Origin of the sequence: Sphingomonas oligophenolica (assembly GCF_006438955.1) — a bacterium.
Lineage (GTDB): Bacteria > Pseudomonadota > Alphaproteobacteria > Sphingomonadales > Sphingomonadaceae > Sphingomonas > Sphingomonas oligophenolica_A.
Window position 1 is genome coordinate 57,040 of the sequence record NZ_RCZK01000004.1, and the last position, 55,152, is coordinate 112,191.

Consider the following 55,152-nt stretch of genomic DNA (forward strand, 5'->3'; position numbering starts at 1 on the left):
GAACGGGGGCAGGTAGGCGCGGTATCGTCCGTTGTCACGATATGCCGACGCCGCCGTCACCCGATCCGCGATCCGATCCACGCATTCTCGATATGCCGCGGGCGGGTGCCCGGTGCGATCAGGATGACGTCGACGCGGATGTCGTCGCCCGCCCCGGCGTAGCGCGGCATCAGCACTTCGGCGGCGGCGGCGACGCGCGCGAGGCGGCGTTCGTCGATCGCGACATCGAGCTCGGCGGCGGTCGCGCGGGTCTTGACCTCGATGAAGGCGACGAGGTTGCCCTTGCGCGCGACGATGTCGACCTCGCCCGCCGCGGTGCGGACGCGGCGATCGAGGATCCGCCAGCCCTTGAGGCGGAGCCACCAACCCGCGAGGCGCTCGCCGCGGCGCCCCGAGGCTTCGGCGGCGCGGCGTTGCTGGAGGTTTCGCGGAGTCATGCCTTCAGCGCGAGCGCTCGCGCGTAGAGCGTCTTGCGGTCGAGCCCGAGCGCCTTGGCGACCTCGCTGGCCGCTTGCCCGGTCGAAAGGCGGGTGAGCGCCTCTGCCAGCGCGGCGTCGGCGTCGGCGTCGCTGGCGGGGGGTGCGTCGCCGGGGGGGGCGACGACGATGACGATCTCGCCCTTGGGCGGCGCGTCGGCATAGCGTGCGGCGAGCGTTGGGAGCGTGCCGGTGACCGCCTCTTCGAATTTCTTGGTGATCTCGCGGGTCACCGCGGCGTCGCGATTCCCGAGTTCGGCAGCGAGCGTCGCGAGGCACGCGGCGAGACGTGGACCCGATTCGTAGAATACCAGCGTGGCACGCAAGGCTGCGATCTCGCGAATCGCGTCGGCGCGCGCCTTTTCCTTGGGCGGCAGAAAGCCCGCGAACAGAAAGCGGTCGGTCGGCAGCCCCGCGAGCGTCAGCGCGGCGACCGCGGCGCAGGGGCCGGGGATCGTCACGACCAGATGCCCCGCGGCGCGCGCGTCGCGGACCAGCTTGAAGCCGGGATCGGAAATCAGCGGGGTACCCGCGTCGGAGACCAGCGCCACCGCCTCGGTCGCCATCCGCGCGATCAAGCCGGGGCGGACCCCCTCGGCATTGTGGTCGTGATACGGCGTCATGTGGCGCTTGACCCCGATATGGCGGAGCAGCCCCGCGGTGACGCGGCTGTCCTCGACCGCGATCACGTCGGCGCGCGCGAGAATGTCGGCGGCGCGCGGCGACAGATCGCCGAGATTGCCGATCGGGGTCGCGACGATGTAGAGGCCGGGGTGAAGAGGGTTTACGAGCGTGTTCACAAGGGGCGTACCATGGCAGAGGCGATGACGGTTCGGCAACCGGGGGCGGGGCTGATCCGCTGGGTCACGCTGGCGGCGGCGATGCTGCTCGGCGCTTGTTCGACGATCGTGCCCCGCGGGCCGGTCTCCGCGCCCGAGCGGCCCGTCGCGGCCCCGGCCCCCGCGCCGCGCGATACCTATACCGGCGGCATCCCGCGCGACACCGAACGCAACCGGGTGGCGTTGCTGGTGCCGCTGTCGGGATCGAACGGGGGAATCGGTCGCTCGATCGCGAACGCGACGATGCTCGCGGTGCTCGACACCAGGACCGAAAAGGTCCGGGTCACGAATTACGATACCGCGACCGGCGCGGGCGCCGCTGCGCGCCGCGCGATCGCGGAGGGTGCGCAACTGATCCTCGGTCCGTTGCTGTCCGACGACGTCCGGGCGGTCGCGCCGATCGCGAAGGCGGCGGGCGTGCCGGTCATCAGCTTTTCGAACGACGTCGGAGTCGCGGGCGACGGGGTCTATCTGCTCGGCTATGCGCCGACCCAGTCGATCGAGCGCGTCGTCGGTTATGCACAGTCGCGCGGCATCACCAATTTCGCGGGGCTGGTGCCCAACGGGCTGTACGGCCAGCGATCGTCGACCGCGTTCCTGCGCGCGGTCGAGGATGCGGGGGGACGCGTCGTGTCGCTCCAGACCTACCCGCGCGGCGCGGGGGCGATCGCGACCGCGGTCGCGCGGTTGAACCAGCAGGCACCTTATGGCGCGGTGCTGGTCGCCGATGGTGCCGCCGCCGCCGCCAGCGCCGCGCCGCTCGTCAAGCGCGCGAGCCCTGGGGTCCACCTGCTCGGGACCGAATTGTGGAATTCGGAGACTGGAATCGGCGTGCGGACGACGCTCGACGGTGCCTGGTTCGCGAGCGTGCCCGACACGCTCTATCGCCAGTTCGCGGTCAAATATCGCGCGCGGTTCGGGGCAGCACCCTATCGGCTGTCGAGCCTAGGCTATGACGCGGTGCTGTTGACGGTGCGCATCTCGCGCGACTGGCCGGTGGGGCGCGCGTTCCCCGAACAACGGCTGCGCGACAAGGACGGGTTTGCGGGAATCGACGGCGCGTTTCGCTTCGCGGGCGATGGCGTTGCCGACCGGGCGCTGGAGGTTCAGGAGATTCGCGGCGGTTCGACCGTGCTGGTGTCCCCCGCGCCGACCGGTTTTACGCGATAACCGCGTCGAGGACGATCGCGGGCAGGATCGCATCGAGCAGGATCGCGCCCGCCTCGGTCACGCGCAGCCAGTCGTCGGACAGCACCAGCAGCCCCTGATCGTGGAGCCGGGCTGCGACCGCACGATCGATCGGCGCGGTCCCGCCCGCGAGCCGTGCGATCCGCGACAGATCGACGCCCTCGGCAAGCCGCAACCCCATCAGCAGCGCCTCGGTCGCGCGCTCGTGCGGAGTCAGCACGTCCTCGATCTGGAGGCCGTGGCGGTTGCGCGCCAGCGCGCTCATCCAGTTTTCGGGCTTCTTGTGCCGCGCAGTCGCCAGCCCCGCGCGACGCCCGTGCGCGCCGGGGCCGACGCCGACATAGTCGCCGTAGCGCCAATAGGTCAGGTTGTGGCGGCTCTCCGCACCGGTGCGGGCGTGGTTCGAGGTTTCATAGGCGGGCAGCCCCGCCGCCGCGGCGATCGCGCGCGTTGCCTCGAACAGATCGGCGGCGCTGTCGCCATCGGGGATCGCGATCCGCCCGTTCGCCGCGTCGGTCGCGAACCGCGTCCCCGGTTCGATCGTGAGCTGGTACAGCGACAGATGCTCGGTGCCGAACGACAGCGCGCGGCGTAATTCCGTCTCCCACGCGGCAAGTGCTTGATCGGGGCGCGCGTAGATCAGGTCGAAACTGACGCGCGCGAACACCGCCTGCCCGACATCGAGCGCGGCGAGGCCTTCGTCGACATCATGCGCGCGGCCCAGGAACGCGAGCGCGGCGTCGTCGAGCGCCTGCAACCCCAGCGACACCCGGTTAACCCCCGCCGCCGCCAGATCGGCGAACCGCGCCGCCTCGACCGACGACGGGTTTGCCTCCAGCGTGATCTCGATATCAGGCGCGAAGCCCCAGTGGCGTTCGGCCGCGTCGAGCACCGCCGCGACCGTCGCGGGCGGCATCAGCGAGGGCGTGCCGCCCCCGAAGAACACTGATGTCAGCCGACGATCGGGCAGGACGCGCGCTTCATGCGCCAGGTCGGCCAGCAGCGCGTCGCGCCACGCATCCTGGTCGACGGTGTCGCGGACGTGGCTGTTGAAGTCGCAATAGGGACATTTCGAGACGCAGAACGGCCAATGGACATAGAGCGCCAGCGGTTCCGGAGCAGATTGGGAATGCGCAGGATGATGATCGGGGGGCGTCTTGTCGGCGTTCATGATCGGGGCGATATGGCGGCAACCATGTCAAAACGCCACCTTGCCCTTGTCGCGCCGCTGCTGTTTGCGGCCTGCGCGCCCCAGCCCGAACGCGTGGTCGAACGCCGCGTCACCGAAGCCCCCGCGCCACGCGGACCTGCGTTGCTGCGCACCGCGATGCTGGCCGGCCAGAACGCCGCGCGCGCCGCGGTCGGCGCGCCGCGGCTGATCTGGGACAACAATCTGGCGGTCGATGCGCAGCGTTATGCGCAGCAGATGGCGCGCACCGGCCGGTTCGAACATGCCAAACACCCGCAACTCGTCGGCGACGAGGGCGAGAATCTGTGGAAGGGTTCGCGCGACGCGTACGCCTATCGCGAGATGGTGGGGCATTGGCTCGCGGAGAAGGCCGACTTTGTCGATCGGCCCGTTCCCGATTCGAGCCGCACCGGGCGGTTCGAGGATGTCGGCCATTACACCCAGATCATCTGGCGCGCGACGCGAACCGTCGGCTGCGCGATGGCGAGCAACGCCACCGACGATTATCTGGTGTGCCGCTATCTGCCCGCGGGTAATGTCGTGGGTGAGCGGGTCGGGTGATGCGGGATGACGGCACGTGGACCCGTTTGCGCTGAGCGTGCCGAAGCACGGTGGGTCTTGGGCCCGCCGACTCCGCCCCGGGGGTAATAGGTTGAAGGGCCCGGTAAGCTCAGGCGACCGCGTTAAAAGTCCCGTCCATCTGTCGCCGTCAGAGCCTAGAAGCTTTCCTCGGCGTACACCCGGCTGACGTCGCCACTCCAGGCGCCATGATAGCGATCGAGCAGCGTTTGCGCGGGCACCTTTCCGGTTCGCACGATCTCGCGGAGGGGATCGAGGAAGCCGCTTTCGTTGTCGCCCGCCGCGTTGGTCCGCGCGCGCGCGGTCAGCCCTGCGCCCGCGATATCGAGCACTGCGCCCGCAATATCTTTGAGCTTGCCGCCACTAGGCAGCGGCGCGTCGAGCGCAAGCTTCGGCACCGCGTCGCGCAGCGCCTGGCGTTCGCCGATGTCCCAATCCTTGACCAGATCCCACGCCGCATCGAGCGCCGCGTCGTCGTAGAGCAACCCGACCCACAGCGCGGGCAATGCGCAGATCTTGTTCCACGGCCCGCCATCGGCGCCGCGCATCTCGAGGAAGGTCTTCAATCGCACCTCGGGAAAGGCGGTCGAGAGGTGATCGTTCCAGTCGTCGAGCGTCGGCTTCTCGCCTGGCAGCACCGCCAGCTCGCCCTTGAGGAAATCGCGGAAGCTCAAGCCCGCCGCATCGATGTAGTGGCCCTCGCGATAAACGAAGTACATCGGCACATCGAGCGCATAGTCGGCATAGCGCTCGTAGCCGAAGCCATCCTCGAACACGAACGGCAGCATCCCCGTCCGGTGCGGATCGGTGTCCGACCAGATATGGCTGCGGTACGACAACATCCCGTTGGGCCGCCCTTCCGTGAACGGTGAGTTGGCGAACAGCGCGGTCGCGAGCGGCTGGAGCGCGAGGCCGACGCGGAATTTCTTCACCATGTCCGCCTCGGATTCATAATCCAGGTTCACCTGGATCGTGCAGGTGCGCAGCATCATGTCGAGCCCCATGGTCCCGACCCGCGGCATGTGGCGCAGCATGATCGCGTAGCGGCCCTTGGGCATGATCGGCAGCTCGCTGCGGCGCTTGTCGGGCCACATGCCGAGGCCCAGGAACCCGATCCCCAGCTTCTCGCCCGCGGCCTTGACCTGTTCGAGGTGACGGCCGGTTTCGGCGCAGGTCTGATGCAGGTTGTCGAGCGGTGCGCCCGACAGTTCGAACTGCCCCGCGGGCTCCAGGCTGACGCTGCCATCGGCCCCGGTCAGCGCGATCAGATTGCCGCCCTCCAGCACCGGCTTCCACCCGAACTGCTCCAGCTCGATCAGCAGCGCGCGGATGCCACCGGGTTCGCCCCAGCTCGGCGCGTGATGATCCTTGGTTGCATAGACGAATTTCTCGTGCTCGGTCCCGATCTTCCACCGGTCGGCCGGCTTTTCGCCGACCGCGAAACTCGCGATCAGTTGGTCGCGCGACTCGATCGTCGCTGAGTTGCTATCCGAAACCGTCTTGGTCGTCATAGGGCCGCGCCTTACGCCGCGATGAACGGGCGCGCTAGCGCCAATCCCCCGCCGCCGCCATCCACAGCGATACCGCCGCCGCCGCCGCGGTGTCGGCGCGTAGAATGCGGGGGCCGAGGCTGATACCCACCACCTGCGGATGCGCACGAATCGCGGCGCGTTCGGCGTCGTCGAACCCGCCTTCGGGGCCGATCAGGATCGCGGCAGGGCCGGTGCGTGCGCGCATCGCCGCGAACGCGGGCTCGCCGCCGTTTTCGTCGGCGAAGAACAAGGTGCGCTCGCCCGGCCAATCGCGGAGGAATGCGGCGAGCTTCACCGTCTCGCCCAGCGTCGGCAACGCTGTCCGCGCGCATTGCTCGGCCGCCTCGATCATGTGCGCGCGCAGCCGGTCGAGCTTGGGGCGATCGACGATCGTCCGCGCGGTGACGACGGGGACGAGCCGGTCGACCCCCAGTTCGCACGCTTTTTCGGCGAGCCAGTCGACCCGCCCCTTCTTGAGTGGCGCGGCGCACAGCCACAGGTCGGGCACCGGCTCACGCTCACGGAGCTTCCCGGTCACGTCGAGCGTCACCGCGCGCCGCCCGACCTCGGTCGCGACCGCGAGCCATTCGCCCGTCACGTCGTCGAACAGCTTGACCGGATCGCCGATTTTCAGCCGCATCACCCCGCCGAGATAATGCGCCGCCGGGCCGTCGATCCGGCGTGGGCCGAGCGCGATCGATTCCTCGACAAAAAGGCGCGGGGTCGATTGCGGGGGCCAGGCGGGGGTCGCGGTCATCAAGCGGCTCTAGCAATTCCTCCCCGGCACGGGGAGGGGGAGCAAGGGGTCAGCCCCGCGGTTTCGCCAACAATTTCCGCACCACGATCCACACCATCACCGCCGCGACCACAGCGGCGACCGCCGCGACGCTCACCGCGCCCGCAACCCGCATGATCGCCCAGAACAAAGCCTCGACGAAGCGCCCGACCGCGACCGACAGGCCGATCAACCGCAGGACTTTCGAAGCGCACTCATGCCCCGTCGTACCCGCCCCGGGCTTGCGCGCCTACCGCCGTCTTCATAGGCGAGGGGGATGACACCCGAGATCGTCCCCGACAGCGAGCATCGCGGCCTCGTCGGCGCGCTGCCGCCGACGCTGCGCGGGCTGGCGCTGCTCGCGCGGTTCGATCGCCCGATCGGCTGGTGGCTATTGTTCTGGCCGGGGGCGTGGGGCGTCGCGCTCGCGGGGGGCGCGGTCGCGCGGTGGACGCTGATCGTGTGGCTCCTCGTCGGCAGCGTTGCGATGCGCGGCGCGGGGTGCGTCTACAACGACATCGTCGATCGCGATCTCGACGCGCAGGTTGCGCGCACCCGCGCGCGCCCGATCCCGAGCGGACTGGTGTCGATCAAGCTCGCCTGGGTGTGGCTCGTCGCGCTGTGCCTCGTCGGGCTGGTCGTGCTGCTCCAGCTGAGCGTCCTCGCCGCAATCGTCGCGCTCGCCAGCCTCGCCCCCGTCGCCGCCTATCCGTTTATGAAGCGGATCACTTGGTGGCCGCAGGCGTGGCTCGGCCTCGTCTTCTCCTGGGCCGCGCTGGTCGGGTGGAGCGACGTCGCGGGCGCGCTGTCGTGGCCGATCGCGTTGCTCTACGCGGGGTCGATCGCGTGGGTGATCGGCTATGACACGATCTACGCGCTCCAGGATCGCGAGGACGATGCGCTGATCGGAGTGCGCTCCTCGGCGCTGCGCATGGGCACGCGGGTGCAGGACGGGACTGCGCTGTTCTACGCGCTCGCGCTGCTGCTGTGGGCGGCGGCGATCTGGCTCGTCCGCCGCGATCCGCTCGCGTTGCTCGCGCTCGCCCCGGTCGCGCTTCACCTGCTGTGGCAGGTCGCGACGCTCGACCCCGCCGACGGTGCCAACGCGCTCGCGCGGTTCCGCAGCAACCGGTTCGCGGGGCTGCTAATGTTCCTCGCCTGCGTGGTGGTGGCGACGCCGCTGTGACTGTCGGGTGTGGGCGAAGGGTATGGCTTTCCACCGTGCTTCGACAGGCTCAGCACGAACGGGGTGTTAAGGCGCAGGCTCCCCAACCCTCCGTTCGCCCTGAGCCTGTCGAAGGGCGCGCGATGCACGCCGCTCTAGCGATCCGCGGCTCAACCCCCTAGATTCACGACAATGTCCGGCTCCTACGGCCCCCCCGATCGCTTCAACGAGGAACGCGCGACCTATGCGGTGCGCGGATCGGACACGCCCGACCTCGAAGCGGGGGTCGCCGCGATCCGTAACGTGCTCGCGACGCTGCCGACGCGGTCGGGCGTGTACCGGATGCAGGACGCCAAGGGCGACGTCCTTTACGTCGGCAAGGCGCGCTCGCTCAAACAGCGCGTCGCCAATTACGTCCAGTGGAAGACGCTGTCGAAACGCCTCCAGCGGATGATCGCGCAGACCCGGTCGATGACGATCGTCACGACCAACAACGAGGCGGAGGCGCTGCTGCTCGAGGCGCAGCTGATCAAGCGTTATCGCCCCGCCTACAATGTCCTGCTCCGCGACGATAAAAGCTTTCCCTTCATCCTGATCCGCGCCGATCATGATTTTCCGCGCGTCCAGAAGCATCGCGGCGCGCGCCGTGCGAAGGGCAATTATTATGGCCCGTTCGCGAGCGCGGGTTCGGTCAACAACACCCTCAACGCGCTCCAGAAGCTGTTCCTGCTACGCTCGTGCACCGACGGTTTCTTCAAGACCCGCGACCGCCCGTGCCTGCTCTACCAGATCAAGCGCTGCTCGGCGCCGTGCGTCGGGCGGATCGACCCCGCCGGCTATGCCGAGCTGGTCGACGACGCGCGGGCGTTCCTCGGCGGCAAATCGACCGGGGTCCAGGCCAAGCTCGCGGCGCAGATGCAGGGCGCCGCGGAGAACATGGATTTCGAACTCGCCGCGCTGCTCCGCGATCGCCTGAAGGCGCTGACCTTCATCCAGGGGACGCAGGCGATCAACGCCGAGGGGGTCGGCGACGCCGACGTCTTCGCGCTGGCGTGCAGCAACGGCGTGATGGGGATCCAGGCGTTTTTCATCCGCGGCGGCCAGAACTGGGGCCACCGCAGCTTCTTCCCCCAGCACACCAACGAGGTGCCCGAGGACGAGGTGCTCGCCGCCTTCCTCACCCAGTTCTACGAGGAAGTGCCGCCGCCCAAGACGATCCTGCTCGACCGCGAACTCGGCGAGGCGGCATTGCTCGGCGAAGCATTGGGCGAGCGCGCAGGCTACAAGGTCGCGCTGTCGGTGCCCCAGCGCGGCGACCGGCGGCGGCTGATGGATCAGGCCAAGCGCAACGCGGTCGAGGCGCTCGAACGCCGCCTCGCCGAGAGCACCACCCAGGCCAGGCTGCTCCGCGAGGTCGCCGAGCTGTTCGATCTCGCCGAGCCGCCCGACCGGATCGAGGTCTACGACAACAGCCATATCCAGGGCACCAACGCGGTCGGCGCGATGGTGGTCGCGGGGCCGGAGGGCTTTCGCAAGGGCCAGTACCGGAAATTCAACATCAAGGACAAGAACACCGCCCCCGGCGACGATTTCGCGATGATGAAGGAGGTGCTCACCCGCCGCTTTGCCCGCGCGCAGGCGGATGACCCCGATCGCGACAACGCCACCTGGCCCGATCTCGTCCTGCTCGACGGCGGGCGGGGGCAATTGAACGCCGCGAAGGCGGTGCTCGAGGATCTCGGGATCGAGGACGTGTGCCTGGTCGGCGTCGCCAAGGGCCCGCACCACGGCCGCGACGGGCGCGAGGTGTTCCACCTGATGGACGGGCGCGACTTCCAGCTGCCCGTCAACGCGCCGGTGCTGTTCTACCTCCAGCGCCTCCGCGACGAGGTCCACCGCTTCGCGATCGGCGCGCATCGCGACAAGCGCGCGAAAGCGATCGGCGCAAGCCCGCTCGACGAGGTCCCCGGCATCGGCCCCGCGCGCAAGAAGGCGCTGCTGATGCACTTCGGCACCGGCCGCGCGGTGAGGAACGCCAGCCTCGAAGACCTGCAACAGGCCCCCGGCGTGTCGAAGGGTGTCGCGCAACAAGTCTATGACTTCTACCATGCGCGGTGACGGCGGCAGGGTTGGCGGAATGTGCCGCGCCCCCGCACGCCGATTCTGCGAGTTTTGCGAATTGTTCATCCCCGGTCGCTAGCCCATGGGCATGACGACCCCTGTCTTCATCACGATCGATACCGAATTTGCCGAGCGGCATTATGCCGCGGGGCTCGACCTCGATGCGATCTACGATCTTTCGCTCGAACCCGCCGGCGTGGGGCTCAGCTATCAGCTCGAGGCGTTCGCGCGGCATGGGCTGAAGGCGTGTTTCTTCGTCGATCCGATGCCCGCGATGGTGTTCGGGCTCGATCCGGTGCGGCGGATGGTCGAAACGATCCTCGACGCGGGGCAGGAGGTGCAGCTCCATCTCCACCCGAGCTGGACGACCGCGCGGCTCGACGATCGTACCGTCCGCGGCCGCGACCTGATGCACGAATATCCGCGCGCCGAACAGATCGACCTGCTCGAAGGCGCAACCGAATTGCTCGTTGCGGCGGGGGCGCCGCGCCCGATCGCGTTCCGCGCGGGTAGCTATGGCGCCAACGACGACACCCTCGCCGCACTCGCGATGACCGGGTTCCTGTTCGACAGCAGCCACAACGGTGCAGCGGCCCCGGTCGCGAGCCGGATCTCGTTGCCCCCCGATTGCATCGCGCCGCTGCGCGACGCGGTGATCGAGGTTCCGGTGACGGTGATCGAGGACAGCCCGGGCAGCCTGCGCACCTTTCAGCTGTGCGCGCTGTCGACCGGGGAGATGGAAGCAGCGCTCGATCATGCCCGTGACGAACGCCATGCCGCGGTCACGATCGTCAGCCACGGGTTCGAGCTCGCCAACCGTTCGGGGACACGGCCGAACGGCGTCCATGTGCGCCGGTTCGAAGCGTTGTGCGAACGGCTCGAGGCGGATGCAGACACGCTGCCGACGATGCATTTCGCGGATCGGCCCGCGCTCGCCTTGGGTCACAACGACGAGCCGCTGGCGCCCGACACGCTGCGGACCCGGTGGCGACAAGCCGAGCAACTCTGGTCGAACTGGGTGTCGGAACGCGCGGCGTGACACCGATCGCGCTGACATTCCAGATCGGCGCGCGGACCCTGGCGAGCGTCGATCGGTCGCTGATCCGGGTGCCGTACACGCTTGACGCGGTCCTCGCCGCCGCCCCGCCGGTGCTTCCGCCGCTCGACGGCGATGGCTATCTCATTACATCGTTGCCCGAACCATTGCTGCCAACGATCCAGCGCGACGGGATGATCGGCTACGTCCGCCAGCGTTATGTCCGTTATCACGCCGATTTCTCGGTCGGGCACGAGGCCTGGCTCGCGGCGCTGTCGGGTAGCGCGCGCGCGACGATCAAGCGCAAGACCAAGAAGGTCGCCGCGGCCTCGGGCGGCACGCTCGATATCCGTGCGTATCGCACCCCCGACGAATTCGCCGCCTTCCATCCGCTTGCGCGGCGCGTGTCGGCGCGGACCTATCAGGAAAAATTACTCGGCGCGGGGCTTCCCGCCGCGGGGGACTCATTGCACCGTCTGATCGAGCTTGCCGCGGCGGATTGCGTGCGCGCCTGGCTGTTGTCGATCGCGGGCGAGCCGGTCGCGTATCTGTGCTGCACCGCGCGCGGCGGCACGTTGCTCTACACCTATGTCGGGCATGATCCGGGGTACAACGACCTGTCGCCGGGGACGGTGCTCCAGGCGGAGGCAATGACTCAGCTGTTCGACGATCGCTTCGCGCGGTTCGACTTCACCGAGGGCGAGGGCCAGCACAAGCGGTTGTTCGCAACCGGGGGGACGCGGTGCGTCGACCTGCTGCTGCTGCGCCCGACGCTCGCCAACCGCGCGACCGTCGCGGCGCTGGCGGGGTTCGATGCCGCGGTCGCGGTCGCCAAGCGCGCCGCGGCCAGCCCGTTGCTCGCGCGGATCGCTCGACGGGTGCGCCGCTGACGCGAACCGGCTAGGCTGGCGTGATGCACCTGTCCGCCACCGCCATCGTGATCGCCGTCCGCGCGCATGGCGAACATGGCGCGATCGTCCGCGCGCTGACGCGCGACGACGGGGTTCAGCCCGGCTATGTCCGTGGCGGCGGGTCGCGGCGGTTGCGGCCGCTGCTCCAGCCCGGCGACACGATCCTTGGCGACTGGCGCGCGCGGACCAGTGAACAGCTCGCGGCGTTGACGATCGAACCCGTCCACAGCCGCGCTGCGCTCCATGGCGAGCCGCTGGCCGCCGCCGCGATCGACTGGACGGCCGCGCTCACCGCGACCGCCTTGCCCGAAGCGCAACCCTATCCGCGGCTTTACGATGGCCTGATCGGGGTGCTCGACGCGATCGAGGCGGCGCCCGCGGCGCGGGGCTGGGCGGTGGCGCTGGTTCGTTACGAACTGCTGCTGCTCGCCGAACTGGGGTTCGGGCTCGATCTCGACCGTTGCGTCGTGACCGGAGCGGTCGACGATCTGGGCTTCGTCAGCCCGAAGAGCGGCGCAGCGGTCAGCCGCGGCGCGGCGCATGGGCATGAGGCGAAGCTACTGGCGTTGCCTGATTTTCTGCGCGACGGCGGCACGGCGGACTGGCCCGATATCCTCGCCGGGCTGGCGATCACCGGGCATTTCCTCGCGCGCGATATCCTGGTCGATCGCCGCGCCGATCCGCTGGCCGCGCGCGGGCGGCTGGTCGATCGGCTCAAAAGGGCGGTTGCGTGACCGCGCGGCGCTCGGCAAGGGCGGACGGCATGACGTTGATCGCACTCCTCGCCGGGGACGGCATCGGCCCCGAAGTCGTCGCCGAGGCACGCCGCGTGCTCGATGCGACCGGCCTCACCCTGGCCTATGAGGAGGCACCCGTCGGCGGCGCAGCGTATCGCGCGGCGGGGCATCCGTTGCCGCCCGAGACGCTCGCGCTCGCCGCGCGCGCCGATGCGATCCTGTTCGGCGCGGTGGGCGATCCCGCCTATGATTCGCTCGAGCGCGCGCTCCGGCCCGAACAGGCGATCCTGGGGCTGCGCAAGGCGCTCGGGCTGTTCGCGAACCTGCGTCCCGCGACGCTGTTCGCAGGGTTGGAGGATGCCTCTCCGCTGCGCCCCGACATCGCGCGGCGGATCGACCTGGTGATCCTGCGCGAACTGACCGGCGATGTGTATTTCGGCGAAAAGGCGCAGCACCGTACCACCGATGGGCGCCGCGAGGGCTACGACATCATGTCCTATGCCGAGGACGAGGTGCGCCGGATCGCGACGGTTGGCTTCGAAATGGCCAAGCGACGCGAGCGCAAGCTGTGTTCGGTCGACAAGGCCAACGTCCTCGAAACCTCGCAACTGTGGCGCGACGTCGTCATCGAGCTGTCCGCCGATTACCCCGAGGTCGCGCTGACCCACATGTACGTCGACAATGCGGCAATGCAGATGGTCCGCAACCCGGGGCAGTTCGACGTGATCGTCACCGGCAATCTGTTCGGCGACATCCTGTCCGACCAGGCGAGCATGTGCGCGGGGTCGATCGGGATGCTGCCGTCGGCATCGCTGCGCACGTGGAGCGGCGACACCGGGCTGTACGAACCGATCCACGGTTCAGCGCCCGACATCGCGGGGCAGGGCAAGGCCAATCCATGTGCCGCGATCCTGTCGGCGGCGATGATGCTGCGCCATTCGCTTGGGCAAGAGGCGGCGGCGGCGCGGATCGAGGCGGCGGTGGCCGCGGCGATCGCGGGTGGCGCGCGCACCCCCGATCTCGGCGGATCGCTGGCGACCGCCGCGATGGGCGATGCGGTGCTCGCCGCGCTGGAATCCGGGGCGGCGTGAGCGACAGCCTCGAACTCGCGGTCGTCATTCCGACGTTCAACGAACGCGCGAACGTGCCGACGTTGATCGCCAAGCTCGATTCTGCGCTCGCCGGGCGGCGGTGGGAAGCGATCTTCGTCGACGACGACAGCCCCGACGGCACCGCCGAGGCGGCGCGCGAGCTGGGGCGGATCGACAACCGCGTGCGCGTGATCCAGCGGATCGGGCGGCGCGGGCTGTCGTCGGCGTGTATCGAGGGCATGTGCGCGACTGCCGCGCAATGCGTTGCGGTGATCGACGGCGACCTGCAGCATGACGAGACCTTGCTGCCGCAGATGCTCGATCGGTTGCAGGCGGCGGATGCGCTCGACCTGGTAATCGGATCGCGTTTCGTCGCGGGCGGCGGCACCGGCGACTGGGATCGCGACCGCGTCGCCAAATCGGCGCTCGCGACGAAGCTGTCGCGCCGCGTGCTGAAGGCCGATCTCAGCGATCCGATGAGCGGGTTCTTCATGATCCGCACCGACATCGCGCGGCGGCTGTCGCCCGCCCTGTCCGCGATCGGGTTCAAGATCCTGCTCGACCTGATGACCGCGAGCCCGACCCCGCTCGCGTTCGCCGAATTGCCCTATACTTTCCGTACCCGCAGCGAGGGTGAATCGAAGCTCGATCACGTCGTCGCGATGGAATATCTGATCGCGCTGTACGACCGGATGTTCGGGCGGATCATCCCGGTCCGCTTCGCGATGTTTTCCGCGATCGGGGTGATGGGGATCGGCGTCCACATGGGCGTGCTGGGGCTGGCGATGCTGGCGGGAAGCGACTTCATCCTCGCGCAGATCCTGGGCGCGGTGGCGGCGATGACCTTCAACTTCTTCCTCAACAACGCGCTCACCTATCGCGACCGGCGGCTCAAGGGACTTCGCCAGATGCTCGACGGCTGGGTGTCGTTCTGCGCCGTGTGTTCGGTCGGGCTGGTCGCGAATGTCGGGATCGCGGCGTTCGTCCACGACGCGCGCAACGGCACCGCGGCGAGTGCGGCGCTGATCGGCATCCTGGTCGGCGCGGTGTGGAATTATGCACTGTCGTCGAAATTCACCTGGGGTCGATACTAGCGCCAGCGTCGCGAGATCGTCCAAACGCTCGACCGTTCGCCCTGAGCTTGTCGAAGGGCATGAGTCTCAGGTGCTTCGACAGGCTCAGCACGAACGGTTATGTCCTGTGTTAGCGCCAGCTATCGAACCACGTCCACCGGGTGAACGCCTGCGGACCGGGCAGCGCGGTCGCGGCGAGGATGGGATAGAAATGGACGAACAGCACCGCGCTCAGCAGCACGAACGCCTCGTCGCCATAGCGTAGCCGGCGCCCGAACCGGTCGAACGCGATCGCCAGCGCAATCGGCAACCAGATGCTCGACAGGTAAAAATAATAGAAGAACCCCAGCGACTTGGGGATCGCGGCCCAGATCGCGATCGAGAACAGCCACAGCATCGCCGACGCGCCGGACGCGGTGTCGCGCGTCCGCACCCAGCCGATGGCGCAGGCGCACACCGCGATCAGCCCACCCCATAGCACTACGGGGTTGCCGATCATCAGGATGCCGCGCTGCGCGCCGTCGGCGGGCTCGTAGAGATACCAGATCGGGCGAAGGTCGAGCGGCCACGTCGACCAGCTCGACTGGTACGTGTGCGGGGGCAGTATCTGGGTCTGGAGCCGGTACATGTCGAGCTGGAACGGCACCAGTTGCGCCCACGTCAGCGGTTCGGCCGCGTAGAAGAACGCGGGCGCGAAGGTGACGAAATAGGTCGCGATGCTGACCCCGGCGAGCACGCCTATTGCAAACGCTGGGTTCATCCCGGGCCAGCGATCCGCGCGGCGGTGGCGCAGGACCAGGAACGCGCCCGCCGCAGCGGCGACATAGGGCGCGGCGGTCCATTTGCACGCGACCGCCAGACCCAGCAGTACCGCTGCGCCGATCCAGCGCCGCCACATCGCCGCGCCGTGCGCGCGCATCGACCACAGCATCGCCGCGACGCCCAGCACGACGAACGCCGCCATGAACCCGTCGAGCATCGCGATCCGCGCCTGGACGAACACCGTGAAGTTCAGGATCGTCAGCAGCGCGCCGACCACCGCGGGGCGCAACTGCCGCGTCCCCAGCCACAGGATCGCAAACACCCCCATGACCACCGCCGTCCCCGCCACCGTCGACAGCGCGCGCCAGCCGAGCGGATGGTCGCCGAACAACTGGATCCCGACCGCGATCAGGAGCTTGCCGATCAGCGGGTGTTCGCTGTTGGCGGGTGCGGTCAGCGCCCGCAGCGCGCGCGCGGCGGGGACGTAATGAACCTCGTCGAACACCAGTTGGTGGGGGATGGTGACCCGCCAACTGAACAGCGTCTGCGCCAGCGCGCCGATTGCCAGCGCGGCGGGCCAGGGGCGAGGCGGGGCGGGGGGCGCGGCTTCCATCGCGGGTAGGTGCCACAGCCTGACGCCGGAAGGACAGCCCCCATCAGAACGAGATGATTTAACCTAAACCCGTTCGTGCTGAGCCTGTCGAAGCACGGTAAGGCTCAGGCCCTTCGACAAGCTCAGGGCGAACGGCAGTCAGATTCGTCGATCGGGCGTCGTCACGCGTAGCCGTCACAGCCGCGCGCTCTCAGGCGTTGAGCGGGTACAGTGCCGCCGCGATCGTCCGACCCTCGCCGCGCAGGACCCCCCAGGCGCGCGCCGCGGCGCGGCTGTCCATCGGCTCGACCCCGATGTTGCGCGCCTCCAGCGCCGCGACGAACGCGGCGGGGGGGCGGACCAGCACCGCGCCGGTGCCGAGCAGGATGAATTCGGGCGCACTCGCCAGCAGCATCGCGATCGCGTCGATCGTCAACGCGCCCAGCGGCGGCGGCGACCAGGGTTGGGCATCCTCGGTCATCAGCAGCAGCGAGTCGAACCGCGATTCCTGGATCCGGAACCCGTTGCCGACGAACCCCGCGACCAGCGGGCCGCCGATACCGGGATCGCGCTCGATCCGCATCGCTAGGGCTTGCGCGGGGCCACGCGCTCCGCGTTCGACATGTCGGTCTTGCCGATCCGTTCGAGCCGCGGCTCGGCGCGCAGGCCGAGCGAGATCAGCAGCGACGACGAAACGTAGATCGACGAATAGGTGCCGACGAAAATGCCCAGGATCATCGCCGCGGTGAACCCGCGCAGCACGTGCCCGCCCAGGAACAGCAGCGCGAACAGCGCGAGCAGGATCGTCAGGCTGGTCATCACCGTTCGCGGCAACGTCTCGTTGACCGACAGGTTGATGATCTCGCGCATCTCCATCTTGCGGTATCGGCGCATATTCTCGCGGATCCGGTCGTCGATGACGATCTTGTCGTTGATCGAATAGCCGATGATCGTCAGCACCGCCGCGATGATGTTGAGGTCGAATTCGAAGCGGGTCAGCGCGAAGAAGCCGATCGTCATCAACAGATCGTGGACGATCGCGACGACGGTCGACACGCCGAACTGCCATTCGAATCGCAGGATCGCGAACAGCCCGATGCCCAGGACCGCGAGTGCCACCGCCAGCAGCCCGTTCTTGATCAGCTCGCCCGACACCTTGCCCGACACCGTCGAATAGCGACTGAAGGTCGCGCCGGGGAATTGCTGCGCCAGCGCGCCCTCGACCTTCTTGACGACCTTGTTGGTCGCGCCTTCGTCGGCGCCGCTCTGGACGGGGAGGCGGATCGTCAGGTTATTGGCGCTGCCAACCTGCTGGAGCGACGCCTGTCCGACACCGAGTGAATCGACCAGGCTGCGGACCTTGTCCTGATTGGGCGGGGTCGCGAACTTCTCCTCGATCATCAACCCGCCGACGAAATCGACGCCGAAGTTGAGGCCCTTGGCAAAGGTGACGCCGATCGCAGCGAGGCTGAGCAGCATCGTGATCGCGAACGCGATCCCGCGCAGGCTGACGAAATCGATGTTCGTGTGATCGGGAACGATTTTCAGGAGGCGCATGAGGGGTCCTTCCGCCTCAAATGTTCATGGTCTTGGGCTTGGTCCGGCGCACCCACTGGACCACCAGCATCCGCGTGAACGTCACCGCGGTGAACACGCTCGTCGCGATCCCGATCAGCAGCACGACCGCAAAGCCCTTCACCGGCCCGCTGCCGAGGAAGAACATGATCACCCCCGAAATCGCGTGGGTCATGTTCGCCTCGAAGATCGTCCGGCTGGCTTCCTTATAGCCCAGTTCGACCGACTGGATGATGCTCCGCCCGCGTCGTCGCTCTTCGCGGATACGTTCGTTGATCAGCACGTTGGCGTCGACCGCGGTGCCGATCGTCAGCACGAACCCCGCAATCCCCGGCAGCGTCAGCGTCCCCTTGATCAGCGCGAGCACGCCGACGATGACGAACACGTTGATGATCACCGCGAGGTTCGCATAGAGTCCGAACCGGCCGTAGGTCAGGAACATGAACACCACGACCAGCAGCACCGCTACCGCGCTGGCGAGGATTCCGGCGTGGATCGAATCCTTGCCGAGATCGGGGCCGACGGTCGATTCCTCGATGATCTTCAGGTTGATCGGCAGCTTGCCCGAGCGGAGCGCGATCGCGAGCTGGTTGGCGCTGTCGACGGTGAAGCTGCCGCTGATCGACGCGGTGCCGCCCAGGATCGGTTCGTTGATGTTGGGCGCGGAAATCACGCTGCTGTCGAGGATGATCGCGAATGGCTTGTTGACGTTCTGTTGCGTTACCCGCGCGAAGCGGTTGCCGCCCGCGGCGTTGAAGTTGATGATGACGTCGGGCGCGTTGGTCTGCGGATCGAACCCCTGGCGCGCGTCCGACAACTGATCGCCGGTGATGATCGCCGCGCGTTTCACCGCGATGAACGGGATGCCCGACGGATTGGTCGGATAGGGCAGCACCTGGCTGCCGATCGGCGCGATCCCCTTGGCGAGATCGGCGGGATTGGCGGTCTGGTCGACCAGCTTGAATTCGAGCTTCGCGGTCTTGCCGAGCAGGTCCTTCAGCGCCTGCGGATTCTGCAATCCCGGCACCTGGACGACGATCCGGTTCGGTCCCTGGCGCACGATCGTCGGTTCGCGGGTGCCGAGCTGATCGATGCGGCGGCGCACGACCTCGGTCGCGTCCTTCATCGCGGTATCGATCGCCTGCGCGAGTCCCGCCTGGGTCGGTTTCAGCACGAACCGGCTGGTGTCGACCACGCCGATGTCCCATTCGCGCTGTCCCGTCATCCCCGCGCCACCGCCGGTGATCGTCAGCAGCCGCTCGCGCGCGGCATCAACCTGGGTCGGATCGCGCAACAGGAAGCTGATCTGCCCGTCGCGCGTCGAAATATCGCCGATCGCGATCCTTGGCGTGCCGTTGCGCATCTGCCCCTGGATATTGTCGCGCATCGATTCGATCCGGCTGTTCGCCAGATCCTTGGTGTCCGCCTCGAGCAGCAGATAGCTGCCGCCCGCCAGATCGAGCCCCAGGTTGATGTGCGGGGCGCCCGCGAGGAAATTCGGCGCATAGCGTTCGGGGACGAGGCTCGGGATCGCGAGCGCGCACAGCACGCCGAGCAGCGCCCAGATCGACCAGACCTTCCACTTGGGAAAATCGAGCATCAGTCGTTCGCTGGTTTCGAATTGGGGCTCGTGATGTCGGACAGCGTCGCCTTGACGACGCGAACCCGCGTGTTCGCCGCGATCTCGACCTCGACGTACAGCTCCTCGACCTTGGTCACCTTGCCGACCACGCCGCCCGCGGTCACCACGCTGTCACCCTTGCGCACCGCCGCGATCGACGCCTGCTGCGCCTTCAACCGCTGCTGCTGCGGGCGGATCATCAGGAAATAGAACACCACGAAGATGAGGAGCAGCGGCGCGAAGCTGATCAGCGAGGCGAGGCCGCCCGTCGTCGCCGCGGTACCGGCGGATTGGGCATAGGCTGGGGAGATGAACATCGCAGGTCCGTGACATGACTGATCGGCGGGGAAAGCCCCCGCTCGTGAAGCGCCGCGCGCTAGCATTGCCGCGCGCACCGCGCAACACGCGCGGCCGTCGTTCCGGGGTGACGCCACCGCCGTCGTCGCCTAGACCTCGCCCGTAACGACAACCAAGGAGAGCAGTCGATGATCCTCGTGATGGGCCATATCAAACTGGCCAAGGGCGATGCGGACAAGGCGCGCCAGCTGTTCGCCGATCACATGGCCGCGGTTACCGCGGAGGACGGCTGCGACCATTATAGCTTCGCGATTGACGCCGCCGATCCCGACCTGATTCGCATCGCCGAACGCTGGGACACCGCGGAGGCGCTCGCGGCGCACGGCCAGGCCGATCACCAGAAGGCATTTGGGCGGGCGTTGCGTGCGTTTACGGTCGAATCGATCGGGGTGAAGGCATGGAACGGCGAATTCTGGCGCACGCTGATCGGCGACTAGGGATCGGCGACTGAGGTCACACGCATCTTGCATCGCGCGCCGACCCCGCGTAGGGCGCGCGGCTCGGTCGGGGCGTAGCGCAGCCTGGTAGCGCATCACACTGGGGGTGTGGGGGTCGCAGGTTCGAATCCTGTCGCCCCGACCAAGTCTTTCGACATCGTCGCAACGCTTCACAGCGCCCCCGGCGTCGGGCTACGTCGGCGTCCGACGGCCGCGATCCGCGGCGCAGCAGAGGATGGCGACGCGTATGCAACCCCTGGACGGTATCCGCGTGCTCGATTTCGGGCGCTATATCGCGGGGCCGTATTGCGCCGCGCTGCTCGGCGATTACGGCGCCGACGTCATCCGCGTCGAACGGATCGGCGGGAACGAGGATCGCGCGCCGGTGCCGGTCGCCGACGATGGCTCGGGCGCGGGGTTCCTCCAGATGAACCGCAACAAGCGCAGCCTCGCCGTGTCGCTGGGCAGCGCGGGCGGGCGCGCCATCGTCCGCCGCCTCGTTGCGTCGGCCGATGTCGTCGTCGCCAACATGCCCGCCGCAGGGTTGCGCCGCGCCGGGCTCGACCTCGAGACGCTGCGTGCGATCAAGCCCGACATCATCCTCGCCACCGCCACCGCGTTCGGCGAAGCGGGGCCGCTCGGCGGGCGGGTCGGGTTCGACGGGGTGGGTCAGGCGATGGCGGGCGCGGTGCGGCTCAGCGGCACCCCCGACCAGCCGATCCGCGCGCAGGTCAACTATGTCGATTTCGGCACCGCGCTCCACTGCGCGTTCGGGGTAATGCTCGCGCTACGCGAGCGCGATCGCACCGGGCGGGGGCAGGAGGTCGCGGGCTCGCTGCTCGGCACCGCGGCCGCGTTCGCCAACGGCCTGGCGATCGACCATGCGCTGACCGGTATCGAACGCACTCCGATGGGCAACCGCAGCTATGGCTCCGGCCCCACCGACGTCTTCCGCACCCGCGACGGGTGGATCATGGTGCAGGTCGTCAGCAACACGATCTTCGCGCGCTGGGCGACGCTGGTCGAGCGCCCCGATCTGATCGACGATCCCCGCTATGCCGACGACATGGCGCGCGGCGATGATGGCGAGGCGTTGAGCGCGATCATGGCCGCCTGGTGCGCCACCCGCACCACCGACGCGGCGATCGAGACGCTCGGCGCCGCCGCGATTCCCGCCGGGCCGGTGCTCCATCCGTCCGAGGTCATGGCGCACCCGCAGCTCCGCGCGACCGGCTTCGTCGAGGACATTCGCTATCCCGGCACCCGCGCCACCGCCCCGGTCATGCGCGCGCCGATCCAGCTCAGCGATACGCCCGCCGAACCGATGACCCGCGCGCCCCAGGCGGGCGAACACAGCGCCGCGATCCTCGCCGAGCTCGGCTATGCCGATGACGAGATCGCCGCGTTCGTCGCCGCGGGAGCAGTGGGTATCAGGGCATGACCGACGCCTCCATGATCGACGCCCGCGCGGTCGATCCGGCCCGCGTCCCCGTCATCGTCGGCGTCGGGCAGGTCGAGGATCGCGAGCCCGACCCGTTCGCGGCGCGCGATTCGCTCGGGCTGATGGTCGACGCACTCCACGCCGCGGATGCCGATGCGGGGGGCGGCTGGCTTGCCGAGGTCGATTCGCTCGATGTCGTCGACCAGATCTCGTTCCGCGATCTCAACCCGCTCGTCGACCCGCTGGCCGCGGCGCTCGGCATGTCCCCGGCGCGCCGCGCGCAGACCGCGATGCCGATGGGCGACAGCCCGGTTCGCCTGCTGAACGAGGCCGCAAACCGGATCGGCGCGGGGGAGACCCGCGTCGCCGCGATCGTCGGCGCAGAGGCACTGCGCACCGCCGCGCGGCGTGCCGCTGCGCGCGCAGGCGGCGGGGAGGCGGATCACAATGCGATGCGCGCGCGGCATCGGGACCGTGCGCCCGATTACCGCCAGCGCTACGGCCTCGTCGCGCCGGTCGACATCTACCCGCTCTACGAAAATGCGACGCGATCGGCCTGGGGCCAATCGCTCGCGCAGGCGCAGGCCGAAAGCGCCGCGATCTGGGCGGATTTCTCGGTGGTCGCCGCCGCCAACCCGCATGCCTGGCTGCGCACCCCGCGGACCGCGGCCGAGATCGCGACCCCCACCGCGGACAACCGCAGAATCGCCTTTCCCTATGCGAAGCTGATGGTCGCCAACAGCTCGGTGAACCAGGGTGCGGGCTTCCTCGTCACCAGCCTCGCCCACGCGCGGGCGCGCGGCATCCCCGATGCTCGCCTCGTCCATGTCGGCCACGGTGCCGCGGCGCACGAACCCGACGATATCCTGGCGCGCGACGGCTATGCGGCCTCGGCGGGGATGCGGGTGTCGCTCGAAGCGACGCTCCGGCTCAACGCGCTCGAGATCGCGGACGTCGACCATGTCGAACTCTATTCCTGCTTCCCGTGCGTTCCCAAGATGGCGCGCCGCGTGATCGGCTGGCCGCTCGCTCGCGCGATGAGCGTCGTCGGCGGCCTCACCTTCGGCGGTGGCCCGATCGGCAATTACATGAGCCACGCGATCGCCGCGATGGTCGATCGGCTGCGTGGCGATGGGGCGACGCGTGCGCAGGCGGTCGGCCTCCTCTTCGGCAACGGCGGGGTCGCGACCCACAACCATTCGATCGTGCTGTCCGCCGCCGCGCTCCCCGGCACCCGCTTCCCCCGCCAGACCGATTATCAGGCGCAGGCGGATGCGCTCCGCGCCGCTGCGCCGCGGGTCGATCCGGACTATGACGGCGACGGCATCGTCGAAACCTACACGCTGTTCTATGACCGCACCGGCGCGCCGCGCGCGGGGGTGGTCGTCGCGCTGAACCCCGCCGGGTGTCGTTTCCTCGCACGCGTTCAGGCTGGCGATGCCGCGACGATCGCGTTTTTGACCGATGGCGTCGCCGACCCGATCGGCACCCGCGGTATCGCGCGGCGGGCCGCCGACGGGCTGGTCGACTGGACTATCGGCGCAGCGTGACTTATATACCGTTCGATATGGAAACCATCGACACCCTCGACGCCAAAGCCGGTGCGACCAAGGGGCGCCCGCGCGAGTTCGACCTCGACGATGCGCTCGCCGCCGCGCTCCGGCTGTTCTGGACCAAGGGCTATGAAGGTACGTCGCTTACCGACCTGACCGAAGCGATGGGGATCACCCGTCCCAGCCTCTACGCCGCGTTCGGCAACAAGGAGGCGCTGTTTCGCAAAGCTCTCGACCTCTACGAGGAGGAAAAGCTTGCCTATACCCGCGTCGCGCTCGACCAGCCGACCGCGCGCGGCGTCGCCGAACGCTTCCTGCGCGGCGGGCTCGCCAACCAGACCTGCGCCGACGAGCCTCGGGGGTGCCTCGGGGTCATCAGCGCGGTGGCGTGTGGGGCGGAGGCCGAATCGATCCGCGCCGAAGTGATCGCACGCCGCCGTTCGTCGCATCGCGCGCTGGTCGAACGCTTTGCGCGCGCCAAGGCGGAGGGCGATCTGCCCGCGCATGTCGATCCCGAAGGGCTCACCAGCTATCTCATCGCGCTGATGCAGGGGATGGCGGTGCAGGCCGGATCGGGCGCGTCGTGCGACGATCTGTCCCGCCTGGTCGACACCAGCCTGGCGATCTGGCCCAGCGCGTAGGGACGGGGTCGCAAAAGGTGGCGCGCTGTGACCCAACCCGACCCGTTCGTGCTGAGCTTGTCGAAGCACGGTGAGTCTCAGGCCCTTCGACAAGTTCAGGGCGAACGGTTGACGTTCTGATTGATCTTGCATGATCCAACTCGGTCGAAGTGGCGCCTAATTCTACCGACCGATACAGAAAACTGTTGACCCCGCGAATCGAGGTTATATACCGCACGGTATGGAACGCGCTGCGACACTGACGATCCCGCGCGACGGCAGCACTGGAGTATCCGACATGGCCTATCTCGCGTTCGACGAAATCGCTGGCGGCACGGTGCTGGATCGGGCCGCGACGCCCGTGGCGGATCCAATCGTAGCACCAGTAACACCGCTGGCCGCACCGCGACTCAGTGCGCTGGAATGGTCGGTGGTGGCGCTGGCCGAGCGCGATCGGCTTTCGACGCTGCGCACCCCCGGGCGGATGGCGATCGCGATCGCGCTGCTGTTCGGCGATCGCCCCAACCCGCAGCTCGCCGATCCGCGGCTCGAAGCACTGCGCCGGATCGCGGTACTCAGCTGGCACCACGGCTACACCATCCCGTCCGCGGAGGTGCGCGCGTTCCACGCCGCGGGTTTTACCCCCGACCAGTATGAACTCGTTGTCGACAGCATCGGCCGTGGCCGCGCCGCCGCCAATGCGCGGCGTTTCCAGCGGTAACCGACCAGGCGCCTGCTGCGCGCGGACGCCTCGCAAAATTCGCTGTCCTACAACGAACCTATATGGTTCTTGATCCGCCCAACAGCGGAGCAGAACCATGGACATCGACACGCTGATCGACGCCGTCATCGATCGCGAAGGCGGTTATGTGAACCATCCCGCCGATCGCGGTGGCGAAACCCGTTACGGCATCACGGTCGCGGTCGCGCGCGCCGACGGCTATCGCGGCGCGATGCACGATTTCCCGCGTGCCAGCGCGGTCGCGATCTACCGCCGCCGCTATTGGCAGCGCCCCGGTTTCGATCGCATCGCGACCCGCGCCCCCGCGGTCGCCGCCGAACTGTTCGACACCGGGATCAATATGGGGCCATCGGTCGCGACCGGCTTCCTCCAGCGCGCGCTCAATGCGCTCAATCGCGGCGGCACCGACTATCCCGACCTCGCGCTCGATACCGCGATCGGCGCGCGCACGCTCGCTGCGCTCGATGGCTTCCTGACGCATCGCGGCGCCGCGGGCGAGCAGGTGCTGCTCAAGGCGATCGAGGCGCTCCAGGGCGAACGCTATCTCCACCTCGCCGAATCACGCCCCGCCAACGAGGCATTCCTCTACGGCTGGCTCGCGAACCGGATCGGTTAACCTGGAGCACCGGCAAATAGGCGATTCCGTGTCAACGTCGTCAAGATCGCCCACGTCGCGAAGGAGTATCCTCATGGTATCGACCATCCGCCGCCGCCCTGCTGCGCCCGATCCCTGGGTATCGCGCGCGCGCCCCGGCTTCCTCTACGTCATCTACGCGCTGCTGCTATGGTCGATCCCGATGGGGCTCATCGCCGCGTTCCGCCCCGCGCTCGCCGACGCCATCGCGCACGGGATGACCGCGTATCTGAACGGCCTCCCCGAACCGCTCTACGCGCTCTTCGGGACCGGCTACCTCGGCTACACCGCCGCGCGCAGCTGGGGCAAAGCGAAGGGCGTGGAAAGATAGCCAACCCGTTTCCCATCCACCGAGATTGCACCCGTCGCGCGGCTTCCCATATCGCCGGGTATGAACGGAAACGATCCCCACGCCATGCCGGTCTGGCACGGCACCACCATCCTGTCGGTCAGGCGCGGCGGCAAGGTCGTCATCGCCGGTGACGGCCAGGTTTCGATGGGCCAGACCGTGATGAAGCCCAACGCGAAGAAGGTCCGCCGCCTCGGCGCCGACGACAAGGTGATGGCGGGGTTCGCGGGCGCGACCGCGGACGCCTTCACGTTGTTCGAACGGCTCGAACGCAAGCTCGAACAGCATCAGGGCCAGTTGCTGCGCGCGTCGGTCGAGCTCGCCAAGGACTGGCGCACCGACAAATATCTCCGCAATCTGGAGGCGATGATGATCGTCGCCGATACCGACATCACGCTGATCCTCACCGGCAACGGCGATGTGCTCGAACCCGAAGCGGGGATCGCCGCGATCGGATCGGGCGGCAACTACGCGCTCGCCGCCGCCAAGGCGCTGGTCGACTACGAACCGGATGCCGAGACGGTCTGCCGCAAGGCGATGGCGATCGCCGCGGAGGTCTGCGTCTACACCAACGACCGGCTTACGGTCGAAAGCATGGACGCGGCTGCTTGAATTGGCGTCATCCCAGCGAAGGCTGGGATCTCCCCGTGATAGACCGTGCCCTCGCGGCACGAGATCCCAGCCTTCGCTGGGATGACGATCAGGAACTATTATGAACGACGCTCTCACCCCCAAGGCCATCGTCGCCGCGCTCGACGAACACATCATCGGCCAGCGCGATGCCAAGCGCGCGGTCGCGGTCGCGATGCGCAATCGCTGGCGGCGCCAGCAGCTCGACGAGGATCTCCGCGACGAGGTGACGCCCAAGAACATCCTGATGATCGGCCCCACCGGCTGCGGCAAGACCGAGATCAGCCGCCGGTTGGCGAAGCTCGCCGACGCGCCGTTCGTGAAGGTCGAAGCGACCAAATTCACCGAGGTCGGCTATGTCGGCCGCGATGTCGAACAGATCGCGCGCGACCTGGTCGAAGAGGCGATTCGACTAGAAAAGGAACGCCGCCGCGTCGCGGTGAAGGACAAGGCCGAGGAGGCCGCGATGAAGCGTATCCTCGACGCGCTGACCGGCAAGGATTCCTCCGCCGCGACGCGTGAATCGTTCAAGGCGCGCTTCCTCGACGGCCATCTCAACGACACCGAGATCGAGATCGAGGTCGAACAAGCCCCCGCGATGCCGTTCGACATCCCCGGCGGCGGTGCGCAGATGATCAACCTCGGCGAGATGATGAAGTCGTTCGGCGGCGGCCAGCAGTTGAAGCGCCGCAAGCTCACCGTCCGCGCCGCCTGGGACAAGCTGGTCGAGGAAGAGGCCGACAAGCGGCTCGACCAGGACGAGGTCAGCCGCGTCGCGCTCGCCGATGCCGAGGCGAACGGGATCGTGTTCCTCGACGAGATCGACAAGATCGCGGTCAGCGACGTCCGCGGCGGATCGGTCAGCCGCGAAGGCGTCCAGCGCGACCTGTTGCCCTTGATCGAAGGCACCACGGTCTCGACCAAATACGGCCCGATGAAGACCGATCACATCCTCTTCATCGCGAGCGGCGCGTTCCACGTCGCCAAGCCATCCGATCTGCTCCCCGAGCTTCAGGGGCGGCTGCCGATCCGCGTCGAACTGAAAGGGCTGACCGAGGCGGATTTCGTCGCGATCCTCAGCGACACCAAGGCCTCGCTCCCCGCGCAGTACACGGCGCTGATCGCAACCGAGGGGGTCGAGATCGTCTTCACCGACGACGGCATCGCCGCGATCGCGCGGATCGCGGCGGAGGTGAACGGCCAGATCGAGAATATCGGCGCGCGTCGGCTCCAGAGCGTGATGGAGAAGCTGCTCGAAGACGTCAGCTTCGATGCCGAGGATTGGGAGGGCGTGCTGACCGTCGACGCCGCCTATGTCGACCAGCAACTCGCCAGCATCGCGCGCAACACCGATCTCAGCCGCTTCGTGCTGTAATCGCCGCTCCCGCCGCTACGGGCGGCGGTATTCGACGAACGGCCCGAACGCGCAGCTTCCGGTGGGGAAACGACTCGTGCGGTCGATCGTCTGAGAGATATCGCCTTGGCATGTCCTGCCGCCGTTCGACGTGGTGACAAGAATATCGCCGCGGCCGACGCCCTCGCAGCCGCCACCGGTTTCGGTGCGATATTTTTGCCGGGAGCTGACGGAATAGACCAGCGTCGAGCCATAGCCCTCGACATGCGCCGAGGGCAGCGGGGGAAGGCAGGTCAGTCGGTTGCCGGTCGGCACCAGTCCGGCCAATTCCTTGTCGAGCGCCAGTTGCGTTGCGGCGGCATCCTGGATCGCGCGGGCGGATTCTGCGGGGGTCTGGGTGCAGGCGCTCAGCGTGGCTGCCGCCAGCAAGGTGAGGGTCAGTGATCTCGTCATGATCGTTCTCCAGTGCCGTAACGAACGGCCCGCCACTTTAGCCTCAAAAATTGTCCTTTGCGTGGCGGCGCGCGCCAAGCTCGTCCGCCGACGCGGCGCGCAGGAACGGATTGGTCGCGCGCTCGCGCCCGATCGTCGTCGGGACCGTCGCCTCGCCGTCGGCGCGCAACGCGTCGACTTCGCGCATCCGCTCGACGATCGCCTGATTGTCGGGCTCGGCGACCAGCGCATAACGGCCATTGCTCTGGGTATATTCGTGCCCGCAATACACGACCGTGTCGTCGGACAGCGCGGCATAGCGCTGCATGTTCGCGAACATGTCCCCCGCGCTCCCCTCGAACAAGCGCCCGCACCCCATTGCGAACAGCGTATCGCCGGTGAAGATCGCGGCATCGTCGGCGAGGTGGAACGCGATATGGCCCTGGGTATGTCCGGGTACCGTCATCACCGCCGCGACATGATCGCCGATCGCAACCGTATCGCCCTCACCGACCGCAACGTCGAGCGTCGGGATCTTGGCGGCTTCTGCGCCCGGCCCGGTGATCCGCGCGCCCGCGGCCTGCATCGCCGCGTTGCCGCCGGTGTGATCGGGATGCCAGTGCGTCGTCCACACCTGTCCGATCGTCCAGCCCCGCGACGCCGCGGCATCGAACAGCGGCTGCGCCTCGCCGGGATCGACCGCGACGGTCTCGCCGCTCGCGGCATCGTGGATCAGCCAGGCGTAATTGTCGCTGAGAACGGGGACGCGAACGATCTCGAGGTCGGCCATCGGTTTACCAGCTCCCGCTATTGTCCATCGACGCCCATGGTTCGGCTGGCCCGAGCACGCCGTTCTGGAGCAGTTCGATCGAGATGCCGTCGGGGGTTTTCACGAACGCCATATGCCCGTCGCGCGGCGGGCGGTTGATCGTGACACCGCCGTCCATCAGCCGCTGGCACGTGTCGTAGATATTCTCGACCCGGTACGCCAAATGCCCGAAATTCCGGCCACCCGTATAGTCCTCGGCTTTCCCGTCCTCGGGGGGCCAATTGTATGTCAGCTCCACCTCGGCCTGCGCACGCTCACCCTCGCCACGCATGTCGTCGGGAGTCGCGAGGAAGATCAGCGTGAAGCGACCCTTCTCGCTTTCCATTCGCCGGACTTCCTTCAGCCCGAGCAGCTCGAAGAACCGGATCGTCGCGTCGGGATCGGAAACGCGGATCATCGTGTGGAGATAGTTCATGCAGCGGGCCTCGTCGTGATTGCGCACCCTAGGTAGGATAGCGTGCGCCGAGCCGCCACCCGTCTCAACGACCCTCGGGTGGTTTCGCCGCGGGTGTAGCGGTGGCGAACTGCGCCAGCGCGGTGGTCGCGCTGCGCCCGACCGCAGTATCGGGCGCGATCCGGGCGGCATTGGCCCACGCCTCTTTCGCGCGCGCCTCGTCCCCGCTGAGCGCGGCGATGTTACCCGCTTCCAGTTGAACCGACGCATCGTCGGGCGATCGTTTGAGCGCCTCGGCGATATCGGTCGCGGCGCGCGCGGGGTTGCCCATCCGCCGCGCCAGCGTCGCCGACAGCAGCCACGCGAGCGGATCGTCCCCCGCGCTCTGCAGCGCGCGATCGATATCGGCGCGCGCGGTATCGTTGTCGCCCAACGCGAGCAGCGCGCGGGCATGATCGAGCCGCGCCTCGCCGAGCTGGAGCCCGTCGAGCGTTCCCTGCACCAGTGCGGTGTCGAGCGCCGTGCGCGCCTTGGCGGCGTCACCCGCGGCGAGCCATGCATTGCCCGCCTGCGCGAAATAGGACGCGGTGTGGGCGTCGTGCGCCAGTTGCGCCACGCGGCCCGCGGCCTCGAAATCGTCGGCGGCCGCCGCGAACTTGCCCTCCGCGGTGTCGGCCAGCCCCGCGCATTGCCGCGCGAGCCAATTGCCTCCGCTCGCGGTCCAGCGTGTCGCTTCCGCGCGCGCCGCGGCAGGGTCGGTCCGCGCCAGCGCGATGCACCGGTCGAAACGCCCGGTGGCAGGATCGACGGGGCCTGCGGCGGCGGCGGCCTGGAGCGCTAGCGCGACGATCATTATCATAAGGCGGCGATCACATCCTCGACGGCCCGGATGACGAGCGCGATGTCGGAATCGCGCGACAGGCGGTGGTCGCCGTCCTTGACCAGCCATGTCTGCACATCGGCTGAACGCATCATCTCGGCGAGCCGACACGTGCGGTGCCACGGCACCTCGGGGTCCTTCTGTCCCTGCACCAGCCGGACGGGGCCATCGAATGCGATCGTCCCGAACATCAGCCGGTTCGCCTCCCCCGACGCGAAGAAGGCGCGGGTGTAGAGGGTGGGTTCGGGACCATAGGGATTGGCGCGTTCGAGTTTCCCCGCGCTCATCAACGCGACCTTCTCCTCGGTCGTGAAACCCCAGTCGGTAAAGTCGGGCGCGGGCGCGACCCCGACCAGTCCGACGACCGCGTCGGCGCGCGCCTTGGCGGCGAGCAGCATCAGCCACCCGCCCATCGACGATCCGACCAGCACCACCGGCCCCTTCGCGACCGTTTCGATCATCGCGAGCGTATCGTCGCGCCAGTCCGCCAGCGTCTGGTCCGCGAACGCCCCCTCGCTCGCGCCGCACCCGCGATAATCGAACCGCAGGAACGCCTGGCCGCGCGCCTTGGCCCACGCCTCCAGCGCGGTTGCCTTGGTCCCGGTCATGTCGGAGGCATAGCCCGGCAGGAAGACGATCGTCGGGCCAGCGCCCGGGGTGTGATGGAAGGCGAGAGCGGGCAGGGGGGATTGGGTCATGCCGGCGCGTCTAAGCCAAACCGTCAGGGCAATGAAGACCCCGGCGGCATCCGCGGTCACGCCGGCGGTGGATTGCCCATCGCGGCGATGATCTCGGCGGCGATGTCGTCGGGCGCGCGCATGGTGCCGTCGGGCGCGGTCCGGACCCGCGTCCACCGCCCGAGCACGTCGCCGTCGCACAGCATCGCATAACGCGCGCGCACCTTGGCCTGTAGCGCGGCATCCGCCTCATGCTCGTCATAGGTTCGCGTCGTGTACGACCGCGCCGCCTTTTGCGCGATCATCGTGCGCGCACGGTCGAGATCGGTGTCGAGATACACCGACAGCGTCGGCGCGGGCAGTGCGAACTGCCCGGTTTCCAGCGCGACGATCCAGTCGGCCAGCGCGGGCGCGTCGGCGTCGGCAACCTTGGCGGTCTGATAGGCGATATTCGAGGCGATGTAGCGATCGAACACCAGCACATCGACCCGCGCCATCGCCGCCGCGATCGCGCCACGCGATTCGAACCGGTCGAGCGCATAGAGCACCGCGACCTCGCGCGGCGCCAGAGCGTGCGGCAATCGTCCGGCGAGGAAGTCGCCGAGCACATGCCCGCCCACCGTCTCGCGATACCGCGGGAAGCTCATCACCTCGGTACGTCGACCCTGCGCGGTCAGCGCTGCGACCACCGCGGCGGCGGTGGTTGCCTTGCCCGCGCCGTCGGCGCCCTCGATCGCAAGCAGGAAGGGGCGGGGGTCAGCCACGCAGCCGCTCGTGGTGGCGGATCACTTCGTCGATGATGAAGCGCAGGAATTTCTCGGAGAATTCGGGGTCGAGCTCCGCCTCCTCGGCCAGTCGCCGCAACCGCGCGATCTGGCGATCCTCGCGCCCCGGGTCGGCGGGGGGCAGCCCGCTGGTCGCCTTGTAGCGCCCGACCGCCTGGGTGACCTTGAATCGTTCGGCGAGCAGATGGACCAGCGCCGCGTCGATATTGTCGATGCTCTTGCGATATCCGCTCAGCACGTCGTCGGTCATGGCAGCGATCCCCTTCGCCGCGCGCTATGGAATGTCGGGCACCACCGGGCAAGCGCCGCGTGCGGGTTGCGTGCGCGGGGTTGCGTTCGGGAGGGGTTGGCGTCACAGCCCCAGCGGAGATGACCGCGACCATCCACCGCCTCTGCACGCCGCAGCCCAGCCTCGAGCCGATGCTCGGACTCGTGGCGGGCGATCTCAACGCGGTCAACGCGGTGATCCTCGACCGGATGCAGTCCGATATCCCGCTGATCCCCGAACTCGCCGGGCATCTGATCGCGGGCGGGGGCAAGCGCATGCGCCCGATGCTGACGCTCGCGAGCGCGCGGCTGATCGGCTATACGGGGACGCGCCACCACCGCCTCGCCGCCGCGGTCGAATTCATCCACACCGCGACATTGCTCCACGACGATGTCGTCGACGGCAGCGACCTGCGTCGCGGCAAGCGCACCGCCAACATCATCTGGGGCAACCCCGCGAGCGTCCTGGTCGGCGATTTCCTGTTCAGTCGCAGCTTCGAACTGATGGTCGAGGATGGCAGCCTCAAGGTGCTCAAGATCCTATCGAACGCCAGTGCGGTAATCGCGGAGGGCGAGGTCAACCAGCTCACCGCCGCGCGCCGCGTCGATCTGGGCGAGGATCGCTATCTCGACATCATCAACGCCAAGACCGCGGCGCTGTTCGCCGCGGCGTGCCGGATCAGCGCGGTGGTCGCCGAATGTCCCGAGGGCGAAGAGTCCGCGCTCGACGCCTATGGCCGCAACCTCGGCATCGCCTTCCAGCTCGTCGACGACGCGATCGACTATGTGTCCGACGCGGGGACGATGGGCAAGGACGCGGGCGACGATTTCCGCGAAGGCAAGATGACGCTTCCCGTCATCCTCGCCTATGCGCGCGGCGACGCCGACGACCGCACATTCTGGAAGGACGCGATCGAGGGCCGCCGCGACAGCGACGATGATTTCGCGCACGCGATCGACCTCGTCCGGCAAACCCGCGCGGTCGACGATACGCTCGCCCGCGCGCGCCACTACGGCCAGCGCGCGATCGATTCGATCGGTGGCTTCGCGGGCGGCAAGGCCAAGGACGCGATGGTCGAGGCGGTCGAGTTCGCGGTCGCGCGCGCCTACTGACGTGACGACGGCGACGTTGCGGCCCTATGTGATGCGCGTCGTCTTTTGGGCGGCGCTCGCCTTTGCGGTGACCATGGCGTTGTTACCGCATCCGCCGATCACGCTGTCGGATAACGATAAATTTCAGCATATGCTGGTGTTCGGCATGCTGACCATTCTCGCGGTCGCGGGTTACCCCGAGGCCGAGCTACTCCGCATCGGCGAGCGATTGTCGTTCCTCGGCGCGCTGATCGAAGTGCTCCAGTCGATTCCCAGCCTCCATCGCGACTGCGATATCCGCGACTGGGTCGCCGACACGCTCGTCATCGTCGTGGTGCTGCTGGTGGTCGTCGCCTACCGCAAGCGCGTCGCGATCTAAACCCGCGCCGGGCTGGCGAGCGCGCAGTCGCGCGCTCCGGTCTCGATCTGCAATGTCGCATGGCCGATCCCGAACCGGTCGTGGAGCATCGCGCTCGCCTCGCCGAGGAACCCGTCGCCGGGATGACCCGCGGGCATCACCAGATGCGCTGTCAGGACGGGTTCGGTCGTCGACATCGGCCAGATGTGAAGGTCGTGGCAGCGCTCGACCCCGGGCAGCGCGCCCAGCGCGTCGGTCACCGCGTCGAAATCGATTCCCCGCGGCACCGCGGCGAGCGCCATTTCCACCGTCTCGCGCAACAGGCTCCACGTCTGGACGAAAATCACCGCGACGATCACCAGGCTGACGACGGGGTCGATCCACGCGATCCCGGTCGCCCAGATCGCGATGCCCGCGATCACCACCCCCACCGATACGATCGCGTCGGACAGCATGTGGAGGTAAGCGCCGCGGATGTTGATGTCGCCACGGCGTCCGCGCGCAAACATCCAGGCGGTCACCGCGTTGACCGCGATCCCGACGCCCGCGACCATCGAGACGGTCAGCCCCGCGACCGGGGGCGGATCGGCGAAGCGTTGCGCCGCCTCGAGCACAATCGCGCCCAGCGCGACGAGCAGCAGCAGCGCGTTGGTCAGCGCCGCGAGGATCGACGATCCTTTGAGGCCATAGGTGAATCGCTTCGACGGCGGCGTCCGCGCCAGCGTCGCGCCGCCCCAGGCGACCGCGAGCCCGAGCACGTCGGACAGATTGTGCCCCGCATCCGCCAGCAGCGCGACCGACCCGGTCCACAGCCCCGCGCCGCCCTCGGCCAGGACGTAGGCGATGTTGAGCGCGATCCCGATCGCGAACGCGCGGCTGTAATTCGCGGGCGCGTCGCCGTGGCCGCCGTGGTCATGCCCGTGATGATGTCCGCTCACGCAACCTCCAGCGCCGAATCCGCGACGCCTATCATCCGTACCCCGGGTGATACTAGGACATGATGCGTGGCGGAAAGCGGTGTCCGCAATGTCCCCGCCGGATCAGATCAGTGCGCCCTGTGCGCCGGGCTGGTGCGATTCACGCGTTTCGACGCGCGCCGCGCGCCGGTTGGGGCTGACCAGCGGGGGCAGCCGGGGGTGATGGCCGTCGAACAGCGCTTCGAGCGTGAAGCATTGCAGCGCGGGGAAGCGCCCGAACTCGGTCTGGATCAGCGCGTGGCTGTTCGCCTCCTCGGTCATGCCGCGGGTCGGATCGGCGGCGCAGACGAACAGCCCCATCTTGTGGCCATCACGCGCCATGACCCGGCCCAGGTCGCGGACCATCGCGGGATTCACATGCGCGCCGGCCTTGACCGAGATGACCCCGGTTTCGGTCTTCCCGCCCGCTGCGACATAATAGAAATAGCCGTCGACGCCGCGGTCGCCGCCCTTCTTGCCCCCCATCCACGGCCATCCGCCCGGCTTCAACGTGATCCACGCCTGGAACTGGTGCGGGTTGTCCGCAGCGAGGCGTTGCGCCGAGGCAAGGTCGCGGGGCACGCCAATCGTGTCGAATCGCACGGCGTCGCCATAGCCCTCGCGCAAGCGTTTTTCGATCAGCCCGACCGCGAGGTGCGTGATGTCGATCCCGATCCAGCGCCGCCCCAATTTCTGCGCGGCGTCGACCGCGGTGCCGCAGCCGCAGAACGGGTCGAGCACGATGTCGCCGGGGTTGGACGAGGCCGCAACGATGCGTTCGAGCAGCGCGACGGGCTTCTGCGTGGGATAGCCGAGCCGTTCCTTGGCGTTTGGATTGAGGATGGAGATGTCCCACCAATCGGGCATCGCGCTCTTGGCGTCCTCGCCGTCCTGACTGCTCGCGTGGCGGACCCCGTCCGCATCGAACACCGCGTGCTGTTTGTGCCCCTTCCATCGCTTCATCGTGCCTGCAGAGGGCGCGACAAATTGGGTGTTGAACACCTGTTGCGATTGCTCCTTCGAATAGAAGAACAAGGTGTCGTGATTGCGGACGAACTGCCCCTGCGTGATGCTCCATTTGCGGTAGCACCAGATGATCTCGTTACGGAAATTCTCCAGCCCGAACACCGCGTCGAGCACCAGTTTCAGGTAATGGCTCGCGGTGGGGTCGCAGTGGAGGTACAGGCTGCCGGTTGGCTTGAGCACCCGGCGCAATTCGATCAGCCGCACCGCCATCATCGCGAGATACGCCATCATCGCATTTTCGCCGATCGCGGAGCGCATCGCCTGCATCAGCGCGTGGAGTGCGTGGTTGCCACTTTCGGTAATGTCCATCAGCGCCGATGCCGCGGCGGGTCCCCAGACCCAGGTATCGTCGAACGCCTCGATGCTGGCATCCGCGCCCGCACCGTCGGGGGACTTGAACAGGATGTTGTAGCTGGCGTTCGAATTGAATGGGGGGTCGAGATAGATGAGGTCAACGCTCTCGTCGGCGACGTGCGTGCGCAACACGTCGAGATTGTCGCCATAATAGAGTCGGTTGGCGTCGGCCATGAATGCCATCATGCCAACCCGGACCGCGCCGACCAGCGCAACTGACTCCGAATTTACCGCCGCTTTGGCGGCATTCGCGGTCTAGCGCTTGCCGCTTGGTGGGAAAAACCACGCCATCGCGGCGTCGATCGTCTGACTGACCGCGGCGACGATCTTGTCTGGATCGAGCGGTGGGGCAGGGTGGGGCGTACCGTCGATCGCGGCGTCCTTGATCGGCGGCGTGGGCGATGTGGGCGCGTCGGCCGGGGTGGCGCGGGTCTCGCCCCGTTTTTTCAGCGCCACACTCAACCCGGCGGCGGCCATGCTGAGGCCCATCGCGATCGTCTGGCGGCCGTGCGGGGAGTCCGCCAGTTCGAGCAACTCGTTACCGCGCTTGCGCAGTTTCTTGTTGAGCTTCACGCCCGCGATACGCTTGGGGATCTTGGTCTTGGTCATCGGGCCCGCCTCAAAGTGTATCGGCAATATAATACACGCAGGGCAACGCGCAATGGCGTCGATCAGACGAGGCGCAACGTCAGCGAGCGGACCAGCGCGGTGTCGAGCGGCGCGTCGAACCGGCAGCCGATCATCCCGCCATCCGACCATATGACGGTGGCCGCCACCGCAGGCTTCCCGACGAAGCGCAACCACACGCGTTCTTCCGCGACATGATCGCCGGTCGATCCGAGGCGGCAGCCGTAGATCGAGATGTTTTCCAGCGACGCGTCGAGCGCCAGCGCGCCGTGGCTGCGGACGCTCGCGCGCTTCACGCCGACTTGGTAGCGTGGTTCGCTGCGGTGTTCGGCGGTGGCGGGTTCCGCCGCCCTGAACCGCGCCGTCCTGAACCGGGTTGCCGTCGACGCCATCATCATTCCCCCTGTCTTGGGGATGATGATGCGCGGGGTAGCGTCAACAACCGCTTAACGCGTCGGTGCTCAGGCGATCCGGTGCCAGACCTGCGATTTGCAGATGAACCCGTGGATCAGGCAGCCCGAGATCGTCAGCGTTTCCGGCGATACCTGCTTGATCCGCGACGAGAAACTACGCCCCATGTCGGGAATGTACACCGTCCCGCTCCAATTGCCCTGGCCCGTCCGGTGATAGTCGGAGAGCAATTGGGTGCCGATCAACGTCGCGACGCCCGCCGCGCGCGCATCGGCCCTTGCCTTGTCGCTCGCCCACACGATCGCACCGCACAGTGCGCCGCCGTTGCGGCATGGCGCGGTCTCGACCGTCAGCGTCCCCTTGGGGTTGCGCCAAGTGCCGAACACCGGATCGGCCGCTATATTCGCAGCCCCCGTCTTCGCTGCGATACTCGACCCCGCCACCGTCCCGGCGACGAGCATCGCGATTCCGATCCCCCATCCACGCATCGTATCGATCGTCCCCGTCATCACCCCTCAGCCGTGGGCGCGACGCGCTCCATCGCGACGAACGATCGCGAGCGCAACCCCGGCACGTGAAGTCGGCGCTGCGCTCTGCGCGAACCGACCCAAACCTTGCCCTCGGCGCGCGGCAACCCATTTCGGGGAGGATCGCGCAGCGCGGGTTGCGGCGCAAGAACAAATCTGGAACACGTCACTCTTATGGCTCTCACCACGATCTCCGTGCGCGGCGCGCGCGAGCACAATCTCAAGGACGTCGATATCGACATCCCCCGCGACACGCTGACGGTGATCACCGGGCTGTCGGGGAGCGGCAAGTCGAGCCTCGCTTTCGACACCATCTATGCCGAGGGCCAGCGCCGGTACGTCGAATCGCTGTCGGCCTATGCGCGCCAGTTCCTCGAACTGATGCAGAAGCCCGACGTCGATCACATCGAGGGGCTGAGCCCCGCGATTTCGATCGAGCAGAAGACCACCAGCCGCAACCCGCGCTCGACGGTCGCGACCGTGACCGAAATCTACGATTACATGCGCTTGCTCTGGGCGCGGGTCGGCATTCCGTACAGCCCCGCCACAGGCGAACCGATCGCCGCGCAGACCGTCAGCCAGATGGTCGACCGCGTCCTCGCGCTGCCAGAGGGGACGCGCGCCTATCTGCTCGCTCCCGTCGTGCGCGGGCGCAAGGGCGAATACCGCAAGGAGATGCTCGAATGGCAGAAGGTGGGCTTCACCCGCGTCCGCATCGACGGCGAGATTTACGAGATCGACGAGGCCCCAGCGCTCGACAAGAAGTACAAGCACGACATCGAGGTCGTGGTCGACCGCCTCGTCATCGGCGGCGACATCGCGACCCGGCTCGCCGAAAGCTTCGAAACCGCGCTGAAACTCGCCGATGGTCTCGCCTATATCGACCCCGCCGATCCGGTCGAGGTCCACACCCCGAAGCAGGAAATCCTCGGCGACCACGCGCCCGCGGGCCGGATCGTGTTCAGCGAGAAATTCGCTTGTCCCGTGTCGGGCTTCACGATCAGCGAGATCGAACCCCGCCTCTTCAGCTTCAACGCCCCCCAGGGCGCGTGCCCCGCGTGCGACGGCCTCGGCGAGAAGCAGTTGTTCGACGAGGATCTCGTCGTCCCCAACCACGCGCTCAGCATCAAGAAGGGCGCGGTCGTCCCCTGGGCGAAGTCCAACCCACCGTCGCCCTATTACATGCAGGTCCTCGGCTCCCTCGCGCGCGAATATGCCTTCGCGCTCGACACCCCCTGGGCCGAGCTGCCCGAGGAGGTCCGCAGCGTCATCCTCCACGGCAGCAAGGGCAAGCCCGTCACCCTCACCTTCATCGACGGCCGCAAGAAATACGACGTCAAGAAGCCGTTCGAGGGCGTCATCGGCAACCTCAACCGCCGCCTGCTCCAGACCGAGAGCGCGTGGATGCGCGAGGAGCTCAGCAAGTACCAGTCCGCCGCCCCGTGCGAAGTCTGCCACGGCGCCCGCCTCAAACCCGAAGCGCTCGCGGTCAAGATCGGGATGCAGGACATCAGCTACGCGACGCATCTCTCGGTGGTCGACGCGCTCGCCTTCTTCACCGCGATGCCCGCTAAGCTCGGCGACCAGCAGAACGCGATCGCCGAACGCATCCTCAAGGAAATCGTCGAGCGGTTGGGCTTCCTCAACAACGTCGGGCTCGATTACCTCAACCTCGACCGCACCAGCGGCACGCTCAGCGGCGGTGAGAGCCAGCGCATCCGCCTCGCCAGCCAGATCGGCTCGGGCCTCAGCGGCGTGCTCTACGTCCTCGACGAGCCCAGCATCGGGCTGCATCAGCGCGACAACGACATGTTGCTCAAAACGCTGCGCCGCCTCCGCGATCTCGGCAACACCGTCCTCGTCGTCGAGCATGACGAGGACGCGATCCGCACCGCCGACTATATCATCGACATGGGCCCCGGCGCGGGCGTCCGCGGCGGCGCGGTCGTCGCCAAGGGCACGCTGAAACAGATCCTCAAGGCCACGGGCAGCATCACCGCCGATTACCTAAACGGCACCCGCGCGGTCCCGCTCCCCGACCAGCGCCGCAAGGGCAACGGCAAGAAATTGACCGTCCACAATGCCACCGCGAACAACCTCAACGGCGTCACCGCGAGCATCCCGCTCGGCACCTTCACCTGCGTCACCGGCGTCTCGGGCAGCGGCAAGTCGAGCTTCACGATCGACACGCTCTACGCCGCCGCCGCGCGCGAGCTGAACGGCGCGCGCATCGTCCAGGGCAAGCACGACAAGATCACCGGCCTCCAATATCTCGACAAGGTCATCGACATCGACCAGTCGCCGATCGGCCGCACCCCGCGCAGCAACCCCGCGACCTACACCGGCAGCTTCACCCAGATCCGCGACTGGTTCGCGGGCCTCCCCGAAAGCCAGGCGCGCGGCTACAAGCCCGGCCGCTTCAGCTTCAACGTCAAGGGCGGCCGCTGCGAGGCGTGCCAGGGCGACGGCGTGCTCAAGATCGAGATGCACTTCCTCCCCGACGTCTATGTGACCTGCGACGTCTGCCACGGCGCGCGCTACAACCGCGAGACGCTCGAGGTGAAGTTCAAGGGCCACAGCATCGCCGACGTGCTCGACATGACGGTCGAGGACGCGGCGGAATTCTTCAAGGCGGTCCCCCCGATCCGCGACAAGATGGCGATGCTGGTCGAGGTGGGCCTCGGCTACGTCAAGGTCGGCCAGCAGGCGACGACGCTCTCGGGCGGCGAGGCGCAGCGCGTCAAGCTCGCCAAGGAACTCAGCCGCAGAGCCACCGGCAACACGCTCTACATCCTCGACGAACCGACCACCGGGCTGCATTTCGAGGACGTCCGCAAACTCCTCGAAGTCCTCCACGCGCTCGTCGAGCAGGGCAATACGGTTGTCGTCATCGAGCACAACCTGGATGTGATCAAGACGGCGGACTGGGTGCTCGACCTCGGCCCGGAGGGCGGCGTCAAGGGCGGCGAGATCGTCGCCGAGGGGACGCCGGAGACGGTCGCGAAGGCGAAGGGGAGCTTTACGGGGCGGTATCTGGCGCCGTTGTTGGTGAAGCGGGTGGCGGAGGCGGCGGAGTAAATCAGCTATTCATCTAGCTTCATTATTTTACGAAGCCGTCCATAAGACTCCTCTGGCAACTGTTTAAGAGCCCGGATGATTACATCGTCGCCGCTCGCGAGGACGTCCCTTAGTATCTGCTTCTTATTATTCTCAGCGTCTCTGACCTCATCTTCCTCGAGGTCCATTCCTCGAACGATGGCACCCATGCGAAGTGCTTCGTTTAGCGTAATATCGTAACTCGTCTTTAAGTTCGTTCCACAGTGATCGCATTTCGGCGCGCCCGCTCGATTAAGTCCTCCGCAATCCGGGCAAGCGACGTATCGATGTTTCCGCTTTGGAAACCCGGCACCGCACGATACGCACTCGACAGCAGATTTATCATTTTCGCTTCCGCATGTGCCACATATTTTTGTATCGTTGTTTATCTCTGGTCTCACGCCAGCCAAGGCCATTTCACGCTCTACACGCCGCGCATATTCTTCAAATACCCCGAGGGTTGGCATGACTACGTAAGCCCTAGAATAGTCGTCAGGTCCAAGCGTCCTAACTACCCGTCCCATCGCCTGCCTGAATGCTAACTCGGTCTTTGCGTTAGGCAAGTAGATCAGTAGTCGAAGCCGCTTGATATCCACACCTTCTGAAATCATCGCAACGGAAACGATCCACCGTTTGTTCGAGTTTTTGAAAGCAGCGATTCTGGCTTCGGCATTTGGCATTTGGCTGTGCACGAGTATCGGCTTTTCGCCGTCTAGCTTTTCTAAAAGCTCAGCCATGTACTGGGCGACGCCAATTGACGGCGCAATGACAAGTCCACCGGCATGCGGTACAGTTTCCCGAAGGTCGTCGAGTTTTGCGATGCCCCATTCAAGCATTGTACCCTGATATGAATCGGCATCGGGGGTTGTCATGTCGTCTAGATATTTCGGCGTACAAACCAGGCGATAATAGTCTAGCGCCTTTTGGAGTCCCGATACCCGCTTCAGCGAGGGATCCAGATCCGTGGCAACCGTTCCAGAAACCGCTACCGCTTCCGTATCCGATAGTTTTACCGAAAAGCGACCCTCATGACGGTGAAATGTTATAGGACGGCAATAGTTTAATTCTACTGCTTCCCCATATCCTAGATTATATGTTCCCGCTTCCGGATGATCTATTCGCCCGTCATCGTCGAACGCAAACCAGATCGTCTCCTTGCCGTCGGAACGGATTGGCGTACCAGTCAGAACCAAAACGAATTTTGCCTCATGAAACGCATCATTAGCTTTTGACCCCCATGCCGCTTCCACGGCAGCATGGTGATGCTCATCGCAGATAACTAAGGTATTCGCCTGCCTACAAACTGCCTGAAACGCTTCCTGCAAGCTTTGAATGGCTGCCCATGTTGCGCACAAGTCCATACCGAAATCAGTGACGTCGCCATCAGCGCCAGTTACTTTTGTCATATGACGCCCAGTCACGAACTTATACTCCTCACCCCATTGCCGGACGACTTCTGAACGCGGCGCGATTACAATCACACGTTTGATTTGGCCTTGCTCTATTAATCGCTTGGCAATTACGGATGCACATATCGTCTTTCCAGCACCCGGCGCGGCATTGATCAGAAAATGGCGGTCAGTTTTGTCCTCCACTAACCATTTAAGTGCTTTCGTTGTGGCCTCACTCTGCCACGCTCTCAACATGATTTCACTCATAACGATCACCTTTCGTCACGTTGCACGGGCCGCACAGGGCTTGACCGTTTCCGGTTACGGTCCACCCGCCTTTCGAAAACGGTTGCACATGATCAGCGTGGAATGACCCCAAGAGCGGGCAGCCGCATTTTTGGCACATATTCCCAGATAGTATCTATAAAGTCTTCCTTCGGCGCAAGGAAAATAGCCTTTTCAACGGCTAATCCAGTACTCGGTCATTGCTATCTCACGAAAGGGTAACGCGCTCGGCGGTTGACAGGAAGCAAAACTATTTGCGCGTCGAACAACCTTTGCCATAGACACTACCTCCGATTTTATCAGAAATCCGTCTTTCTTTAGCCGAGCTAGCTCGGCGTTTAGATTCTGGACGCCAAAAACCAAAAGCGCTTCAAGTAAAGAAACTCTATGACCCTCCAGCATGTGCTCTCGAAGAGCCACGGATGGCTGAAATCGCGACATTGTCTAGCCTCTATGGTAATAACGGTCCGGATTATAGAACCTCTTTAAACTCCGATATTTCTGGCTTGTTGAGCTTTCGTAGTCCTCTTTGACGTCGAGAGGCATGGCCTCGACATTAAGGACCAGCCACTGCCGTCCGGCGATCATACGGTCGACATCGGATGAATAATATCCGGGATGTAGCTGGCCGTCTTGATAGCTCTCTAACCCATACTCGTCCTGTGTGACATCGATGAGCGTTTACGCCGCTCGTAGGAGCTCGGCCGGCGAAAAATCTTCACCAAGCTGAGTATATAGCTCGTCATAAATTCGGCGGAGCAGCTCGATGCCTCTACGAGGGCCTGACTGCGATTCGTTCGACCCTTTTGCCACTTTACAATTACATAAGACTTGTCGGCGTCAGTCAAGCGCAAGTCATTATAACGTGCTTCGGAGAAGCGTTCTGCGCGCCGGTGTAGTAATAGATTGCGGTCATCTCGCAGGCACGGCGTGGGGGTACTGGAATAATCCCGTACCCCCGTCAGTCGTCGCTTGAGCGACGCTGGCCGATCGCGCCCGCGCGCGTCGCGCGGCGCTGGATTTAGCGGCTGCTAAATCCTAGCGTTCGCGCGATGTGCAACGAAGTCGCTCGCCGTATCGCCTTGGGCCAACTCCGCGACGATTGGGGGGAGCTCAAGATCCCGCTCGTCTTCCCCGAGGGCTTCCCCAACCTCGCCAGCGTCGACAGCATCCGCATCACCGATCCCACGCTCGTCATCCGCGCCGCCGCCAATGATACGGACTCCGCGGGCGCGGGGCAGGGGGCCGAGGGCGTCGTGCGCCGCTGGAGCTGGCCCGGCCCCTCGGGCAAGCCCGTCTACAATTACCGCTCCGACGGGCGCGATTTGCGGAAGGGAAGATGCCTGATCCCCGTCGACGGCTTCTACGAATTCACCGCGCCCGAAGACCCCAAGGCAAAGCGCAAGGACAAGTGGCGCTTTACCCACGCCCGCGACGACTGGTTCTGCATCGCGGGGCTGTGGCGCGCCGGGGTAGCGATCAAGGACGCCCCGCAAGACGGGGCGGGGGAGGCGTTCACCTTGCTCACCACCGAGCCCGGCCCCGACATCGCGCCCTATCACTCGCGCCAGGTCGTCGTGCTCGACCGCGCCGACTACGCCGGGTGGCTCGACGGCTCGGTCCCCAGCGCCGACCTCTGCCGCCCCGCGCCCGCGGGCACGTTGCTCGTCGAACCCGTGCGCTAGCGGGCTCCGCCACCCGCTGGCCGGCCCCGCCGGGCGCTGTCGCGTCGGCCTCGAATTTGCCTCCTGCACATTCCTCGGTTCGCGGGCTGTCCTACAAACCCCCTTCGTGCATATAAAAACGGTCCCGCTTTGTTCTCACGCGAAGGGAGCGTCATGGACACCGTCTCATCCACCACCACCTTGCCCGCGCTCGCCGATCGCGCGCAGCGCTATGACGGGTGGACCCCCGATCGACAGCGCACCTTCCTCGAGGCGATTGCCGAGGGGCACACCGTCGTCACCGCCTGTATCAAGGTCGGGATGGCGTCGTCGTCGGCCTATGCGCTGCGGCGGCGCGCGGCGGGGGTGGGGTTCGCGCTCGGCTGGCGCGCCGCCAATCTGCTCGCGCGCGACAAGGTCGCCGACACGCTCCTCGCCCGCGCGATCGACGGGCAGGTCGAAACGCTGACGCGCCAGAACGGCGACACCATCACCCGCCACCGCTTCGACAACCGCCTCGCCTCGACGATGCTCGCGCGGCTCGATCGCTTCGCCGACACCGAGGCGCGGGAGGCGACGCACCAGGCCGCGCGGCTCCTCGCCGCCGAATTCGACAGCTTCCTCGATCTGATCGACCGCGACGACGGCCCCGCGCGCACCGGGCTGTTCCTCGCCGCGCGGATCGCGGACGACGCAGGGAACGCCGATCTCGGCGCGGTCCAGTCGCTCGCGCGCGCCGATCGCTTCCTGCGCACCGGCCACGGCCTCGCCGCCGAGATCGACACCAGCGACCTCGATCCCGACGCGCGCAGCCACTGGACCGCCGAACAATGGGCGCGCGCCGATGCCGCCGGGATGCTCGCCTTCGCCGCCCCGGCCGAACCCGCGCGACACTCTCCACTTTGTCCACTTCACCCCGATGACGACGCCCCGGCCGTCGAGCAATCGCCCGTCTGGTGGGACGATGGCAGGAACGAATGGCGCACCCGCTTCGCCGCGCCGCCCGACTTCGACGGGGTCGAGGACGGCGACCTTCAGGACGGTGATTATTCGCGCACCCTCACGCCCGAGGAGGAGGAGGCGGTTGAGGACCATCATGCCGCGGTGCGCGCCCGGCTCCACGCCGCGAGCGCCCCCGAACGCGACGCCTGGTTCGCCGCGCTATCCACCGATAGTGCGCCGCCCGACGGCGCGCGCCCCGCGTCGCCGCCCGAAGCGGCTATCGTCGCGCCTATTGCGGGCAGGTCGTCGCCGCCGTGACGTCGAGGTCGAGACAGCGCCCGTCGAGGCCGTGGACCGGCAGCCCGATCGTTGCCGCGAGCGTCGGCGCGATATCGACCGTCTCGACCGACAGCGGCTGTTCGAATCCCGCCATCCCCTTGCGCCAGAACAGGATCGGCACGCGGCGGTCGTAATCCCAGGGGCTGCCGTGGGTCTCGACATAGCCGGGGCCGGGGGTTTCGATCGTCGTCGCGCGGGGCTTGAGCAGCACGAGCAGGTCGCCCGAGCGCGCCGGGTCGAACGAGGCGCGGGCGCGCTGGATCAGCGTCCAGGTTTCGGGCGGGCCGCTAGGCATCGGCGTCGCCGCGATTTCGGCACGCGGGAAGGCGGCGGCGACCTGCGGCTGCGCGGCGTAATAGGCGCGCGCCGCCTCCGAGACCTTCGTGCGGGTCGCGGCGGGGAGCTTGGCGTCGATATAGATGTCGCCCTCCGCGGCCATGAGGACGGGGGCGGTGAGGCCGAGCTGCTTGGCCACCGCGGCGTCGGCGGCCTTGGTCGCGAGCGCGGGGGCGGCGCGCGATTCCATCGGCATCGCGTGTGCCTGCTGGCGTTCGGTCATATCGTGCGCGCCGTGATCGGCGGTCAGCACGACCTCGTAATCGAGCCCCCAGCCGTCGAGCGTGGCGAAGAACGACCCCAGTGCCTGGTCGAGCTGGTCGAGCTGGATGCACATCTCGCTGCCTTGGGTGCCATAGGCGTGGCCGATATAGTCGGTCGCGGATTCGCCGATCGCGATAATGTCGGTCTGCGGCCCGGTGCCGAGCCGCATCGACTGGATCAGCCCCGCCGCGATCGACAGCGTCGCGGCATCGGCGGCCGGGGAGGCGCGGAACGACTTGAGGTCGCCCGCGGCGCGCGCGAAGCGCCCGGTGCCGAGGGTCTGATCGCCGACCCGGATCGGGCGGTCGACCGCCTGGCAGTAAGCGGGGAGCGGGAGCGGCGCCTGCGGGTGCGCGACCAGCGCGGCGATCGCGGTGTTGGCGCGGGTGAGGACCGCAGGCTCGGCGCGGCCCGAATAGCTGGTGTAGCGCTCGCCGTCCCACCACCATAGCTCGTCGACCTTATGTCCGCCCATCATCACCGCGGCGCGATCCTTGCCCGCGACCGAGACGACGCGGATGCGCGGATCGGCGGCTTTCATCATCTCTCCCAACGTCGGCACCTTCAGATGCTTGTCGGTGACGGTGTATTTGTCGTGGGTGCTGCCGGGGACGCTCTCGTCCTCGGCGCAATAGATCACCTTGTCGGTCAGCGAGACGCTCTGGTCGATCCAGTTGTTGGCGACGATCCCGGTGTGCGCGGGGCGCATCCCCGTCAGGATCGTCGAATGGCCGGGGCAGGTCTCGGTTGCGGCGTGGCTCTGATAGCCCGAAGGAAAGACGACCCCGGTCAGCAGCCGCTTGAAACCACCGGTGAAATGCGCGCGATATTGCGCGAACAGGTCGGCGGAGAACTGGTCGACGGAGATCGCGACGATCAGCTTGGGCCGCGTGGCGGGGGCTTGCGCTTCGGCAGGATGAGGGGGAACGGGAGCGTCACGCGCGGCGACCGGCGTAACCGCCAGCATGGTGGCAGCGAACAGGGCGGGGAGGACGGGTTTCATGAGCGTACCTTGGTGGGATGCGACGTCCGCGGTATGGCGGCGCGTGATGACACTCGCAAGGATGCGCGCACTCGGTTGCGCTTTGATGACGCTGGTGGCGGTGTGGGCGATCCCGACCGCTGCGCAGGCTCCGCTCGACAGCGGACCGCACCTTGCGATGCGTCTTGTGGCCGAAAGCGATGTACCGCGCGCGGGCGAACCAGTGATGCTGGCGATCGAGACGCGGCCAGAACCCGGCTGGCATGGCTATTGGCGCAATCCTGGGGACGCGGGGCTGCCGTCGCAGTTCGCGTGGACGCTGCCCAAGGGCGCGGCGATGGCGGGCGAGGTCGCGTGGCCAGTGCCGACGACGCTGCTGATCGCGGGGTTGATGAACTATGTCTACGAGGCGCCGTACGCGCCGCTGGTGACGCTGAACGTGCCGGTGGGGATCGCGACGGGTACGAGGCTGCCGATCAAGGTCGCGATCAATTATCTGGTATGCACGACGTCGATCTGCGTGCCCGAAGCACAAACGCTGACGCTCGACCTGACGGTGGGGGATGGCCACTCGACCGCGCGCGCGGCGTTCGATCGATGGCGCGCGGCGATTCCGAAACCGCTCGATGCGGCGGCAACCTATGCGGTCAAGGACGGCGCGCTGGCGATCGCGGTGCCGCTGCCAGCTTCCGCTCGGGTCGACAGTGCGTATTTCTTCCCGATCACGCCCAACGGCGCGGTCGATTACGCCGCGCCGCAGACGGTGACGCGTGACGGCGATCGGCTGCTACTGACAACGAAGGGCAAGCCGACGGGACCGATCGAGGGCGTGTTGCGGATCGGCGCGAACCGGGGGCTGGCGATTGCCGCACAGCGTGGGACTGTCGCCGCATCGGACGGCGGCGGCGGCGGCGGCGGCGGGGCGGCGTGGCTGACGCTCGTCGCGTTCGTCGGCGCGGTGCTGGGGGGGCTGATCCTCAACATCATGCCCTGCGTCTTTCCGATCTTGAGCCTCAAGGCGCTCAACCTTGCACGCGGCGGCGCGGACGAGCGCGGCGCGCGGGTCGAGGCGCTAGCCTATACCGCGGGGGTGGTGCTGGTGTGCGTCGGACTGGGCGCGGCGATCCTGGCGCTGCGCGCGGGTGGATCTGCGGTCGGCTGGGCATTTCAGCTGCAAAACCCGAAAATGATCGTCGCGTTGTTGCTGCTGTCGGTCGGGATCGCGCTCAACCTCGCCGGCTTGTTCGAAATGCCGATGCCGCGCTTCGCAGGCGAGGGTGGCGTGACCAGTTCGTTCGCAACCGGGGCGCTGGCCGCGTTCGTTGCGACGCCGTGCACCGGGCCATTCATGGGCGCGGCGCTCGGCGCGGCGCTGATCCTGCCCTGGTATGCGGCGCTGGCGGTGTTTGCGGGGCTGGGGATCGGGCTGGCGTTACCGTTCCTGCTGATCGGATTCGTCCCCGCGCTGCGGCGGCGGTTACCGAAGCCGGGCGCGTGGATGGAGGCGTTCCGCCGGGTCCTCAGCATTCCGATGTGGCTGACCGCGATTGCGCTCGCCTGGGTATTGGGGCGACAGGCGGGGGTCGACGGAATGACGTTCGCGCTCGTCGCGGCGCTGGCGGCGGCGCTGGTGCTGTGGACCGCGGGCGCACGCCAACGGCGGGGGTTGTCGTTCGGATGGATCGGCGTGGTCGGGCTGGTCGTGATCACGGGGTCTACGATCATGGGGGTGTCACGCAGCCCAGTAAGCGCGGCGATCGCGACCGTCGGTGCCGAACCCTTCAGCGAGGCACGGCTTGGGGCGCTGCGACAGGAAGGCAAGCCGGTGTTCGTCTATTTCACCGCGGATTGGTGCCTGACGTGCAAGGTCAACGAGAAGGCCGCGATCGAGACCGCGGGCGTGCGCGACGCGTTCGCCAAGCACGGGGTGGCAGTGCTGGTCGGCGACTGGACCGACGGCGATGCGACGCTGGGGCGATTCATCCAGGCGCATAACCGCGCGGGCGTGCCGCTCTATTTGTTCTATCCCAAGGGTGCGGCGGAACCTCGGGTGTTGCCGCAGGTGCTGACCCCCGGCATGCTGATGGCGCTGCAATGAGGGCGGCGATCGCGATGCTGGCGCTGCTCGGCACCGGCGCGAGCACGCTCGATCCGCCCGCGTGGAGCGAGCCGACCGCCGCGTTCCCGATCCTAGGCCCGATCCATTATGTCGGGACCAAGGGATTGGCAGCGTATCTGATCAAGACCCGCGACGGCGCGATCCTGATCGACGCGACGCTCGAGCAAAACGTCGCCGCGATCGAACGCAACATCGCCAGCGTCGGGGTGCCGATCCACGGCGTGAAAATCCTGCTCAACAGCCATGCGCATTTCGATCATGCCGCGGGGCTTGCGCAGCTGCAGCGCGACAGCGGCGCGCGGCTGGCGGTGATGGACGGCGACGCGCGCGCGATCGCGACCGGACGCCCGCCGAGCGTCGTCAGTTACGGCCTCGTCACCTTCCCGGCGGCGCGGGTCGACCGGGAGCTCCACGACGGCGACACCGTGACGTTGGGCGGAATCACGCTGACAGCGATCAAGACGCCGGGGCACACCGCGGGCTGCACGACCTGGACGATGCCAGTGCGCGAGCGCGGTCGGACGCTGGTGGTGATGTTCCCGTGCAGCCTGACGGTCGCGGGCAACCAATTGGTCGGCAATCCGGGTTATCCGGGCATCGTCACCGATTTCCGATCGAGCTTCGCACGGCTGGCGACGATGACGGCGGACGTGCTGTTACCCGCACACCCCGAACTCGCCGATGTCATGGCGCATCGCGCGCAGGTGGTGGCTGGTCGCCGCGACGCGTTCGTCGATCCCGGTGCGCTGGGGCGGATGGTGGCCGTTGCGCGCGAAGCATTTGATCGCGAACTGATCAGGCAGCAGACGATCGCGCAGCGTTGACGGCGGTGCCTCGGCCATCGTGCGGTGCACATAATGAAGGTAGCATGGAACAACGGTCCCCGCGCAAGACTTATCATTCCGATGGGGAAACGAAACGCGTTCGATGAGATCATGGGGTTCAGCGGTGCCGCACCGCCGAGACCCGCGCTCGCCGCGCTCGGCGAATGGTTGGCTGACACCCCCGAACACGAACTGCGCCGTCGCCAGGAAGCCGCCGAGACCACCTTTCGCCAGCTTGGGATTACCTTCGCGGTCTATGGTGAGAGCGAGGCGAGCGAGCGGATCATTCCGTTCGATATCGTTCCCCGCGTCTTCCTCAAGAGCGAATGGGATCGGTTGTCCGAGGGGCTGGTCCAGCGGGTCGAGGCGATCAATGCGTTTCTCGACGATATCTATGGCGCACGTCGGATCCTCGATGAAGGCGTGCTGCCCGCCGATCTGGTGCTTGGCAACGACCAGTTCCGCCCCGAGATCGCCGGCATCCGCCCGCCGCACGGGATCGCCGCGCATATCTGCGGGATCGACCTCGTCCGCACCGGTCCTGATGAATTCTTCGTGCTCGAGGATAACGCGCGCACGCCGTCGGGCGTCAGCTACATGCTGGAAAACCGCGAGGCGATGCTGCGGCTGTGCCCCGAACTGTTCCGGGAACTTCGCGTCGCTGCGGTCGACAGCTATCCCGACCTGCTGCTTGAAACGATGAAGTCGGTCGCGCCGCATGGCGCGGGGCCGACCCCGCGGTGCGTTGTGCTGACCCCCGGTCATTACAACTCCGCCTATTACGAACATAGTTTTCTGGCCGATTCGATGGGGGTTGAGTTGGTCGAAGGCGCCGACCTGATCGTCGACGATGATGTGGTATGGATGCGGACGATCGAAGGGCTCGTGAAGGTCGATGTGATCTATCGCCGGATCGACGACGATTATCTCGATCCGCTGGTGTTCCGCATCGACAGCGCGCTGGGGGTGCCGGGGTTGATCGCCGCGTACGCCGCGGGCAACGTCGCGATCATCAACGCGCCGGGGAACGGCATCGCCGACGACAAGGCGATCTATAGTTACATGCCCGAGATCGTGAAATTCTACAACGGGGCGGAGGCGAAGCTTCCCAATGTCGAGACGTTTCGATGCCGCGAGCCCAGCGCGCTGACCTATGTGCTCGAAAATCTGCCGGAGCTGGTCGTCAAGCTGGTCGACGGATCGGGCGGCTATGGCATGCTGGTCGGCCCGACCGCATCGAAGGCGGAGATCGAGACGTTCCGCGCCGCGCTGATCGCCGAACCGCAGCGCTACATCGCGCAGCCCACGCTGGCGCTTTCAACTGTCCCGACGATGGCGGACCAGGGCCTCGCCCCGCGGCATGTCGATTTCCGTCCCTTCGTGCTGTCGGGGTCGGACGGGGTGCGGGTCGTGCCCGGAGGATTGACGCGGGTCGCGCTGAAGGAGGGGTCGCTGGTCGTCAATTCGAGCCAGGGCGGCGGGACCAAGGACAGTTTCGTGCTAATGGACGACGGCGCTTCGGGATCCGCGCAATCGCAATCCGCCGACGGTCAAACCCAGACGATGGGATCGATGTCGCAAAACCAGGGTGGCGCAGCATGATGCTGCTTTCGCGCACTGCGTCGTCGCTGTATTGGCTGGGCCGCTATATCGAGCGTGCGGATTTCATCGTGCGGATCGTCGAGGCGACAGTCCGGCTCGACGTGCTGTCGTCGCGGCCCGCGGGCGAAGTCGCATGGTCGTCGGCACTGACGGTGACTGAAACCGACGCAGACTTTGCCGAGTCCGGCGCGGCGATGACGCAGACGCAGGTCGTGAAGTTCCTGACACTCGATACCAGCCACCCTGGCTCGGTTCTGCACTGCCTGTCCCGAGCCCGTGATAATGCACGCGCGGTGCGGACCGCGCTGAGCCGGGATGCGTGGACCGCGATCAACCGCGCGTGGATGATCTTTGAAAATCACGCCGGGGTCGGTGGGACATCGGCGACGCTCAACATGGTCGAGGCGGTGAAGAACGAGACCCGTGGATTCGAGGGCGCGGTGCATCGGATGCTGCGTAACCAGGCGACGTGGTTCGTCCGGCTGGGGCAGGCGATTGAGCGCGCCGACAACACCGCGCGGTTGCTTGACGTCAAATACCATATTCTGCTGCCCGAGGGCGAAAAGGTGGGCGGAGTGGTAGATCGCGATCAATGGACCACGATCCTGCAGACTGTGTCGGCGGTGACCGCGTATCGCTGGCTTTATTCCGACGGGCTGCGCGCCGCGAACGTCATCGATCTGCTGGTCACCCGCAAGGAAATGCCGCGCAGCCTGGCCGCGTCGGTCGAGGAAGTGGTCGACATCTTGGGTGACCTCGCCCGGCATACCGGCGCGCATGGCGAAGCCGATCGGATGGCGCGGATGCGCGAGGCACGCACCACGCGGACGCGATCGAGCGAGGTCATCGCCAGCGGGCTCCACCAGTATCTGCGGTCGTTCATCGACGAGAATGCGCAGTTGCACGGCGCGATCGGTCGCCAGTTCAGGTTCGGCTGATGCGGCTCGCGATCGATCATCGCACGCTCTATCGTTTCAGCGCACCGCAGCGGCGGCTTGTCCAAATGCTGCGGATGACGCCGCAAAATCATCACGACCAGACGGTGGCGTCGTGGCGGATCGACGTCGACTGCGATGCCACGATGCGCGACGCGCACGACGGCTTCGGCAACGCGACGACGATGCTGTATGTCGCGGGACCGATCGACGCGATTGAAATCAGCGTCACCGGCGAAGTAGTGACCAGCCATTCGAGCGGTGAGCTGCATGGCACGAACGAAGTATTTCCCGCCGCGCTGTTCCTCCGCGCGACAGCGGCGACCCGCGCCGACCCGGCGATTGCGCGGTTCGCGGAGGATACGGCGGGAGGGAGAGCCACGACCGAGGCGCTACACCGCATCGCACAGTCGCTGCACGACCGGTTCGCGCCTGACACTTCCCGACCGAAGCCGGGGCTGGCGGCGGGCGACGCCTTTGCGTACGACACGGGAACCGCGCGCGATCTGGCGCAGATATTCCTGGTCGCGGCGCGGCATCTCGGTGCGCCGGCGCGCTATGTGTCGGGGTACCGGCTTTCCGACGACGCGGGACTGTCGACGCCGCATGGCTGGGCGGAAGCCTTTGTCGCGGGCGTTGGCTGGTTGGGTTTCGATCCGTCCGTCGGACGTTCACCCGATGATAATTATGTTCGCGTCGCTGTCGCGCTGGATTCGACCGGTGCCGCTGCGGTTGCGGGGGCGCGGCTGGGGGAGGCTGACGAGGTGATCGAGGTCGACATCGGCGTGTCGGAAAGCCAGTAACGCTCAGTCTGCGGCTTGGTGCTGGCCGACAAGGACCAATTCGCGGTCTTCGAGCAGGCGCCAGCCGGTCGGACCGAGCACCTCGATCGGTCGATACCGCGTTTTGTACGCCATCCGCGGCGATCCCTTCACCCAATAACCGAGATAGACATAGGGCAGGCCAATATCGCGGGCGCGGGCGATATGATCCATGATGATGAAATTGCCGAGACCGGGGCGGGTCGCATCGTCGGCGGCGAAGAAGCTGTAGATCATCGACAGGCCATCGGCCTGACAATCCGTCAGGCAGGCCCCGAGCAGCGCCCCGCGCTCGCCATGCACGGCGGGAGCACGATATTCGACGATCGTCGAATTGACCGGAGAATGTTCCACCATGTCGGCGTAGTCGTCCTCGTCCATCCCCGCCATGCCGCCGCCCGGATGGCGCACCGACAGATACCGGCGCAGCAGGCGGAATTGTTCGTCGGTGGCCCAGGGTCGACAGGTCGACACCTCGATATCGCCCAAGCGTTTCGTCAGCTTGCGCTGGGTGGCGTTGGGAGAAAAGTCCTGGGTCACCACCCGCACCGATACGCACGCAGCGCAGCCCGCGCAGCTGGGACGATAGGCTACACCCTGACTTCGCCGGAACCCGATCCGCCCGAGCGCATCGTTGAGCTCGGTCGCATGCGGCCCGGTCAGTTCGGTGAACACCTTGCGCTCCTGCCGCCCCGGCAGATAGGGGCATGGCGCGGGGCTGGTGACGAAGAACCTGGGAAAACGGAAGGGCGCAGTCACCGCCGGCAAACCTTTCGAACTCGACGTCGCCGCGCGACCGTCGCCCCCTTATGAGTCATCGTGACGCTCCTGAAAAGGCGCTTTACCATGAAAGAACGTTAACTGCCCGTTAGGCGGTTCCGCCGCAAAGACCGGCCCGCTGTGCGCCAGGTGGTTGACCTTTTAGCCAGAACGGCTAGGCGCAGCGAACATATTGTCATTGCACCCGGGCGCATCGTGAAATATGCAACGGATGCGCGTGATAGCTGGAACCGACCGTATGTCGCGGCGTTGCAGCAAGTCGAAGGCCGAAAGGGAGAAATATCCATGTTCAAAACTGTTATGGGCGCCGTCGCCGCGCTGTCGATGATCGCCGTTCCAACGATGGCAAGTGCCGCCACCAACCCCGCTGCGCCGTTGTCGGTGAGCAGCAGCGTCCGTTCGGGCACTGCCGCCAGCCACAAGAATGGTATCGCCGGTGGTTCGGGCGTCGTGATCGCACTGGGGATCGTCGCTGGCATCATCGCGATCGGCGTGATCGCGGCCACCAAGAACGACAACGTCAACACCCCCGTCAGCCGTTAAGGCTCAAAGGGTTCTGACCTGAAAACGGCGGGGCGGCGTGCGATGGCACGCCGCCCCGTTTTTCGTTTGCGGGTCGATGATACGACGAGCGACTCGCCGGTTCAGGCAAGTTCGACCGTCGTCGTTTCGTAGCCGCCATCGCGGAGGGCCGCGATCAGCCGGTCGAGATGCGCGCGGTCGCGCGCCTCGCATTCGATGTCGGTGATCAGCCCCTTGGCAGGCAGCGTCGTGAAGACGCGCTGGTGATACACCTCGATGATGTTGACGCGTTGCGCATCGAAAATCCGCGCGACGTTGAACAGCGCGCCAGGCTGATCCTGGAGCCGGATGCGGAGCCGCGCGAGGCGGCCAGAGCGCGCGAGATCGCGGAGCAGGACGTTGGCGAGCAACCGGGTGTCGATGTTGCCGCCGCACAGCACAACGCCGACCGTCTTTCCGGCGAATCGTTGAGGATGCTGGAGCAGCGCGGCGAGCCCCGCGGCGCCCGCGCCCTCGACGACGGTCTTCTCGATCTGGAGCAGGAGGCTGACCGCCATTTCGAGGCTGCGTTCGCTGACGAGGACGATGTCGTCGACCAGTTGCGCGACCATGGTCGAGGTGATCGCGCCCGGTTCCTTGACCGCGATGCCCTCGGCCAGCGTGTCGCCTGCGCACGGCATGTCGGTGCCGTTGATCCGGTTGTACATCGAGGGGAAGAGTTCGGCCTCGACGCCCACCACCTCGATGGCGTGATCCGCGGCGCGCGCGACCGTTGCCATGCCGCTGATCAGCCCGCCGCCGCCGATCGGGGTGACGAAGGTGTCGATGGTCGGCACATCTTGGAGCATCTCGATCGCGGTCGTGCCTTGCCCCGCGATGATCCGCGGATCGTCGAACGGGTGGACGAAGGTGAAACCGCGTTCGGCTTCGAGCACGCGGGCGTGCGCGTAGGCGGCGTCGAACGTGTCGCCTTCCAAGATCACGGTCGCGCCATGCCCCTCGGTCTGGGTGACCTTTACCGTCGGGGTGTTTCGCGGCATCACGATCGTCGCGGGGATGCCGAGGCGGTGGGCGTGATAGGCGAGGCCCTGCGCATGATTGCCCGCCGACGCAGCGATAACGCCCGCTGCGCACGCTTCGGGCGAGAGCTGGAGCAGCGTGTTGAGCGCGCCGCGCTCCTTGTACGCCGCGGTGAACTGCAGGTTCTCGAATTTCAGATAGACCGTCGCGCCAGTCATTTCGCTCAGCGTCCGGCT

The 55,152-nt window shown here is 66.9% G+C and carries 56 protein-coding genes, 1 tRNA gene and 1 pseudogene (1 of these 58 only partly in view); 30 read left to right on the forward strand and 28 right to left on the reverse strand.

The window, feature by feature from the left end; genetic code table 11:
- Positions 1 to 56: 56 nt before the first annotated feature.
- Entirely contained in the window at positions 57 to 437 is a 381-nt protein-coding gene (locus EAH84_RS06315; RefSeq protein WP_140869445.1) for a YraN family protein, read from the reverse strand.
- On the reverse strand, positions 434 to 1,276 hold the full coding sequence (rsmI, locus tag EAH84_RS06320) for a 16S rRNA (cytidine(1402)-2'-O)-methyltransferase (protein WP_140869448.1): 843 nt from the start codon (positions 1,274 to 1,276) through the stop codon (positions 434 to 436). The genes EAH84_RS06315 and rsmI overlap by 4 nt, the downstream gene beginning before the upstream one ends.
- 12 nt (positions 1,277 to 1,288) lie before the next feature.
- Between rsmI and EAH84_RS06325 the strand changes: the two genes are divergently transcribed.
- Positions 1,289 to 2,485 (forward strand): penicillin-binding protein activator, encoded by a 1,197-nt coding sequence (locus EAH84_RS06325; protein ID WP_140869451.1) that lies wholly within the window; start codon positions 1,289 to 1,291, stop codon positions 2,483 to 2,485.
- Here the strand turns inward: EAH84_RS06325 and hemW are convergent.
- Complete coding sequence (gene hemW, locus EAH84_RS06330) at positions 2,475 to 3,674, reverse strand: radical SAM family heme chaperone HemW (protein ID WP_140869454.1); 1,200 nt, start codon at positions 3,672 to 3,674, stop codon at positions 2,475 to 2,477. The two genes, EAH84_RS06325 and hemW, sit on opposite strands and share 11 nt — an antisense overlap.
- Positions 3,675 to 3,698: 24 nt before the next feature.
- Between hemW and EAH84_RS06335 the strand changes: the two genes are divergently transcribed.
- On the forward strand, positions 3,699 to 4,253 hold the full coding sequence (locus tag EAH84_RS06335) for a CAP domain-containing protein (RefSeq protein ID WP_241656487.1): 555 nt from the start codon (positions 3,699 to 3,701) through the stop codon (positions 4,251 to 4,253).
- Between the two features lie 155 nt (positions 4,254 to 4,408).
- On the opposite strand, the gene EAH84_RS06340 is transcribed toward EAH84_RS06335, so the two are convergent.
- Genes EAH84_RS06340 through EAH84_RS16075 form a run of 3 tightly spaced genes read right to left on the reverse strand, consistent with a single transcriptional unit; the run spans position 4,409 to position 6,771 of the window.
- Positions 4,409 to 5,782 carry a glutamate--cysteine ligase gene (locus tag EAH84_RS06340; protein ID WP_140869460.1) on the reverse strand — a complete coding sequence of 458 codons (1,374 nt, stop codon included), beginning with the start codon at positions 5,780 to 5,782 and terminating at the stop codon, positions 4,409 to 4,411.
- 34 nt (positions 5,783 to 5,816) lie between these two features.
- Positions 5,817 to 6,560, reverse strand: a complete 744-nt coding sequence (locus tag EAH84_RS06345; protein ID WP_140869463.1) for a 16S rRNA (uracil(1498)-N(3))-methyltransferase — start codon at positions 6,558 to 6,560, stop codon at positions 5,817 to 5,819.
- A 49-nt stretch (positions 6,561 to 6,609) separates the two neighbouring features.
- Positions 6,610 to 6,771, reverse strand: a complete 162-nt coding sequence (locus EAH84_RS16075; protein WP_170209843.1) for a hypothetical protein — start codon at positions 6,769 to 6,771, stop codon at positions 6,610 to 6,612.
- 84 nt (positions 6,772 to 6,855) lie between these two features.
- Here EAH84_RS16075 and ubiA point away from each other — a divergent pair, with 84 nt between their 5' ends.
- From ubiA to EAH84_RS06380, 7 genes are all read left to right on the forward strand, one after another.
- Complete coding sequence (gene ubiA / locus EAH84_RS06350) at positions 6,856 to 7,764, forward strand: 4-hydroxybenzoate octaprenyltransferase (RefSeq protein ID WP_140869466.1); 909 nt, start codon at positions 6,856 to 6,858, stop codon at positions 7,762 to 7,764.
- A 171-nt stretch (positions 7,765 to 7,935) separates the two neighbouring features.
- Positions 7,936 to 9,861, forward strand: a complete 1,926-nt coding sequence (gene uvrC, locus EAH84_RS06355; protein WP_140869469.1) for an excinuclease ABC subunit UvrC — start codon at positions 7,936 to 7,938, stop codon at positions 9,859 to 9,861.
- A 91-nt stretch (positions 9,862 to 9,952) separates the two neighbouring features.
- The gene (locus tag EAH84_RS06360; protein ID WP_140869472.1) at positions 9,953 to 10,903 is read left to right on the forward strand and encodes a polysaccharide deacetylase; all 951 of its coding nucleotides are present in this window, start codon (positions 9,953 to 9,955) and stop codon (positions 10,901 to 10,903) included.
- Entirely contained in the window at positions 10,900 to 11,790 is an 891-nt protein-coding gene (locus EAH84_RS06365; RefSeq protein ID WP_241656488.1) for a GNAT family N-acetyltransferase, read from the forward strand. The genes EAH84_RS06360 and EAH84_RS06365 overlap by 4 nt, the downstream gene beginning before the upstream one ends.
- A 23-nt stretch (positions 11,791 to 11,813) precedes the next feature.
- Positions 11,814 to 12,545 carry a DNA repair protein RecO gene (gene recO / locus EAH84_RS06370; RefSeq protein WP_140869475.1) on the forward strand — a complete coding sequence of 244 codons (732 nt, stop codon included), beginning with the start codon at positions 11,814 to 11,816 and terminating at the stop codon, positions 12,543 to 12,545.
- 29 nt (positions 12,546 to 12,574) lie between these two features.
- Positions 12,575 to 13,639, forward strand: a complete 1,065-nt coding sequence (gene leuB, locus EAH84_RS06375; RefSeq protein ID WP_140869478.1) for a 3-isopropylmalate dehydrogenase — start codon at positions 12,575 to 12,577, stop codon at positions 13,637 to 13,639.
- Positions 13,636 to 14,733, forward strand: coding sequence for a glycosyltransferase family 2 protein (locus EAH84_RS06380; protein WP_140869481.1), 1,098 nt, complete (start codon positions 13,636 to 13,638; stop codon positions 14,731 to 14,733). The genes leuB and EAH84_RS06380 overlap by 4 nt, the downstream gene beginning before the upstream one ends.
- Positions 14,734 to 14,842: 109 nt before the next feature.
- Here the strand turns inward: EAH84_RS06380 and EAH84_RS06385 are convergent, their stop codons facing one another.
- The 5 genes from EAH84_RS06385 to yajC form a co-directional block, all read right to left on the reverse strand.
- Complete coding sequence (locus EAH84_RS06385; RefSeq protein ID WP_140869484.1) at positions 14,843 to 16,087, reverse strand: phospholipid carrier-dependent glycosyltransferase; 1,245 nt, start codon at positions 16,085 to 16,087, stop codon at positions 14,843 to 14,845.
- Between the two features lie 190 nt (positions 16,088 to 16,277).
- Positions 16,278 to 16,649, reverse strand: a complete 372-nt coding sequence (locus tag EAH84_RS06390) for an Mth938-like domain-containing protein (protein ID WP_140869487.1) — start codon at positions 16,647 to 16,649, stop codon at positions 16,278 to 16,280.
- Positions 16,650 to 16,651: 2 nt separating this feature from the next.
- A complete protein-coding gene (gene secF / locus EAH84_RS06395) occupies positions 16,652 to 17,623 on the reverse strand; it encodes a protein translocase subunit SecF (protein ID WP_140869490.1) in 972 nt (323 codons plus the stop codon).
- Positions 17,624 to 17,639: 16 nt separating this feature from the next.
- A complete protein-coding gene (gene secD, locus EAH84_RS06400; protein WP_140869493.1) occupies positions 17,640 to 19,241 on the reverse strand; it encodes a protein translocase subunit SecD in 1,602 nt (533 codons plus the stop codon).
- Positions 19,241 to 19,579, reverse strand: coding sequence for a preprotein translocase subunit YajC (gene yajC, locus EAH84_RS06405; protein ID WP_140869496.1), 339 nt, complete (start codon positions 19,577 to 19,579; stop codon positions 19,241 to 19,243). Before yajC ends, secD begins: the two co-directional genes overlap by 1 nt.
- Positions 19,580 to 19,747: 168 nt before the next feature.
- On the opposite strand from yajC, the gene EAH84_RS06410 reads away from it, so the two are divergent.
- From EAH84_RS06410 to hslU, 10 genes and pseudogenes are all read left to right on the forward strand, one after another.
- On the forward strand, positions 19,748 to 20,056 hold the full coding sequence (locus EAH84_RS06410; protein WP_140869499.1) for a putative quinol monooxygenase: 309 nt from the start codon (positions 19,748 to 19,750) through the stop codon (positions 20,054 to 20,056).
- A 68-nt stretch (positions 20,057 to 20,124) separates the two neighbouring features.
- A tRNA-Pro gene (locus EAH84_RS06415) sits at positions 20,125 to 20,201 on the forward strand.
- Positions 20,202 to 20,303: 102 nt separating this feature from the next.
- Entirely contained in the window at positions 20,304 to 21,497 is a 1,194-nt protein-coding gene (locus EAH84_RS06420) for a CaiB/BaiF CoA transferase family protein (RefSeq protein ID WP_140869502.1), read from the forward strand.
- On the forward strand, positions 21,494 to 23,047 hold the full coding sequence (locus EAH84_RS06425; protein ID WP_241656489.1) for an acetyl-CoA acetyltransferase: 1,554 nt from the start codon (positions 21,494 to 21,496) through the stop codon (positions 23,045 to 23,047). Before EAH84_RS06420 ends, EAH84_RS06425 begins: the two co-directional genes overlap by 4 nt.
- 17 nt (positions 23,048 to 23,064) lie before the next feature.
- On the forward strand, positions 23,065 to 23,691 hold the full coding sequence (locus tag EAH84_RS06430) for a TetR/AcrR family transcriptional regulator (protein ID WP_140869505.1): 627 nt from the start codon (positions 23,065 to 23,067) through the stop codon (positions 23,689 to 23,691).
- Positions 23,692 to 23,968: 277 nt separating this feature from the next.
- Positions 23,969 to 24,391, forward strand: coding sequence for a hypothetical protein (locus EAH84_RS06435; protein WP_140869508.1), 423 nt, complete (start codon positions 23,969 to 23,971; stop codon positions 24,389 to 24,391).
- 97 nt (positions 24,392 to 24,488) lie between these two features.
- On the forward strand, positions 24,489 to 25,028 hold the full coding sequence (locus tag EAH84_RS06440; RefSeq protein ID WP_140869510.1) for a glycoside hydrolase family 108 protein: 540 nt from the start codon (positions 24,489 to 24,491) through the stop codon (positions 25,026 to 25,028).
- 106 nt (positions 25,029 to 25,134) lie between these two features.
- Positions 25,135 to 25,377: pseudogene (locus tag EAH84_RS06445) on the forward strand (3TM-type holin); the annotation flags it as partial.
- 84 nt (positions 25,378 to 25,461) lie between these two features.
- The gene (gene hslV, locus EAH84_RS06450) at positions 25,462 to 26,007 is read left to right on the forward strand and encodes an ATP-dependent protease subunit HslV (protein ID WP_194150367.1); all 546 of its coding nucleotides are present in this window, start codon (positions 25,462 to 25,464) and stop codon (positions 26,005 to 26,007) included.
- A gap of 100 nt (positions 26,008 to 26,107) precedes the next feature.
- On the forward strand, positions 26,108 to 27,400 hold the full coding sequence (gene hslU, locus EAH84_RS06455; RefSeq protein WP_140869518.1) for an ATP-dependent protease ATPase subunit HslU: 1,293 nt from the start codon (positions 26,108 to 26,110) through the stop codon (positions 27,398 to 27,400).
- A 15-nt stretch (positions 27,401 to 27,415) separates the two neighbouring features.
- Here the strand turns inward: hslU and EAH84_RS06460 are convergent, their stop codons facing one another.
- The 7 genes from EAH84_RS06460 to EAH84_RS06490 form a co-directional block, all read right to left on the reverse strand.
- The gene (locus EAH84_RS06460; RefSeq protein WP_140869520.1) at positions 27,416 to 27,832 is read right to left on the reverse strand and encodes a hypothetical protein; all 417 of its coding nucleotides are present in this window, start codon (positions 27,830 to 27,832) and stop codon (positions 27,416 to 27,418) included.
- Positions 27,833 to 27,875: 43 nt separating this feature from the next.
- A complete protein-coding gene (gene gloB, locus EAH84_RS06465; RefSeq protein WP_140869523.1) occupies positions 27,876 to 28,601 on the reverse strand; it encodes a hydroxyacylglutathione hydrolase in 726 nt (241 codons plus the stop codon).
- Positions 28,602 to 28,605: 4 nt separating this feature from the next.
- Positions 28,606 to 29,055: a VOC family protein gene (locus tag EAH84_RS06470; protein ID WP_140869525.1), complete on the reverse strand. Its 450-nt coding sequence runs from the start codon at positions 29,053 to 29,055 to the stop codon at positions 28,606 to 28,608.
- Between the two features lie 64 nt (positions 29,056 to 29,119).
- A complete protein-coding gene (locus EAH84_RS06475; protein ID WP_140869528.1) occupies positions 29,120 to 29,893 on the reverse strand; it encodes a tetratricopeptide repeat protein in 774 nt (257 codons plus the stop codon).
- Entirely contained in the window at positions 29,890 to 30,612 is a 723-nt protein-coding gene (locus EAH84_RS06480) for an alpha/beta hydrolase (RefSeq protein ID WP_140869531.1), read from the reverse strand. Before EAH84_RS06480 ends, EAH84_RS06475 begins: the two co-directional genes overlap by 4 nt.
- A gap of 56 nt (positions 30,613 to 30,668) precedes the next feature.
- Positions 30,669 to 31,355 (reverse strand): thymidylate kinase, encoded by a 687-nt coding sequence (locus EAH84_RS06485; RefSeq protein WP_140869534.1) that lies wholly within the window; start codon positions 31,353 to 31,355, stop codon positions 30,669 to 30,671.
- The gene (locus EAH84_RS06490) at positions 31,348 to 31,626 is read right to left on the reverse strand and encodes a chorismate mutase (RefSeq protein WP_140869537.1); all 279 of its coding nucleotides are present in this window, start codon (positions 31,624 to 31,626) and stop codon (positions 31,348 to 31,350) included. Before EAH84_RS06490 ends, EAH84_RS06485 begins: the two co-directional genes overlap by 8 nt.
- Before the next feature lie 119 nt (positions 31,627 to 31,745).
- Here EAH84_RS06490 and EAH84_RS06495 point away from each other — a divergent pair, with 119 nt between their 5' ends.
- Both EAH84_RS06495 and EAH84_RS06500 read left to right on the forward strand, forming a co-directional pair.
- Complete coding sequence (locus tag EAH84_RS06495) at positions 31,746 to 32,756, forward strand: polyprenyl synthetase family protein (RefSeq protein WP_140869540.1); 1,011 nt, start codon at positions 31,746 to 31,748, stop codon at positions 32,754 to 32,756.
- Position 32,757: 1 nt separating this feature from the next.
- Positions 32,758 to 33,114 (forward strand): hypothetical protein, encoded by a 357-nt coding sequence (locus tag EAH84_RS06500; protein ID WP_241656490.1) that lies wholly within the window; start codon positions 32,758 to 32,760, stop codon positions 33,112 to 33,114.
- Here EAH84_RS06500 and EAH84_RS06505 read toward each other — a convergent pair.
- From EAH84_RS06505 to EAH84_RS06525, 5 genes are all read right to left on the reverse strand, one after another.
- Positions 33,111 to 34,031, reverse strand: coding sequence for a cation diffusion facilitator family transporter (locus tag EAH84_RS06505; RefSeq protein WP_140869543.1), 921 nt, complete (start codon positions 34,029 to 34,031; stop codon positions 33,111 to 33,113). The two genes, EAH84_RS06500 and EAH84_RS06505, sit on opposite strands and share 4 nt — an antisense overlap.
- A gap of 102 nt (positions 34,032 to 34,133) precedes the next feature.
- Positions 34,134 to 35,603 carry a DNA methyltransferase gene (locus EAH84_RS06510; protein ID WP_140869546.1) on the reverse strand — a complete coding sequence of 490 codons (1,470 nt, stop codon included), beginning with the start codon at positions 35,601 to 35,603 and terminating at the stop codon, positions 34,134 to 34,136.
- A gap of 81 nt (positions 35,604 to 35,684) precedes the next feature.
- Complete coding sequence (locus EAH84_RS06515; RefSeq protein WP_140869549.1) at positions 35,685 to 36,038, reverse strand: hypothetical protein; 354 nt, start codon at positions 36,036 to 36,038, stop codon at positions 35,685 to 35,687.
- 62 nt (positions 36,039 to 36,100) lie between these two features.
- On the reverse strand, positions 36,101 to 36,448 hold the full coding sequence (locus EAH84_RS06520; RefSeq protein WP_161978345.1) for a PilZ domain-containing protein: 348 nt from the start codon (positions 36,446 to 36,448) through the stop codon (positions 36,101 to 36,103).
- A gap of 69 nt (positions 36,449 to 36,517) precedes the next feature.
- Positions 36,518 to 36,976, reverse strand: coding sequence for a DUF2147 domain-containing protein (locus EAH84_RS06525; protein WP_241656491.1), 459 nt, complete (start codon positions 36,974 to 36,976; stop codon positions 36,518 to 36,520).
- 192 nt (positions 36,977 to 37,168) lie between these two features.
- Between EAH84_RS06525 and uvrA the strand changes: the two genes are divergently transcribed.
- Positions 37,169 to 40,072 (forward strand): excinuclease ABC subunit UvrA, encoded by a 2,904-nt coding sequence (gene uvrA / locus EAH84_RS06530; RefSeq protein WP_140869555.1) that lies wholly within the window; start codon positions 37,169 to 37,171, stop codon positions 40,070 to 40,072.
- A 5-nt stretch (positions 40,073 to 40,077) separates the two neighbouring features.
- Here the strand turns inward: uvrA and EAH84_RS06535 are convergent, their stop codons facing one another.
- Together EAH84_RS06535 and EAH84_RS16605 are read right to left on the reverse strand one after the other, a co-directional pair.
- A complete protein-coding gene (locus tag EAH84_RS06535) occupies positions 40,078 to 41,748 on the reverse strand; it encodes a DEAD/DEAH box helicase (protein ID WP_140869557.1) in 1,671 nt (556 codons plus the stop codon).
- Positions 41,741 to 41,887 (reverse strand): HNH endonuclease, encoded by a 147-nt coding sequence (locus EAH84_RS16605; RefSeq protein WP_140869560.1) that lies wholly within the window; start codon positions 41,885 to 41,887, stop codon positions 41,741 to 41,743. Before EAH84_RS16605 ends, EAH84_RS06535 begins: the two co-directional genes overlap by 8 nt.
- Positions 41,888 to 42,818: 931 nt before the next feature.
- Here EAH84_RS16605 and EAH84_RS06550 point away from each other — a divergent pair.
- The gene (locus EAH84_RS06550; RefSeq protein ID WP_140869565.1) at positions 42,819 to 43,451 is read left to right on the forward strand and encodes an SOS response-associated peptidase family protein; all 633 of its coding nucleotides are present in this window, start codon (positions 42,819 to 42,821) and stop codon (positions 43,449 to 43,451) included.
- A gap of 153 nt (positions 43,452 to 43,604) precedes the next feature.
- Complete coding sequence (locus tag EAH84_RS06555) at positions 43,605 to 44,690, forward strand: hypothetical protein (protein ID WP_140869568.1); 1,086 nt, start codon at positions 43,605 to 43,607, stop codon at positions 44,688 to 44,690.
- Here EAH84_RS06555 and EAH84_RS06560 read toward each other — a convergent pair.
- Positions 44,662 to 46,314: an alkaline phosphatase family protein gene (locus tag EAH84_RS06560; RefSeq protein WP_140869571.1), complete on the reverse strand. Its 1,653-nt coding sequence runs from the start codon at positions 46,312 to 46,314 to the stop codon at positions 44,662 to 44,664. The genes EAH84_RS06555 and EAH84_RS06560 overlap by 29 nt on opposite strands.
- 61 nt (positions 46,315 to 46,375) lie before the next feature.
- Here EAH84_RS06560 and EAH84_RS06565 point away from each other — a divergent pair, with 61 nt between their 5' ends.
- The 5 genes from EAH84_RS06565 to EAH84_RS06585 all read left to right on the forward strand — a co-directional run bounded on the left by EAH84_RS06565 (position 46,376) and on the right by EAH84_RS06585 (position 52,576).
- A complete protein-coding gene (locus EAH84_RS06565) occupies positions 46,376 to 48,391 on the forward strand; it encodes a protein-disulfide reductase DsbD family protein (protein WP_140870024.1) in 2,016 nt (671 codons plus the stop codon).
- Complete coding sequence (gene bla / locus EAH84_RS06570) at positions 48,388 to 49,236, forward strand: subclass B3 metallo-beta-lactamase (RefSeq protein WP_140869573.1); 849 nt, start codon at positions 48,388 to 48,390, stop codon at positions 49,234 to 49,236. The genes EAH84_RS06565 and bla overlap by 4 nt, the downstream gene beginning before the upstream one ends.
- An 81-nt stretch (positions 49,237 to 49,317) precedes the next feature.
- Positions 49,318 to 50,838 carry a circularly permuted type 2 ATP-grasp protein gene (locus EAH84_RS06575; protein ID WP_140869576.1) on the forward strand — a complete coding sequence of 507 codons (1,521 nt, stop codon included), beginning with the start codon at positions 49,318 to 49,320 and terminating at the stop codon, positions 50,836 to 50,838.
- A 2-nt stretch (positions 50,839 to 50,840) separates the two neighbouring features.
- The gene (locus EAH84_RS06580) at positions 50,841 to 51,776 is read left to right on the forward strand and encodes an alpha-E domain-containing protein (protein ID WP_194150372.1); all 936 of its coding nucleotides are present in this window, start codon (positions 50,841 to 50,843) and stop codon (positions 51,774 to 51,776) included.
- Positions 51,776 to 52,576 (forward strand): transglutaminase family protein, encoded by an 801-nt coding sequence (locus EAH84_RS06585; protein ID WP_140869579.1) that lies wholly within the window; start codon positions 51,776 to 51,778, stop codon positions 52,574 to 52,576. Before EAH84_RS06580 ends, EAH84_RS06585 begins: the two co-directional genes overlap by 1 nt.
- Positions 52,577 to 52,579: 3 nt before the next feature.
- Here EAH84_RS06585 and EAH84_RS06590 read toward each other — a convergent pair whose 3' ends face one another.
- Positions 52,580 to 53,353, reverse strand: a complete 774-nt coding sequence (locus tag EAH84_RS06590; RefSeq protein WP_140869582.1) for an arginyltransferase — start codon at positions 53,351 to 53,353, stop codon at positions 52,580 to 52,582.
- Positions 53,354 to 53,494: 141 nt separating this feature from the next.
- Here EAH84_RS06590 and EAH84_RS16355 point away from each other — a divergent pair, with 141 nt between their 5' ends.
- On the forward strand, positions 53,495 to 53,917 hold the full coding sequence (locus EAH84_RS16355; protein WP_241656493.1) for a hypothetical protein: 423 nt from the start codon (positions 53,495 to 53,497) through the stop codon (positions 53,915 to 53,917).
- A gap of 101 nt (positions 53,918 to 54,018) precedes the next feature.
- Here the strand turns inward: EAH84_RS16355 and EAH84_RS06600 are convergent, their stop codons facing one another.
- Positions 54,019 to 55,152: the 3' portion of a threonine ammonia-lyase gene (locus EAH84_RS06600; protein WP_140869585.1), read on the reverse strand. The gene runs 108 nt beyond the window's last position; 1,134 of the gene's 1,242 nt are visible here — the last part of the coding sequence; its start codon lies beyond the right edge, outside the window; its stop codon occupies positions 54,019 to 54,021.

What these genes read in the sequence shown, in the direction of transcription:
- EAH84_RS06335 (WP_241656487.1), top strand. Translation starts at nt 3,699, where the DNA reads ATGTCAAAACGCCACCTTGCCCTTGTCGCGCCGCTGCTGTTTGCGGCC.
- uvrA (WP_140869555.1), top strand. Translation starts at nt 37,169, where the DNA reads ATGGCTCTCACCACGATCTCCGTGCGCGGCGCGCGCGAGCACAATCTC.
- EAH84_RS06325 (WP_140869451.1), top strand. Translation starts at nt 1,289, where the DNA reads ATGGCAGAGGCGATGACGGTTCGGCAACCGGGGGCGGGGCTGATCCGC.
- EAH84_RS06410 (WP_140869499.1), top strand. Translation starts at nt 19,748, where the DNA reads ATGATCCTCGTGATGGGCCATATCAAACTGGCCAAGGGCGATGCGGAC.
- EAH84_RS06555 (WP_140869568.1), top strand. Translation starts at nt 43,605, where the DNA reads ATGGACACCGTCTCATCCACCACCACCTTGCCCGCGCTCGCCGATCGC.
- recO (WP_140869475.1), top strand. Translation starts at nt 11,814, where the DNA reads ATGCACCTGTCCGCCACCGCCATCGTGATCGCCGTCCGCGCGCATGGC.
- EAH84_RS06515 (WP_140869549.1), bottom strand. Translation starts at nt 36,038, where the DNA reads ATGACCAAGACCAAGATCCCCAAGCGTATCGCGGGCGTGAAGCTCAAC.
- EAH84_RS06345 (WP_140869463.1), bottom strand. Translation starts at nt 6,560, where the DNA reads ATGACCGCGACCCCCGCCTGGCCCCCGCAATCGACCCCGCGCCTTTTT.
- secF (WP_140869490.1), bottom strand. Translation starts at nt 17,623, where the DNA reads ATGCGCCTCCTGAAAATCGTTCCCGATCACACGAACATCGATTTCGTC.
- EAH84_RS06520 (WP_161978345.1), bottom strand. Translation starts at nt 36,448, where the DNA reads ATGGCGTCGACGGCAACCCGGTTCAGGACGGCGCGGTTCAGGGCGGCG.
- EAH84_RS06480 (WP_140869531.1), bottom strand. Translation starts at nt 30,612, where the DNA reads ATGACCCAATCCCCCCTGCCCGCTCTCGCCTTCCATCACACCCCGGGC.
- ubiA (WP_140869466.1), top strand. Translation starts at nt 6,856, where the DNA reads ATGACACCCGAGATCGTCCCCGACAGCGAGCATCGCGGCCTCGTCGGC.
- EAH84_RS06385 (WP_140869484.1), bottom strand. Translation starts at nt 16,087, where the DNA reads ATGGAAGCCGCGCCCCCCGCCCCGCCTCGCCCCTGGCCCGCCGCGCTG.
- EAH84_RS06550 (WP_140869565.1), top strand. Translation starts at nt 42,819, where the DNA reads ATGTGCAACGAAGTCGCTCGCCGTATCGCCTTGGGCCAACTCCGCGAC.
- EAH84_RS06430 (WP_140869505.1), top strand. Translation starts at nt 23,065, where the DNA reads ATGGAAACCATCGACACCCTCGACGCCAAAGCCGGTGCGACCAAGGGG.
- uvrC (WP_140869469.1), top strand. Translation starts at nt 7,936, where the DNA reads ATGTCCGGCTCCTACGGCCCCCCCGATCGCTTCAACGAGGAACGCGCG.
- EAH84_RS06585 (WP_140869579.1), top strand. Translation starts at nt 51,776, where the DNA reads ATGCGGCTCGCGATCGATCATCGCACGCTCTATCGTTTCAGCGCACCG.
- hslV (WP_194150367.1), top strand. Translation starts at nt 25,462, where the DNA reads ATGCCGGTCTGGCACGGCACCACCATCCTGTCGGTCAGGCGCGGCGGC.
- EAH84_RS06360 (WP_140869472.1), top strand. Translation starts at nt 9,953, where the DNA reads ATGACGACCCCTGTCTTCATCACGATCGATACCGAATTTGCCGAGCGG.
- EAH84_RS06315 (WP_140869445.1), bottom strand. Translation starts at nt 437, where the DNA reads ATGACTCCGCGAAACCTCCAGCAACGCCGCGCCGCCGAAGCCTCGGGG.
- EAH84_RS06470 (WP_140869525.1), bottom strand. Translation starts at nt 29,055, where the DNA reads ATGAACTATCTCCACACGATGATCCGCGTTTCCGATCCCGACGCGACG.
- EAH84_RS06495 (WP_140869540.1), top strand. Translation starts at nt 31,746, where the DNA reads ATGACCGCGACCATCCACCGCCTCTGCACGCCGCAGCCCAGCCTCGAG.
- hslU (WP_140869518.1), top strand. Translation starts at nt 26,108, where the DNA reads ATGAACGACGCTCTCACCCCCAAGGCCATCGTCGCCGCGCTCGACGAA.
- hemW (WP_140869454.1), bottom strand. Translation starts at nt 3,674, where the DNA reads ATGAACGCCGACAAGACGCCCCCCGATCATCATCCTGCGCATTCCCAA.
- bla (WP_140869573.1), top strand. Translation starts at nt 48,388, where the DNA reads ATGAGGGCGGCGATCGCGATGCTGGCGCTGCTCGGCACCGGCGCGAGC.
- EAH84_RS06475 (WP_140869528.1), bottom strand. Translation starts at nt 29,893, where the DNA reads ATGATAATGATCGTCGCGCTAGCGCTCCAGGCCGCCGCCGCCGCAGGC.
- EAH84_RS06535 (WP_140869557.1), bottom strand. Translation starts at nt 41,748, where the DNA reads ATGAGTGAAATCATGTTGAGAGCGTGGCAGAGTGAGGCCACAACGAAA.
- EAH84_RS06440 (WP_140869510.1), top strand. Translation starts at nt 24,489, where the DNA reads ATGGACATCGACACGCTGATCGACGCCGTCATCGATCGCGAAGGCGGT.
- EAH84_RS16605 (WP_140869560.1), bottom strand. Translation starts at nt 41,887, where the DNA reads ATGTGCCAAAAATGCGGCTGCCCGCTCTTGGGGTCATTCCACGCTGAT.
- EAH84_RS06565 (WP_140870024.1), top strand. Translation starts at nt 46,376, where the DNA reads ATGCGCGCACTCGGTTGCGCTTTGATGACGCTGGTGGCGGTGTGGGCG.
- leuB (WP_140869478.1), top strand. Translation starts at nt 12,575, where the DNA reads ATGACGTTGATCGCACTCCTCGCCGGGGACGGCATCGGCCCCGAAGTC.
- yajC (WP_140869496.1), bottom strand. Translation starts at nt 19,579, where the DNA reads ATGTTCATCTCCCCAGCCTATGCCCAATCCGCCGGTACCGCGGCGACG.
- EAH84_RS06425 (WP_241656489.1), top strand. Translation starts at nt 21,494, where the DNA reads ATGACCGACGCCTCCATGATCGACGCCCGCGCGGTCGATCCGGCCCGC.
- EAH84_RS06460 (WP_140869520.1), bottom strand. Translation starts at nt 27,832, where the DNA reads ATGACGAGATCACTGACCCTCACCTTGCTGGCGGCAGCCACGCTGAGC.
- gloB (WP_140869523.1), bottom strand. Translation starts at nt 28,601, where the DNA reads ATGGCCGACCTCGAGATCGTTCGCGTCCCCGTTCTCAGCGACAATTAC.
- secD (WP_140869493.1), bottom strand. Translation starts at nt 19,241, where the DNA reads ATGCTCGATTTTCCCAAGTGGAAGGTCTGGTCGATCTGGGCGCTGCTC.
- EAH84_RS06435 (WP_140869508.1), top strand. Translation starts at nt 23,969, where the DNA reads ATGGCCTATCTCGCGTTCGACGAAATCGCTGGCGGCACGGTGCTGGAT.
- EAH84_RS06420 (WP_140869502.1), top strand. Translation starts at nt 20,304, where the DNA reads ATGCAACCCCTGGACGGTATCCGCGTGCTCGATTTCGGGCGCTATATC.
- EAH84_RS06525 (WP_241656491.1), bottom strand. Translation starts at nt 36,976, where the DNA reads ATGACGGGGACGATCGATACGATGCGTGGATGGGGGATCGGAATCGCG.
- EAH84_RS06390 (WP_140869487.1), bottom strand. Translation starts at nt 16,649, where the DNA reads ATGCGGATCGAGCGCGATCCCGGTATCGGCGGCCCGCTGGTCGCGGGG.
- EAH84_RS06575 (WP_140869576.1), top strand. Translation starts at nt 49,318, where the DNA reads ATGGGGAAACGAAACGCGTTCGATGAGATCATGGGGTTCAGCGGTGCC.
- EAH84_RS06340 (WP_140869460.1), bottom strand. Translation starts at nt 5,782, where the DNA reads ATGACGACCAAGACGGTTTCGGATAGCAACTCAGCGACGATCGAGTCG.
- EAH84_RS06490 (WP_140869537.1), bottom strand. Translation starts at nt 31,626, where the DNA reads ATGACCGACGACGTGCTGAGCGGATATCGCAAGAGCATCGACAATATC.
- EAH84_RS06560 (WP_140869571.1), bottom strand. Translation starts at nt 46,314, where the DNA reads ATGAAACCCGTCCTCCCCGCCCTGTTCGCTGCCACCATGCTGGCGGTT.
- EAH84_RS06510 (WP_140869546.1), bottom strand. Translation starts at nt 35,603, where the DNA reads ATGGCCGACGCCAACCGACTCTATTATGGCGACAATCTCGACGTGTTG.